The 56,996-nt window shown below is 56.7% G+C and carries 52 protein-coding genes and 2 pseudogenes (1 of these 54 only partly in view); 31 read left to right on the forward strand and 23 right to left on the reverse strand.

The window, feature by feature from the left end; translation table 11 throughout:
- Positions 1-104 precede the first annotated feature (104 nt).
- The 3 genes from ATI02_RS29915 to ATI02_RS29925 form a co-directional block, all read right to left on the reverse strand.
- Positions 105-455: a hypothetical protein gene (locus ATI02_RS29915; RefSeq protein ID WP_100848163.1), complete on the reverse strand. Its 351-nt coding sequence runs from the start codon at positions 453-455 to the stop codon at positions 105-107.
- A 131-nt stretch (positions 456-586) separates the two neighbouring features.
- Positions 587-1,882: an OprD family porin gene (locus tag ATI02_RS29920; RefSeq protein WP_095190180.1), complete on the reverse strand. Its 1,296-nt coding sequence runs from the start codon at positions 1,880-1,882 to the stop codon at positions 587-589.
- A gap of 168 nt (positions 1,883-2,050) precedes the next feature.
- A complete protein-coding gene (locus ATI02_RS29925) occupies positions 2,051-3,001 on the reverse strand; it encodes a polysaccharide deacetylase family protein (protein ID WP_095190179.1) in 951 nt (316 codons plus the stop codon).
- A 288-nt stretch (positions 3,002-3,289) separates the two neighbouring features.
- Here ATI02_RS29925 and ATI02_RS29930 point away from each other — a divergent pair, with 288 nt between their 5' ends.
- Both ATI02_RS29930 and ATI02_RS29935 read left to right on the forward strand, forming a co-directional pair.
- Positions 3,290-4,945, forward strand: coding sequence for an MFS transporter (locus tag ATI02_RS29930; protein WP_100848164.1), 1,656 nt, complete (start codon positions 3,290-3,292; stop codon positions 4,943-4,945).
- The gene (locus tag ATI02_RS29935) at positions 4,942-6,084 is read left to right on the forward strand and encodes an HlyD family secretion protein (protein WP_100848165.1); all 1,143 of its coding nucleotides are present in this window, start codon (positions 4,942-4,944) and stop codon (positions 6,082-6,084) included. Before ATI02_RS29930 ends, ATI02_RS29935 begins: the two co-directional genes overlap by 4 nt.
- Before the next feature lie 154 nt (positions 6,085-6,238).
- Here ATI02_RS29935 and copD read toward each other — a convergent pair whose 3' ends face one another.
- Positions 6,239-7,096, reverse strand: coding sequence for a copper homeostasis membrane protein CopD (copD, locus tag ATI02_RS29940; protein ID WP_100848166.1), 858 nt, complete (start codon positions 7,094-7,096; stop codon positions 6,239-6,241).
- Between the two features lie 3 nt (positions 7,097-7,099).
- The gene (gene copC / locus ATI02_RS29945; protein WP_095190175.1) at positions 7,100-7,465 is read right to left on the reverse strand and encodes a copper homeostasis periplasmic binding protein CopC; all 366 of its coding nucleotides are present in this window, start codon (positions 7,463-7,465) and stop codon (positions 7,100-7,102) included.
- A gap of 140 nt (positions 7,466-7,605) precedes the next feature.
- On the opposite strand from copC, the gene ATI02_RS29950 reads away from it, so the two are divergent.
- Positions 7,606-8,226: a TetR/AcrR family transcriptional regulator gene (locus ATI02_RS29950; RefSeq protein WP_095190174.1), complete on the forward strand. Its 621-nt coding sequence runs from the start codon at positions 7,606-7,608 to the stop codon at positions 8,224-8,226.
- Between the two features lie 115 nt (positions 8,227-8,341).
- On the opposite strand, the gene preA is transcribed toward ATI02_RS29950, so the two are convergent.
- The 3 genes from preA to hydA all read right to left on the reverse strand — a co-directional run bounded on the left by preA (position 8,342) and on the right by hydA (position 12,581).
- Complete coding sequence (gene preA, locus ATI02_RS29955; RefSeq protein WP_095190173.1) at positions 8,342-9,616, reverse strand: NAD-dependent dihydropyrimidine dehydrogenase subunit PreA; 1,275 nt, start codon at positions 9,614-9,616, stop codon at positions 8,342-8,344.
- A complete protein-coding gene (locus ATI02_RS29960) occupies positions 9,617-10,984 on the reverse strand; it encodes an NAD(P)-dependent oxidoreductase (RefSeq protein ID WP_100848167.1) in 1,368 nt (455 codons plus the stop codon).
- A 157-nt stretch (positions 10,985-11,141) separates the two neighbouring features.
- Entirely contained in the window at positions 11,142-12,581 is a 1,440-nt protein-coding gene (hydA, locus tag ATI02_RS29965; RefSeq protein ID WP_100848168.1) for a dihydropyrimidinase, read from the reverse strand.
- 623 nt (positions 12,582-13,204) lie between these two features.
- On the opposite strand from hydA, the gene ATI02_RS29970 reads away from it, so the two are divergent.
- The 3 genes from ATI02_RS29970 to ATI02_RS29980 all read left to right on the forward strand — a co-directional run bounded on the left by ATI02_RS29970 (position 13,205) and on the right by ATI02_RS29980 (position 17,159).
- On the forward strand, positions 13,205-14,689 hold the full coding sequence (locus ATI02_RS29970; protein ID WP_100848169.1) for an NCS1 family nucleobase:cation symporter-1: 1,485 nt from the start codon (positions 13,205-13,207) through the stop codon (positions 14,687-14,689).
- Positions 14,690-14,822: 133 nt separating this feature from the next.
- Positions 14,823-16,106 (forward strand): Zn-dependent hydrolase, encoded by a 1,284-nt coding sequence (locus ATI02_RS29975; RefSeq protein WP_100848170.1) that lies wholly within the window; start codon positions 14,823-14,825, stop codon positions 16,104-16,106.
- 135 nt (positions 16,107-16,241) lie between these two features.
- Entirely contained in the window at positions 16,242-17,159 is a 918-nt protein-coding gene (locus ATI02_RS29980; protein WP_100848171.1) for a DHH family phosphoesterase, read from the forward strand.
- An 8-nt stretch (positions 17,160-17,167) separates the two neighbouring features.
- Here ATI02_RS29980 and ATI02_RS29985 read toward each other — a convergent pair whose 3' ends face one another.
- A complete protein-coding gene (locus tag ATI02_RS29985) occupies positions 17,168-17,377 on the reverse strand; it encodes a hypothetical protein (RefSeq protein ID WP_100848172.1) in 210 nt (69 codons plus the stop codon).
- A gap of 211 nt (positions 17,378-17,588) precedes the next feature.
- Positions 17,589-17,858, reverse strand: a pseudogene (locus ATI02_RS29995) (amidohydrolase family protein); the annotation flags it as partial.
- 12 nt (positions 17,859-17,870) lie between these two features.
- On the opposite strand from ATI02_RS29995, the gene ATI02_RS30000 reads away from it, so the two are divergent.
- From ATI02_RS30000 to ATI02_RS30020, 5 genes are all read left to right on the forward strand, one after another.
- A complete protein-coding gene (locus tag ATI02_RS30000) occupies positions 17,871-18,242 on the forward strand; it encodes a LysR substrate-binding domain-containing protein (protein WP_238156219.1) in 372 nt (123 codons plus the stop codon).
- Positions 18,243-18,430: 188 nt separating this feature from the next.
- A complete protein-coding gene (locus tag ATI02_RS30005; RefSeq protein WP_095190166.1) occupies positions 18,431-19,924 on the forward strand; it encodes a helix-turn-helix transcriptional regulator in 1,494 nt (497 codons plus the stop codon).
- A 137-nt stretch (positions 19,925-20,061) separates the two neighbouring features.
- Positions 20,062-20,319, forward strand: a complete 258-nt coding sequence (locus ATI02_RS30010) for a DUF1652 domain-containing protein (RefSeq protein WP_095190165.1) — start codon at positions 20,062-20,064, stop codon at positions 20,317-20,319.
- Positions 20,320-20,480: 161 nt separating this feature from the next.
- Complete coding sequence (locus ATI02_RS30015; RefSeq protein WP_095191982.1) at positions 20,481-21,728, forward strand: IS256 family transposase; 1,248 nt, start codon at positions 20,481-20,483, stop codon at positions 21,726-21,728.
- 1,976 nt (positions 21,729-23,704) lie between these two features.
- The gene (locus ATI02_RS30020) at positions 23,705-24,298 is read left to right on the forward strand and encodes a trimeric intracellular cation channel family protein (protein WP_238156220.1); all 594 of its coding nucleotides are present in this window, start codon (positions 23,705-23,707) and stop codon (positions 24,296-24,298) included.
- 54 nt (positions 24,299-24,352) lie between these two features.
- Here ATI02_RS30020 and ATI02_RS30025 read toward each other — a convergent pair whose 3' ends face one another.
- From ATI02_RS30025 to ATI02_RS30040, 4 genes are all read right to left on the reverse strand, one after another.
- Positions 24,353-25,120, reverse strand: a complete 768-nt coding sequence (locus tag ATI02_RS30025) for an SDR family oxidoreductase (protein WP_095190162.1) — start codon at positions 25,118-25,120, stop codon at positions 24,353-24,355.
- A gap of 22 nt (positions 25,121-25,142) precedes the next feature.
- The gene (locus tag ATI02_RS30030; RefSeq protein ID WP_100848173.1) at positions 25,143-26,210 is read right to left on the reverse strand and encodes a phosphotransferase family protein; all 1,068 of its coding nucleotides are present in this window, start codon (positions 26,208-26,210) and stop codon (positions 25,143-25,145) included.
- Positions 26,211-26,373: 163 nt separating this feature from the next.
- Positions 26,374-27,342, reverse strand: coding sequence for a 2-hydroxyacid dehydrogenase (locus ATI02_RS30035; RefSeq protein WP_100848174.1), 969 nt, complete (start codon positions 27,340-27,342; stop codon positions 26,374-26,376).
- 173 nt (positions 27,343-27,515) lie between these two features.
- Positions 27,516-27,899, reverse strand: a complete 384-nt coding sequence (locus tag ATI02_RS30040; protein WP_095190159.1) for a tautomerase family protein — start codon at positions 27,897-27,899, stop codon at positions 27,516-27,518.
- Between the two features lie 430 nt (positions 27,900-28,329).
- On the opposite strand from ATI02_RS30040, the gene ATI02_RS30045 reads away from it, so the two are divergent.
- From ATI02_RS30045 to ATI02_RS30050, 3 genes are all read left to right on the forward strand, one after another.
- A complete protein-coding gene (locus ATI02_RS30045; RefSeq protein ID WP_100848175.1) occupies positions 28,330-28,524 on the forward strand; it encodes a hypothetical protein in 195 nt (64 codons plus the stop codon).
- A gap of 52 nt (positions 28,525-28,576) precedes the next feature.
- Entirely contained in the window at positions 28,577-28,747 is a 171-nt protein-coding gene (locus ATI02_RS32340) for a hypothetical protein (RefSeq protein WP_167394901.1), read from the forward strand.
- A 254-nt stretch (positions 28,748-29,001) separates the two neighbouring features.
- Positions 29,002-30,282: an HAAAP family serine/threonine permease gene (locus tag ATI02_RS30050; RefSeq protein ID WP_100848176.1), complete on the forward strand. Its 1,281-nt coding sequence runs from the start codon at positions 29,002-29,004 to the stop codon at positions 30,280-30,282.
- A 314-nt stretch (positions 30,283-30,596) separates the two neighbouring features.
- Here ATI02_RS30050 and acnB read toward each other — a convergent pair whose 3' ends face one another.
- The gene (gene acnB / locus ATI02_RS30055) at positions 30,597-33,206 is read right to left on the reverse strand and encodes a bifunctional aconitate hydratase 2/2-methylisocitrate dehydratase (protein ID WP_100848177.1); all 2,610 of its coding nucleotides are present in this window, start codon (positions 33,204-33,206) and stop codon (positions 30,597-30,599) included.
- A 467-nt stretch (positions 33,207-33,673) separates the two neighbouring features.
- On the opposite strand from acnB, the gene ATI02_RS30060 reads away from it, so the two are divergent.
- A complete protein-coding gene (locus ATI02_RS30060) occupies positions 33,674-34,144 on the forward strand; it encodes a DUF1289 domain-containing protein (protein ID WP_100848178.1) in 471 nt (156 codons plus the stop codon).
- A 112-nt stretch (positions 34,145-34,256) separates the two neighbouring features.
- Here the strand turns inward: ATI02_RS30060 and ATI02_RS30065 are convergent, their stop codons facing one another.
- Positions 34,257-35,120 (reverse strand): universal stress protein UspL, encoded by an 864-nt coding sequence (locus ATI02_RS30065; RefSeq protein WP_100848179.1) that lies wholly within the window; start codon positions 35,118-35,120, stop codon positions 34,257-34,259.
- 159 nt (positions 35,121-35,279) lie between these two features.
- Between ATI02_RS30065 and miaE the strand changes: the two genes are divergently transcribed.
- The 6 genes from miaE to ATI02_RS30095 all read left to right on the forward strand — a co-directional run bounded on the left by miaE (position 35,280) and on the right by ATI02_RS30095 (position 40,970).
- Positions 35,280-35,441 (forward strand): tRNA isopentenyl-2-thiomethyl-A-37 hydroxylase MiaE, encoded by a 162-nt coding sequence (miaE, locus tag ATI02_RS30070; RefSeq protein WP_420875230.1) that lies wholly within the window; start codon positions 35,280-35,282, stop codon positions 35,439-35,441.
- Positions 35,431-36,030: a MiaE family protein gene (locus tag ATI02_RS30075; RefSeq protein WP_100848180.1), complete on the forward strand. Its 600-nt coding sequence runs from the start codon at positions 35,431-35,433 to the stop codon at positions 36,028-36,030. Before miaE ends, ATI02_RS30075 begins: the two co-directional genes overlap by 11 nt.
- Positions 36,031-36,396: 366 nt before the next feature.
- The gene (gene drt3a, locus ATI02_RS30080) at positions 36,397-37,662 is read left to right on the forward strand and encodes an antiviral reverse transcriptase Drt3a (protein ID WP_100848181.1); all 1,266 of its coding nucleotides are present in this window, start codon (positions 36,397-36,399) and stop codon (positions 37,660-37,662) included.
- Positions 37,650-39,383, forward strand: coding sequence for an antiviral reverse transcriptase Drt3b (drt3b, locus tag ATI02_RS30085; RefSeq protein WP_100848182.1), 1,734 nt, complete (start codon positions 37,650-37,652; stop codon positions 39,381-39,383). The genes drt3a and drt3b overlap by 13 nt, the downstream gene beginning before the upstream one ends.
- A 23-nt stretch (positions 39,384-39,406) precedes the next feature.
- Positions 39,407-40,626, forward strand: a protein-coding gene (locus ATI02_RS30090) for an IS3 family transposase (protein WP_372241875.1) whose coding sequence is annotated in 2 segments (ribosomal slippage) — positions 39,407-39,752 and positions 39,752-40,626 — 1,221 coding nt in all. Because the reading frame shifts where the segments join, the coding sequence is not laid out codon by codon here.
- Positions 40,627-40,709: 83 nt separating this feature from the next.
- On the forward strand, positions 40,710-40,970 hold the full coding sequence (locus ATI02_RS30095) for a hypothetical protein (RefSeq protein ID WP_146166093.1): 261 nt from the start codon (positions 40,710-40,712) through the stop codon (positions 40,968-40,970).
- Positions 40,971-41,235: 265 nt separating this feature from the next.
- Here the strand turns inward: ATI02_RS30095 and ATI02_RS30100 are convergent, their stop codons facing one another.
- On the reverse strand, positions 41,236-41,880 hold the full coding sequence (locus tag ATI02_RS30100; RefSeq protein ID WP_100848184.1) for a recombinase family protein: 645 nt from the start codon (positions 41,878-41,880) through the stop codon (positions 41,236-41,238).
- Between the two features lie 357 nt (positions 41,881-42,237).
- On the opposite strand from ATI02_RS30100, the gene ATI02_RS30105 reads away from it, so the two are divergent.
- Together ATI02_RS30105 and ATI02_RS30110 are read left to right on the forward strand one after the other, a co-directional pair.
- Positions 42,238-43,584, forward strand: a complete 1,347-nt coding sequence (locus ATI02_RS30105) for a pyocin-S2/colicin E7-DNase domain-containing protein (protein WP_100848185.1) — start codon at positions 42,238-42,240, stop codon at positions 43,582-43,584.
- Positions 43,581-43,832, forward strand: a complete 252-nt coding sequence (locus ATI02_RS30110) for a bacteriocin immunity protein (RefSeq protein WP_100848186.1) — start codon at positions 43,581-43,583, stop codon at positions 43,830-43,832. The genes ATI02_RS30105 and ATI02_RS30110 overlap by 4 nt, the downstream gene beginning before the upstream one ends.
- Positions 43,833-44,032: 200 nt before the next feature.
- Here the strand turns inward: ATI02_RS30110 and ATI02_RS30115 are convergent, their stop codons facing one another.
- Entirely contained in the window at positions 44,033-44,266 is a 234-nt protein-coding gene (locus tag ATI02_RS30115; protein ID WP_100848187.1) for a type II toxin-antitoxin system RelB family anti-toxin, read from the reverse strand.
- Positions 44,267-44,374: 108 nt separating this feature from the next.
- Between ATI02_RS30115 and ATI02_RS30120 the strand changes: the two genes are divergently transcribed.
- Both ATI02_RS30120 and ATI02_RS30130 read left to right on the forward strand, forming a co-directional pair.
- The gene (locus tag ATI02_RS30120) at positions 44,375-44,581 is read left to right on the forward strand and encodes a hypothetical protein (protein ID WP_100848188.1); all 207 of its coding nucleotides are present in this window, start codon (positions 44,375-44,377) and stop codon (positions 44,579-44,581) included.
- Between the two features lie 228 nt (positions 44,582-44,809).
- Positions 44,810-45,316 (forward strand): hypothetical protein, encoded by a 507-nt coding sequence (locus ATI02_RS30130; RefSeq protein ID WP_146166094.1) that lies wholly within the window; start codon positions 44,810-44,812, stop codon positions 45,314-45,316.
- 85 nt (positions 45,317-45,401) lie between these two features.
- On the opposite strand, the gene ATI02_RS30135 is transcribed toward ATI02_RS30130, so the two are convergent.
- The 4 genes from ATI02_RS30135 to ATI02_RS30155 all read right to left on the reverse strand — a co-directional run bounded on the left by ATI02_RS30135 (position 45,402) and on the right by ATI02_RS30155 (position 49,847).
- A complete protein-coding gene (locus tag ATI02_RS30135; protein ID WP_100848191.1) occupies positions 45,402-46,118 on the reverse strand; it encodes a hypothetical protein in 717 nt (238 codons plus the stop codon).
- 504 nt (positions 46,119-46,622) lie between these two features.
- The gene (gene tnpC, locus ATI02_RS30145) at positions 46,623-48,134 is read right to left on the reverse strand and encodes an IS66 family transposase (protein ID WP_100845498.1); all 1,512 of its coding nucleotides are present in this window, start codon (positions 48,132-48,134) and stop codon (positions 46,623-46,625) included.
- Positions 48,135-48,152: 18 nt separating this feature from the next.
- Positions 48,153-48,512, reverse strand: coding sequence for an IS66 family insertion sequence element accessory protein TnpB (gene tnpB / locus ATI02_RS30150; RefSeq protein ID WP_244196544.1), 360 nt, complete (start codon positions 48,510-48,512; stop codon positions 48,153-48,155).
- A 36-nt stretch (positions 48,513-48,548) separates the two neighbouring features.
- The gene (locus ATI02_RS30155) at positions 48,549-49,847 is read right to left on the reverse strand and encodes a recombinase family protein (protein ID WP_100848193.1); all 1,299 of its coding nucleotides are present in this window, start codon (positions 49,845-49,847) and stop codon (positions 48,549-48,551) included.
- 199 nt (positions 49,848-50,046) lie between these two features.
- Here ATI02_RS30155 and ATI02_RS30160 point away from each other — a divergent pair.
- The 3 genes and pseudogenes from ATI02_RS30160 to ATI02_RS30170 form a co-directional block, all read left to right on the forward strand.
- Positions 50,047-50,547: pseudogene (locus ATI02_RS30160) on the forward strand (MiaE family protein); the annotation flags it as partial.
- A 165-nt stretch (positions 50,548-50,712) separates the two neighbouring features.
- On the forward strand, positions 50,713-51,420 hold the full coding sequence (locus tag ATI02_RS30165; protein ID WP_095191008.1) for a response regulator: 708 nt from the start codon (positions 50,713-50,715) through the stop codon (positions 51,418-51,420).
- Positions 51,421-52,707: an ATP-binding protein gene (locus ATI02_RS30170; protein ID WP_100848194.1), complete on the forward strand. Its 1,287-nt coding sequence runs from the start codon at positions 51,421-51,423 to the stop codon at positions 52,705-52,707.
- A gap of 111 nt (positions 52,708-52,818) precedes the next feature.
- Here the strand turns inward: ATI02_RS30170 and ATI02_RS30175 are convergent, their stop codons facing one another.
- Positions 52,819-53,616, reverse strand: coding sequence for a MipA/OmpV family protein (locus ATI02_RS30175; RefSeq protein ID WP_100848195.1), 798 nt, complete (start codon positions 53,614-53,616; stop codon positions 52,819-52,821).
- A 183-nt stretch (positions 53,617-53,799) separates the two neighbouring features.
- Between ATI02_RS30175 and ATI02_RS30180 the strand changes: the two genes are divergently transcribed.
- The 3 genes from ATI02_RS30180 to ATI02_RS30190 form a co-directional block, all read left to right on the forward strand.
- Positions 53,800-54,684, forward strand: a complete 885-nt coding sequence (locus ATI02_RS30180) for a LysR substrate-binding domain-containing protein (RefSeq protein ID WP_095191005.1) — start codon at positions 53,800-53,802, stop codon at positions 54,682-54,684.
- 99 nt (positions 54,685-54,783) lie between these two features.
- Positions 54,784-55,908 (forward strand): agmatine deiminase, encoded by a 1,125-nt coding sequence (aguA, locus tag ATI02_RS30185; protein WP_100848196.1) that lies wholly within the window; start codon positions 54,784-54,786, stop codon positions 55,906-55,908.
- Positions 55,909-55,910: 2 nt separating this feature from the next.
- Positions 55,911-56,996, forward strand: partial view of an extracellular solute-binding protein gene (locus tag ATI02_RS30190; protein WP_100848197.1) — the 5' portion only. It continues 12 nt past the right edge of the window; the window shows 1,086 of its 1,098 coding nt (coding positions 1-1,086); the start codon lies at positions 55,911-55,913; the stop codon falls past the right edge of the window.

Below are 56,996 nucleotides of genomic sequence, written 5' to 3' on the forward strand. Positions count from 1 at the left end.
TTTTTAGGGTTGTTGTAGGTTGTCGTATGACTGCGCTGAAGTATCGGTAGGGTTTCCGGATATTGTCAACGCGACTTTTGGTGTAAATGACGGAAGGGGCTCATTCACTTTTCAATCACCACGAACTCCTTCGTCGCAATGCAATCTCCTTGTGGGAGCGAGCCTGCTCGCGAAAGCGCTGTGTCAATTAACATCAATGTTGAATTTGCCGCTGCCATCGCTGGCTTGCCAGCGATGAGGCCGGTCCAGGCAACTCTTGCATCGACTGACACGCCGCCTTCGCGAGCAGGCTCGCTCCCACAGGTATCAGCGTTGTTTTCAATTACCGCATTCACCACAAAATCCTGTGGGAGCTGGCTTGCCAGCGATGAGGCCGATCCAGGCAACTCTTGCATCGACTGACGCGCCGCCTTCGCGAGCAGGCTCGCTCCCACAGGTATCAGCGTTGTTTTCAATTACCGCATTCACCACAAAATCCTGTGGGAGCTGGCTTGCCAGCGATGAGGCTGATCCAGGCATCTCTTGCATCGACTGACACGCCGCCTTCGCGAGCAGGCTCGCTCCCACAGGGTAAAGAGAGATCTGCTTACAACAACGAAATCGGATAGCTGATAAAGATCCGGTTCTCATCGAATTCGTTGGTGCTGAAGTCCCGGCGAATCGTTGCATTGCGCCATTTCACATTGAGGTTTTTCAACGGCCCACTTTGTACGGTGTAGGCCAGCTCGGATTCGCGGCCCCATTCCTTGCCATCGGTGATGGTTGCGGTGTGGACGTTATCGCCGCTGATGTAGCGGTTCATCATCGTCAGTCCGGGGATGCCGAGGGCGACGAAGTTGTAGTCATGACGCACCTGCCAGGAGCGCTCCTTGGCGTTGTCATAACTGGCGTTGTAGCTGTCGTTGGCCAGGGTGCCGCCGCTGGTGCCGTTGACCCGCATCCACGCGTCGTCACCGCCGAGTTTCTGCAGGCCGACATAAAAGGTGTTGCCGCCGTACCTGGCCGAGAGCATGGCAAACGCGGTCTTGTTGTCGAGGTCGCCGGCATGGGCGCTGCCGTCTTCCTTGCCGGTGAAGAAACCGAGGTTGGCGCCCAGGGTCCAGTCGCCCAGCGGTTGACTATGGCTGAGGTTGAAGTACTGCTGCTGGTAGATGTCAGTGAGTTCGGCGTACCACACGCCGACCATCGTGCGCTTGTCGTTGAAGGTGTATTCGCCGCCGCCGAAGTTGAAACGATCCGAGGTAAACGCACCGCGGCCGTTCATCGACATGTCTTCCATGCTCGCGTCGTTGCGCGGGCTATTACCGCGGAACTGGCCGCCATAGAGGCTCAGGCCGTTGATCTCGGTGGAGGTAATCTGCCCGCCGCGAAAAGTCTGGGGCAGGGAGCGACCATCGTCCGAGCGCAGAATCGGCAGCACCGGCATCCATTCGCCGACTTTCAATTCTGTCTTGGACACTTTGGCTTTCAGCGCCACACCCATGCGTCCGAAATTGTCAGCCGGCCGCCCGTCATCGTGGATCGGCAGCAATTGCGTGCCACCGGTGCCTTTGCCGCCATCGAGCTTCTGCGAGTACAGCCCCAGGATGTCCAGGCCGAAGCCGACGGTGCCTTGGGTGAAACCCGACTTGGCGTCGAGAATAAAGCTTTGCGTCCACTCTTCGGCTTTGCCTTGCGGGTAGGCGGGATTGACGAAGTTGCGGTTGAAGTACGCATTGCGCAGATTCAGCGTGGCTTTGCTGTCTTCGAGAAAGCCTTCGGCATCGGCGCTCATCGGCAAGGCGAGGACAAGGCTGCTGCAGCCGATCAGGCTTAGGGTGGAACGCGGGCGGGTGATTGAGAAACGGGAATGGCGGACAAAATTGCAGACGAATGTGCTCACTGTAGCGCTCCCTTATTGTTCTTGTTTTTATTAGTGTTGTGCGTTGTCGTACAACGTTGGGGGCGATATTTACGGAGCTTTCGGGGAATGTCAACTGGAAGTTATACGATGACTTTGCGGGCCTCGGCAGCCCTCATCAAGGCGTGAAGGGGGCTGCTTTCGGCGCAATCAGTTGTTGTAGAGCGCTTCGCTGTTGTCGATCAGCGGGTTTTTCTCGGTCAGTACGATTTGCGCAATTTTATCCTTGCGCATAAAGCTGACTTTCGGGTGCGACTGTGCATAACGGATGAACCGCTCCATCGCCTCAGCCATCGCCGGCGTGCCGCCGATGCGGTCGTGCAGACTCACCGACATCATCCGCCGCTTGTTTGCACCTTCGGCGTAGAGGCGATCAAATTCCAGCACCAGTTGCTGGTAGAACTGGTCGGCGGAGAAATGCCGGCCTTCGACCAGGACGATGTCGTTGTTGCGCAGGGTGTAAGGCACAACGGCGAATTTGCGCCCGCGCACCATTGTCACGAAGGGCTCGTCGCGGCTCACATCATCGATGTGATAGGTGAAGTTCAGATCCTGCAGGACTTTCAGGGTATTGGGACTGCGCCGCAGCCAGTTGGCGTTGTAGCCGACCGAGCGTTGGCCGGTGAGTTTTTCCACTGCCGCGACACCATCGCCGATGAAGTGTTTTTCCTGCTCATAACTCATGTTGTAGGAGTCGGCCCAGCGCATGCCGTGGGCGGCCAGTTCATGGCCACGTTCGGCAATCGCTTTGGCCAGTTCCGGGTGTTTCAGCGCGGCTTCGCCGACCACGTGGGAAGTGACTTTGATGCCTGTGCGATCCCACAGATCGAGCATCCGCCACAGGCCTTCCTTGTAGCCGTAATCGAACCAGGTTTGCGCCGGTAGATCCGGGTAGCCTTTGGGCAGCGGGCTACCGGAAAATGGACTTTCGGCGCCCTCGGGCTGGCCGCCGGTCTCGAACTGCATCGAAACCGAGATCACCAGTTGCGAGCCATCGGGCCACGGGCGTTCCTGGGCGAAGGCGAGGGCGGGCAGAAGAAGGGCGGCGGCCAAGAGGTTTTTCAGCAAACGCGGGGAGCGTTGTCGGTGGAGAGTGGTCATAACGGGCACCTTGAGGTTAGAGAAGTGCCGCAAGGTTGGCAGTTGCCCGGCGCGGGAAAAATCCCTCGCGGGCGAGATGACTTTTAAAAAATTTTTACGAATCCAGCCTAAAAGCTCCGATTCAATAACCGGTCCTTGTGGGAGCGGGCTTGTCCGCGATAGCGATTTGTCAGTCACGATGATGCCGTGCCTAATGCCCTCATCGCTGGCAAGCCAGCTCCCACAGGGATATGGGTTTACCGGCAGTTTTACGGCAAACTTCAGCAACCTCCAGCTCAAGGTCTTTTAATGGATCGATACGCCCCGCGCGACTGGCAGCCTCACGAGAAGCCCAGTCTGCCCGGTTCCCCCTCGACGCCGCTGCACTCCAACCCCAAGCGCCTGGCCTATGCGCTGGTCGGGTTGCTGGTGGCGGTGACCGGTGGTTTGGGCAACTCGTTGGTGGTCGCCAACCTGCCTTACCTGCAAGGCGCGCTGGGCGCGACCACGGCGGAGATGGCCTGGCTGCCGGCCGCCTACGTGATGACCAACGTGTCGATGAACCTGCTGCTGGTGAAGTTTCGCCAGCAGTTCGGCCTGCGTGCGTTCACCGAAGTGTTTCTGGTGCTGTATGCGCTGGTGACCTTCGGCCACCTGTTCGTCAACGACCTGAGCTCGGCCATCGCTGTGCGGGCAGCGCACGGCATGGTCGGTGCCGCACTCAGTTCGCTGGGCCTGTATTACATGGTCCAGGCGTTTCCGGCCAAGTGGCGGCTGAAGGCGCTGGTGCTGGGCCTCGGCGCCTCGCAACTGGCCCTGCCGCTGGCGCGCTTGTTCTCCGAAGACCTGTTGCAGATCGCCGAATGGCGCGGCTTGTACCTGTTCGAATTGGGCATGGCCCTGTTGTCGCTGGGCTGCGTGCTGCTGCTCAAGTTGCCGCCCGGTGACCGCTTCAAAACCTTCGAACCGCTGGACTTTCTCACCTTCGCGATTCTCGCCAGCGGCGTGGCACTGCTCTGTGCGGTGTTGTCGCTGGGGCGGATCGATTGGTGGCTGGAAGCCAACTGGATCGGCTATGCGCTGGCTGGCTCGATTGCCCTGATCCTCGCGGGCCTGGCGATCGAGCATAATCGCAGCAACCCGATGCTGATGACCCGCTGGCTCGGCAGTGGCACGATGATCCGCCTGGCGCTGGCGGTGACCCTGATTCGTATGGTCACTTCGGAACAATCCACCGGCGCCGTCGGTTTCATGCAGAACCTGAACATGGGTTATGAGCAGTTGCACAGCCTGTACGTGGTGATGCTGATCGGCAGCATCGCCGGGTTGGCGACCAGCGCGCTGACCATCGACCCCAAACACCTGCTGATGCCGCTGATCATCTCGCTGGCGCTGATGGCGACCGGTTCGGTGATGGACAGTTTTTCCAACAACCTGACCCGCCCGGCGAACCTGTATTTCAGTCAGTTTTTGCTGGCCTTCGGCAGCACGTTTTTTCTGGGGCCGACCATGGTGTTCGGCACCCGCAACGTGCTGACCAATCCGCGCAATCTGGTGAGTTTTTCGGTGTTATTCGGGATCTGCAACAACCTGGGCGGCTTGCTCGGCGCGGCGTTGTTGGGCACGTTCCAGATCGTGCGCGAAAAATTCCACTCCAGTCATCTGGTCGAACACCTGACGCTGTCCGATCCGTTGGTTGCCGCCCGTGTTCAGAGCGGCGGTTCGGCCTATGGCTCCTTGCTGGCTGACCCGAGCTTGCGCAATCTGGCCGGGATTCGCAGCCTGTCGAATGCCGCGACTCGCGAAGCCAACGTGCTGGCCTATAACGATGTATTCATGCTGATCGCCGTGATTGCGGTGCTGACCATGATCTGGCTGTCCATTCGCGCGCTGTGGCTGATGAGCACCACCAAGGCTATCGCCCCAACGCCTTCCGTACCTTCCAGCGGTGCCACCTCTTCATGACCGAACCGACCACCACAACCACCAATGCCATTGCCGCCACACCCGAGGGTGTCGCGCCGCCGTCATCGCCGAACACCGAGCCGCGCTCACTGCGGGTGCGGATTATTTCTTCGCTCGGTTTTGCCGCGATTGCCATCGTCGGTGTGCTGATCGTGCTCTACGCCTGGCAACTTCCGCCGTTCAGCAGCGCTGTAGAAACCACCGAAAACGCCTTGGTGCGCGGGCAGGTGACGATCATCGGCCCGCAACTCGCCGGGTATGTCCATGAAGTGCCGGTGCAGGATTTCCAGTTCGTGAAGGCCGGCGATCTGCTGGTGCGCCTGGACGACCGCATCTATCAGCAGCGCCTCGATCAGTCGCTGGCGCAACTGGCGGTACAGAAAGCCGCATTGGCCAATGTGGTGCAGCAGCGCAACAGCGCCGAGGCAACGATCAAGCTGCGTCAGGCAGTGGTGGCTGACAGCGAAGCGCAGTTGCGCAAAAGCGAGGCGGATCTGCGGCGTAACAAGGAGCTGGTGGGTGACGGTTCGGTGTCCAAACGAGAGATGGACGTGGCGCTGGCGGCCAATGCACAAAGTGTCGCGGCAGTGGCGCAGGCCAAGGCCAATCTGGAAATTGCCCGTCAGGATCTGCAAACGGTGATCGTCAATCGCGGTTCGCTGGAGGCGGCGGTGGCCAGCGCCGAAGCGGCGGTGCAACTGGCGCGGATCGACCTGTCGAACACCCGCATCGTCGCCCCGCGCGACGGTCAGCTCGGGCAAATCGGCGTGCGCCTCGGCGCCTACGTCAACTCCGGAGCGCAGTTGATGGCGTTGGTGCCGAACCAGAAATGGGTGATCGCCAACATGAAGGAAACCCAGATGGACAACGTGCGAGTCGGGCAACCGGTGCGCTTCACCGTCGATGCGTTGAACCACCGCAAATTCACCGGGCACGTGCAGCATATTTCGCCGGGCACCGGTTCGGAATTTGCCTTGTTGCAGGCGGATAACGCCACCGGCAACTTCGTCAAAATCGCCCAGCGGGTGCCGGTGCGCATCACCATTGATCCGGATCAGCAGGAAGAGGAGCGACTGCGGCCGGGGATGTCGGTGGTGGTGAGTATCGATACGGCGGCCGGTGACACACAACCGCATTGATCCACACATAACCCTGCGGGTGTGCAAAAGTAGTGGGCATCACGCGAAGCACGGTGGGAGGGGGCTTGCTCCCGAACGCGGCGGTCCAGTGAATAATGATGCCGGTTGATACACCGCCTTCGGGAGCAAGCCCCCTCCCACAGTCGGGCTGTGTTTATCCAGTGATCATCGGTGGCAGTGTGCCGAGCAGCGAAACGGCAGCGACAGCGCCAATCCCGAGCAACCACTCCAGCACCACACTGCGTCTGAGCGCGCCCATGCGCTGCGCGCAATCCTCAATCCGCAAGCGGTTGAACAGCGCCAGCCCGAGCATCCCCAGCACGATCATCGCCTTGATCAACAGAATCAGCGCAAACCCCGTGAACAGCGGTGTCGGCCACCATTGCCCCGTCAGCACGCGAACGTTGATCAACCCGCTGATCAGCAGCCCGGCAACCAGCGCATAGCCGATCCCGCTGAAGCGTCGCAGAATCTCGCGCATCGGTTCACTGGGCTGGCGCACAATCATCACCAGCAGCAACAACCCGCCAAGCCACGCCGCCACGCAGGTCAGGTGGACGATCTGGTTGAGAATCAACAGTTGGCCGCTGAGACCATCGAGCATCGCGCCATGACCGACCGGCGCCAGCGTCGCCAACAGCAGCGCGCTCAAGCCCAAGCGTAGCGGCAGGTTCGAACGCCACGGCGTAAACAGCAACGCCAGCAGCACCGCGTTGATCAGCAGGTGCCAGCGCCAGACCTGACCGAAAAACGTATTACCCAACACCAGCGCAACCGTGTCCGGATCAAACGCTGCCGCCGCCGAACCGGCCATGCTCGCGGTGATTAACAGCGCCCAAACGATGCCACTGGCCAGCGCAACGGCGGCGAGCCAACGAGCCAGCCGCGCCAGATGCCGATCCAGCTCCGGCGCGTCACCCTTGAGCAGCAATGGCCGGAACAGCCAGGCGCCGAACAGCATCAACACCACGGTGAAATGCAGGAACCGGCACAGCACCAGCGCTTCACTCATGAATTACTGGCCAACCTTGAACTGGTAGGCGCCTTCGCTTTTATGTGTGTCGACCGACACGGCGTGCCATTCGACTTTGTATTCACCGGCAGTCAGTGGCGCGGCCGGGGTGACGATCAGGGTTTTCTTGTCTTTGCCTTCGGTGGTCAGCGGTTTGACCGCGACTGGCGCGCCATCCTTGGTCAGGGTGACTTTGGTGAAGGTCGCTTCAACGCCTTCGGAAAACGTCAGACGAAGATCCGCCGGAGCGACGACGGAGCTGTCGGCAGCCGGGGTCTGGCTTTTCAGGTGGGCGTGGGCAAATACCGAGGATGCGGCGCACAGCGAAGCGAGCAGGGCAGTGGTGGTCAGAACGTTCTTGAGCAGCATCGCGGATACCTCTGAGGCAGGATCGAAGAAACCGCCAGTTTAGCCATCCGGCCAGCGCTGTACGAAGTTTTGTTTTCAGCGGTCGCCTCGGTGATAGAGCGGGTGCTAGTCTTCAACAACGTTGTTGTCAGGGAGCCCACATGGGCAATCACAAGATCGAGATTCGTCGCAGTAACGTCGAAAAAATTCTTCTGGCGGCGGAAAAAGTCTTCGCCGAAAAAGGCTTTGGCAGTACCGCCATGGCCGACATCGCCGCCGAAGTGCAACTGCCGCGTTCCAATCTGCACTACTACTTCTCAACCAAGAGCGAGCTGTACAGCGCGGTGCTGTTTGATCTGTTGGAAGTGTGGAAACAGGACGCGTTGTGCTTCGAGATGTTCGATGACCCGCGCGTGGTGCTCAGCAGCTACATCCGCGCCAAGATGAACCACTCGCGCAGCCGGCCTTACGGCTCGAAAGTCTGGGCCAATGAAATCATCCACGGCGCGCCGACCTTGGGCGAGGCGCTGGACGTCAGCCTGTATGACTGGGCGAAGATGAAGGAAGCGAAGATCCGCCAATGGGTCGAGGACAAGCGCATCCTGCCGGTGGAGCCGTCGAGCCTGCTGTACATGATCTGGGCCTCGACCCAGCATTACGCCGACTTCGATCATCAGGTGAATATCTTGAATGACCACCAGCCGCTGTCGGACATGCAGTTCGAACGGGCGGTGCAGACGGTGACCAGTGTGATTTTGCGTGGAATCGGCCTGGAGCCTTGAGTCTTGCGGTGAACAGACTGGCCTCTTCGCGAGCAGGCTCGCTCCCACAGGGGAATGCATTCCAACTGTGGGAGCGAGCCTGCTCGCGAAAGCGTCAGTTCAGACGCTACCTGCCTTAAGGTGAGACATGGTAGGGATTCCTCGGATCATGATTCCAGTCCAGAAACGGCTTGCCCGAATCCATCGGTACCATCTCGATGCAGTCCGCCACCGGACAGGTGATCTGGCACAAATTGCACCCCACACATTCATCATTAATCACTTCATATTTATGTGTCCCGTCCGCCTGCTTCAGACTGCTGATCGCCTGATGTGAAGTGTCCTCGCAGGCAATGTGGCAACGCCCGCAGCCAATGCACGCCGCCTGATCAATCTTGGCGATGACCTGATAGTTGATGTCGAGATACTTCCAGTCCGTGGTGTTGCCCACCGCGCGTCCCGAGAACTCGGCGATGTTGGCGTAACCCTGACTGTCCATCCACCGTGACAAGCCGTCCTTCATCTCCTCGACAATGCGGAAACCATGCAGCATCGCCGCCGTGCACACCTGCACTGCGCCGCTGCCCAGCGCCATGAACTCCGCCGCATCGCGCCAACTGCCGATGCCGCCGATCCCGCAGATCGGCAAGCCCTGGGTCTGTGGATCACGGGCGATTTCCGCGACCATGTTCAACGCAATCGGCTTGACTGCCGAACCGCAATAACCGCCGTGAGTGCTTTTGCTGCCGACGGTGGGCAGGGCGACCATGTGTTCCAGGTCGACGCTGGTGATCGAGTTGATGGTGTTGATCAGCGACACCGCATCGGCGCCACCGCGATGGGCGGCGCGGGCGGCGACGCGGATGTCGGTGATGTTCGGCGTCAGTTTGACGATCACTGGCAGCGAGCAATACGTCTTGCACCAGCGCGTCACCTGTTCGACATACTCCGGCACCTGACCGACCGCCGCACCCATGCCGCGTTCGGGCATGCCGTGCGGGCAGCCGAAATTCAGTTCGATGCCGTCGGCACCGGTGGCTTCCACCAGCGGCAGGATGTGTTTCCACGATTCCTCGACGCACGGCACCATCAGCGACACGATCAGCGCGCGATCTGGCCAGTCCTTCTTCACCTGGGTGATTTCACGCAGGTTGATTTCCAGCGAGCGGTCGGTGATCAGCTCGATGTTGTTGATGCCCAGCACTTCGCGATTGTTGCCGTAGTGCGCCGAGTAGCGCGAGGAGACGTTAACCGCCGCCGGATCTTCCCCGAGGGTTTTCCAGACCACGCCACCCCAACCGGCCTCGAAGGCGCGAACCACGTTGTAGGCCTTGTCGGTCGGCGGCGCGGACGCCAGCCAGAACGGATTAGGCGCTTTGATGCCGGCGAAGACTATCGAGAGATCGGCCATTTACGCAGCCTCCACGTTGAGCATCAGTTGAGCGTTGATGGCCTCGGCGGCCAGTTTGCCGTGCTGCACCGCCTGCACGGTGAGGTCTTGATCGAGGCTGGTGCAGTCACCACCGGCATACACACCGGGAATGCTGGTGCGCAGGTTCTCGTCGACCTGAATCCGTTCGCCCTGACGCTTGAGTTCGCGCGCCAATGGGTCGGCGAGAGCGCTGCCATCGAAGGCCTGGCCGATGGCTTTGAAGATCGCATCAGCAGCCAGTTCGAAGGTTTCTCCGGTGGTTTGCAGGCGACCGTCGACCAGATCGGTGCGGGCGAAACGCATGCCGCGCACATGGCCCTGAGCGTCGAGCAAGACTTCCTCCGGTTGCGCCCAGGTCAGCAGGCGTACCTGATTGGCCTTGGCGATGTCTTGTTCGTGGCCGGTGGCGCCCATGTCGGCGGCACCGCGGCGATACACCAGATTCACATCGCGGGCACCGAGGCGAGCCATCTGCACGGCCATGTCGATCGCGGTGTTGCCGGCGCCGAGGACGATGCAGCGCTCGGCCAATGGCAGCTGGGTGAGGTCATCGGCCTGGCGCAGTTCGCGGATGTAATCGGTGGCGGCGAGCAGGCCGGGGGCGTCTTCATGGGTCAAACCAAGTTGCTTGCTGGCATTGAGGCCGAGGCCAAGGAACACCGCGTCGAACTGCTGATGCAGGTCGCTGAGGGTCAGGTTGTCGCCGAGTTTCTGCCCGTGACGGATTTCGATGCCGCCGATCTGCAGGAGGAAATCCAGTTCCTTCTGCGCGTAATCATCGACCAGTTTGTACTTGGCGATCCCGTATTCATTCAGGCCGCCAGCCTTTTCCCGCGCTTCGAAAATCACCACGTCGTGACCGTGCATGGCGCTGCGGTGCGCGCAGGACAGACCCGCCGGGCCGGCACCGACCACGGCAATGCGTTTGCCGGTGGCGGCGGCGCGCTGGAACGGGTGTTCAGTGAAATTCGCGTTGTCCACGGCGTAGCGCTGCAACAGGCCGATCAGCACCGGCGCGCATTCCTGGGCGTTGTTGCGCACGCAGGCTTGCTGGCAAAGAATCTCGGTCGGGCAAACCCGCGCACAACTGCCGCCAAGGATATTCGCCGAGAGGATTTTCTGCGCCGCACCGGGCACGTTGTCCTGATGGATATTGCGGATGAACGAAGGGATGTCGATTTCGCTCGGGCACGCATTGACGCACGGCGCGTCATAGCAATACAGGCAGCGCGAGGCTTCCAGATGCGCCTGCCGGGCATTGAGCGGCGGCGCCAGATCGGTGAAATGGCCGGCGAGGGCGGCCGCGCTTTCGTGCGGGTGCGGGAGATGGTTCAGGGTCTCGATCACGGTTTTTTGCCTCACGGTTATTGAGGTGCTCTGCCTCTGACGGGCAGTGGTTTTTGTATTGCCTGGACTGGCCTCTTCGCGAGCAGGCTCGCTCCCACAGGGGAATGCATTTCAAATGTGGGAGCGAGCCTGCTCGCGAAGGCCGAAGGCCTGGATTTCAGCGTTTAACGGCAGTTGGCTTGTGCAACTCAGCCCGCTTGCTCAGCAAATCAAACACCGCCGGATACGCCGGCCGTTCGATGTACCTTCCGGCCCCGCGCTCGGCGCGCAGGTCGCCGTCGGCCCAGACCACGCGGCCCTGGCTGACGGTGTGGCTCGGCACGCCGCGCACGGTCTTGCCTTCGAAGATGTTGAAATCCACCTGCTGATGGTGGGTCTTGGCGGAGATGGTCCGCGTGCCTTGCGGATCCCACAGCACCAGATCGGCATCGGCGCCAACCCGGATCGCACCCTTGCGCGGGTAGAGGTTGAAGATTTTTGCAGTGTTGGTGGAGGTGAGGGCGACGAAGTCCTGCATCGACAAACGCCCGCTGTTCACGCCCTCATCCCACAGCACCGCCATGCGGTCTTCAATGCCGGCGGTGCCGTTGGGAATCTTGCTGAAGTCGTCGCGCCCGGCGGCTTTCTGCTCGGCGCAGAAGCAGCAGTGATCGGTCGCGGTGGTGTGCAGATTGCCGTTTTGCAAACCGTGCCATAGCGCTTCCTGATGCCCGCGTGGGCGGAACGGCGGGCTCATCACGTAACCGGCAGCGGTCTGCCAGTCCGGGTGTTGATACACGCTGTCATCGAGCAGCAGATGCCCGGCCAGGACTTCACCGTAAACCGGTTGCCCCTTGCTGCGCGCATAGGTGATTTCGTCGAGAGCTTCCTTGGTCGAGACGTGTACCAGGTACAGCGGCGTGCCGATGGTTTCGGCAATCCGAATGGCCCGGCTCGCCGCCTCGCCTTCGACCTGGGAGGGACGCGACAGCGGATGCGCCTCCGGCCCGGTGATGCCCTGGGCCATCAACTTGCGTTGCAGGTGGTAAACCAACTCGCCGTTTTCCGCGTGCACGGTTGGCACCGCGCCGAGTTCCAGGCAGCGCTCGAAGCTCGCCACCAGCGTGTCATCGGCGGCCATGATCGCATTCTTGTAAGCCATGAAATGCTTGAAGCTGTTGATGCCGTGATGGCTGACCAGCTCGGCCATTTCCTCGCGCACCTGTTCGCTCCACCAGGTGATCGCGACGTGGAAGCCATAGTCGGATGCGGACTTCTCGGCCCAACCGCGCCACTGATGAAACGCCTCCATTAACGACTGTTGGGGATTGGGAATCACGAAGTCGATGATCGACGTGGTGCCCCCGGCCAGACCCGCAGCGGTGCCGCTGTAAAAGTCTTCGCTGGCCACGGTGCCCATGAACGGGAGTTGCATGTGCGTGTGTGGGTCGATGCCGCCGGGCATCAGGTATTGGCCGCTGCCGTCGAGCACTTCGGCACCCGCGGGAATATCAAGGTTTTCACCGATGGCTTTGATCACGCCGTCAGCGCAATAGACGTCGGCGCGATAACTTTCATCATGGGTAACAACGGTGGCGCCACGGATCAACAGAGACATTCCGAGTTCCTCGCAGGCATGACCGACTTGTGCCGGTTCTAAATGTTTTATTGATGTACAGCGGTGAAGGGCGTATTCCTGTCAGCGCTGTCAGGAATAGAAACTAGTCGCTGTCTTGCAATAGATCAAGATTATTTTTTATAAGCTTATGACTGTTTTAAGCTGTTGAAAAATAAAGATAAAAGATGAAAATCACCAAAATGGTGAGGCTGTTCACCATTTTGACGCACTTGACAGGATGGAAATATGAGCAAGATTTCCTATGTGAAATCAGCCGCTTGAAGTTGAGCTGCGGTTGATCGCTCATGAAGAAAAAAAGTGCAGTGCACCAGTTTGAGTCCTGACAGTTCGGATAACTTGCCCGGCGTTTAGTCTGAGCGTTCAGACAAGTTTTCCTGGACTCACCGGTAAATAATTAAAACTGATGAATATCAGGAAGTTGCAAAGCGTTTAAAGCATCGCCCGAGCGTTGAGTGGAGTACCCGGCACGTTTATTGATGCCGCCGCTGACACCATGGCCGGTGCGTGAAAGTTGTCAGTTCCTCCGGCCATCGTCCGGCTCGCACCGTCATGTGCAGCCGCCTGATGAGCAAAAAAATAATCAGAAGAACAGTGGAGCGGCCATGCAACAGATCAGATCGCAAGTGACCGAGCGCGACGGCTTGTTCGAGCTTGAAGCCGGCAGCGACGTCCTCGACAGTCCCCGTTACAACCACGACATGGCACCGACCAAGGTGCGCGAACGAACCTGGAACAAATGGCACATCACCGCGCTGTGGGTCGGCATGTCGATCTGCGTGCCGACCTATACCCTCGGTGGCGTGCTGACGGCGTACTTCGGCCTGACCGTCGGTGAAGCGCTGCTGGCGATTCTGTTTGCCAACATCATTGTGTTGATTCCGCTGACGTTCAATGCGTTTCCCGGCACCAAGTACGGCATCCCGTTCCCGGTGTTGCTGCGCTCGTCATTCGGCATTCTCGGTTCCAACGTGCCGTGTCTGATTCGCGCGCTGGTCGCCTGTGGCTGGTTCGGCATTCAGACGATGTTTGGCGGCCTGGCGATTCACCTGTTTCTCGGCTCGATTTTCGACGGCTGGAAATCCCTCGGCGGCACCGGGGAGGTGATCGGCTTCATGATTTTCTGGGCGTTGAACCTGTGGGTGGTGATTCGCGGTGCCGAGTCCATCAAGTGGCTGGAAACCCTGTCGGCGCCGTTGCTGGTAGCGGTTGGCATCGGACTTCTGGTGTGGGCGATGCCCAATGTGTCGATGACCGAGTTGCTGGCGATCCCGCCGAAACGTCCTGAAGGCGCGAGCGTGGTCAGTTACTTCGCCGCCGGGCTGACGGCGATGGTCGGCTTCTGGGCCACGCTGTCGCTGAACATTCCCGACTTCAGTCGCTACGCCAAAAGTCAGAAGGATCAGATCCTCGGGCAGATTTTCGGCCTGCCGCTGACCATGTTCCTCTTCGCCTCCCTCGGCGTGATCATGACCGCAGCGTCAGTGAAACTGGTGGGCGTAACCGTCTCTGATCCGGTCAGCCTGATCGGCCACATCCAGAGCCCGGTGTGGGTTGCGGTGGCGATGGCGCTGATCATCATCGCCACGCTGTCGACCAACACGGCGGCGAACATCGTGTCGCCGACCAACGACTTCCAGAACATCGCGCCCAAGGTCATCAACCGCACCAAAGCGGTGTTGCTGACCGGTTTTGTCGGGCTGTTGCTGATGGGCCATGAGTTGCTGAAAAAACTTGGCCTGATCGTTTCCGATGTCAGCCTGGAGACCGTGTATTCCAACTGGTTGCTGGGCTATTCCAGCCTGCTCGGGCCAATTGCCGGGATCATGGTGGTGGACTATTTCCTGATCAAGAAACAGCAACTGGACCTCGCCGGGTTGTACCGCGACGACGTCTATCCGGCGTGGAACCGGGCCGGGTTCCTGGCGTTCGGCGTGCCGGTGGCGCTGACGCTGCTGTCGCTGGGTAGCGACGCGTTCAGCTGGTTTTACAGCTATGGCTGGTTTACCGGCTCGGCGCTGGGCGGAATCATTTATTACGGCTTGTGCGTGATGCGGGCGCAGCCTTCTGCCGTGAAAACAGCGGTGTAGCGGAGGGCCCTTTCGCGAGCAGGCTCGCTCCCACAGGGGAACGCATTCCAAATGTGGGAGCGGGCTTGCTCGCGAAGGCGGCCTGACAGACACCACAGCAATATCCATAAGAAACTAGCCTGAGGAGATCCCCATGAACGCAGCCGTAGACGTTCTGCAATCGACCCATCAGCACATCAACCGCGACCGCCTGTGGGCGTCGCTGATGGAACTGGCCAAACTCGGCGCCACGGTCAAGGGCGGGGTCTGTCGCCTGGCTCTGACCGACCTCGATCGCCAGGCCCGCGACCTGTTCGTGCAATGGTGCAAGGACGCCGGATGCAGCGTCACGGTCGATGCCGTCGGCAACATCTTCGCCCGTCGCCCCGGCCGCAACCCGAACCTGCCACCGGTGATGACCGGCAGCCACATCGACACCCAACCCACCGGCGGCAAGTTCGACGGCTGCTTTGGCGTGCTTGCCGGCGTCGAAGTGCTGCGCACGCTCAATGACCTCGGCGTGGAAACCGAAGCGCCGCTGGAAGTAGTGGTGTGGACCAACGAAGAAGGCTCGCGCTTCGCCCCATGCATGATGGGCTCCGGGGTGTTCGCGGAAAAATTCACCCTCGAGGAAACCCTCGCCAAAGTCGATGCCGATGGCGTCACCGTTGGCGAGGCGCTCAATGCGATCGGCTATGCCGGTTCGCGCAAAGTCAGCGGACACAAGGTCGGCGCCTATTTCGAGGCACACATCGAGCAAGGCCCGATCCTTGAAGACGAACGGAAAACCATCGGCGTGGTGCTTGGTGCGCTGGGGCAGAAGTGGTTCGACCTCAAGCTGCGCGGCGTCGAAGCCCACGCCGGCCCGACCCCGATGCATCTGCGCAAGGATGCGCTGGTCGGCGCCTCGGTCATCGTCGGTGCGGTCAACCGCGCTGCCCTCGGCCATCAACCCCATGCCTGCGGCACCGTCGGTTGCCTGCAAGCCTACCCAGGCTCGCGCAACGTCATCCCCGGTGAGGTACGCATGACCCTCGATTTCCGTCACCTGGAACCGGCGCGCCTGGACTCGATGATCGCCGAAGTCAAACACGTCATTGAAGCCACATGCGAAGAACACGGCCTCACGTATGAACTGACACCCACCGCCGACTTCCCGCCGCTGTACTTTGAAAAGGGTTGTGTGGACGCCGTACGTGGCGCCGCCAAGGGTTTGGGCCTGTCGCACATGGACATCGTCAGCGGTGCCGGCCACGACGCCATCTTCCTCGCCGAACTCGGCCCGGCCGGGATGATCTTCGTGCCGTGCGAAGGCGGCATCAGCCACAACGAAATCGAAAACGCCGCGCCGGATGATCTGGCAGCGGGGTGTGCGGTGTTGTTGCGGGCGATGCTGGCGGCTTCGGCGATGGTGGCTGGGGGGCAACGCGCGGCCTGAAGATCAAAAGATCGCAGCCTGCGGCAGCTCCTACATGGGATATGTGTTCGCCTCTGTAGGCGCTGTCGAGTGAAACGAGGCTGCGATCTTTTTATGTCACCCCAATGTCATGGAAATGTGCGACGTTTGCGCCCCATGAAAATCATCACCTCCGGCGCGTCCTATCTGGACATCGACGCCTACGCCTGCTGCATCGCCTACGCCGAATTGCTCAACCTGCAAGGCCTTCCCGCCCGCGCGGTCAGCAGCGCAAAGCCCAATAGCAGCGTGTCTCCAACCGTTCTGAGTTGGGGCGCTGCGTTTCAGCGTTACACGCCGCAAGCCAATGACGGATTCGTGCTCGTCGATGTGTCCGACCATCACCACTTCGACCCGCTGGTGGTGCTCGACCAAGTGGTGGAGGTTATCGACCATCATCCCGGTTTTGAGCAGTACTGGGCTGAACGACTGGGTTGCGCCGCCGATATCCGCCCGATCGGCGCGGCAGCGACGCTGGTTTTTCAGCGCTGGCAAACCGCCGGCCTGCTCTCGCGAATGAGCGAGCAAAGCGCGGCATTGCTGGCCACGGCGATTCTCGACAACACGCTCAACTTCACCGGGCAGATGACCACCGAGCTGGATGTTCGGGCTTATGACCTTTTGGCCCAGCGAGCGAGTCTGGCGGCAAACTGGCCCGAGCGGTATTTCCTCGAATGTCAGGCCGCCATCGAAGCAGACCTGCAGGCCGCGTTGGCAGCGGATCTGAAACGCTTCAAACCGGACAGCAACCTGCCGCAGGTTTTCGCACAGATGACGGTGTGGGACGCCGATGGGTTGCTGCACAACCATTGCAACGAGATCTGCGGCTGGATGGCCGGGCAGGGCGATGACTGGTTGCTCAACGTCATCAGCATCCGTGACGGCAAGAGTTGTTTGCTGGCGGAGCCTGAGGCCAGCCAGCAGACGTTGAATCGGTTGCTGCCGCTGCAATGGCAGGCGGCAATGGCGGTTGTGAAACCGTCGATGCTGCGTAAAGAATTGCTGATGCTGGGGCTGAACCTCAACGCTGTCTGATGCGCTGATCAACCTGGGCGATCATTTCTGCTCGCAGTGCCCTGGCGCCGCTCAGCGCCATCCGGGTTGCCGGTGTCCAGCAACCTTCTTTCCACCAGCACATTCTCCAGCGCCTGACGCTCGACCGGCGCCATTTGGTGTTCGCGCTTTTTCAGCTCCAGCAGGATGGGGCTGGACCAGGTGCGATAAGTCTGTTCGATGTTGCGACGCGACGTCATCAGTCTCTCCTTGATCAAGAGCCCGGTTTTGCTGGCAGGGGCTCAGTCCGATGAGGGATTAACCTTAGTCGAGAATCCCATATCGCGCGAATGCGCACGCCCGATGTAGGAGCTGCCGAAGGCTGCGATCTTTTGATCTTGATCTTGAAAAACAGGATCAAAAGATCGCAGCCTTCGGCAGCTCCTACACAGGGATTGCGGTAGGTGGGGGTTAATCGTCCACGTTCATCATCGCCTGCACACCTTCCCACGCTTCGGCGCGCATGCGTTCGATATCCAGTCCTGGAATCACGCCGTTATCCACGACCACACGACCACCCACCAAACTGTATTTCACTGTAATCGGCTCGCCTGCCACCACCGGTGCAACAGCGCTGTCGTGGAAGCCGAAGAAGCGTGGATGGTCGAGGCTGTAGATCACCAGATCCGCCGCCTGACCGACTTCCAGCGTACCCACCGCGCCTGAGCCAAGCACCTGCGCGCGGAACATCCGTTGGCCCGCCGCGAGGTGTTGGCCCCGGCAGATCTGGCACACGAGCCGTTTGTGGCACTGGAATTGAAGCAGTCGCGGTTTGCCCATTTTCTTTATCAGTGCTGTATTCAGGCTGGGTTCACGCCGCAGATTCGACAGCAGGTGATCGAGGTGCAGACTTTGCTCAGTCTGGTGCGCGCCGGGTTTGGCGTGGCGTTGTTGCCGGCTTCCATCGAGCAATTGGCGCCGGCGGGGCTGGTGTTTCGCAAGTTGACCCCGGCGCTGCCGGAGGTGCCGTTGTATGCGACGTATCGCGCGGACGATGCTTCCCCAGTCCTCAAACTCTTCCTCGACACCCTGCGCGAGTTGGTGGAATCCTCAAATCACCACTGATCCTTTGTGGGAGGGGGCTTGCTCCCGAATGCGGTGTGTCATTCAACAATGATGACAGCTGATCCACCGCCTTCGGGAGCAAGCCCCCTCCCACAGGGATCTTCAGTGTTTCGGGAATTAATGATCGGCACGATCACGGCGCGGCGCGGTCGTAACCTTCACATGCGCGTATCACTTGTGGAGAGCCAATGAGCCAGGAAGTCCTGACCCGCGAAACCAATCGTCGCCAGTTGCAGCAGATCATCGCCGGGCTGTCCGACGGGGTGATTTTGCTCGAGCTGGATCAGAGCATCCTCTGGGCCAACGAAGCGGCGCTGGCCATGCACGGTGTCAGCCGTATCGGTGAACTGGGCAGCAATGCCGACGAGTACGCCAAGCGCTTCAGCCTGCGCTATCGCAACAACCACGCGGTGCCGCCCGAGAATTACCCGATCAGCCGCGCGGCGCGCTGCGAAGCCTTCAGCGACGTGCTGATCGAGGTGTTCGCCGTGGATGACCCGGAGCGGGTCTGGGTGCATAACGTGCGCAGCATGGTGCTGACTGATCGCGAAGGGCAGCCGGAGTCGCTGGTGCTGATCATGAGCGACGTCACCGACTGGGCCAGCGCCGAGCAGCGCTTCGAGAAAACCTTCAATGCCAATCCGGCGCCGGCGGTGATCTGCCGTCTGACTGATTTGCGCTACATCAAGGTCAATCCGGGGTTTCTGGAGATGACCGGTTACACCCGTGACCAGGTGATCGGCACCTCGGCTTACGAAATCGACATCCTCGAACAGGCCGAGCGCAAAGACCTTGCCATCCAGCGTCTGAAAGATGTCGCGACCATCCCGCAGATGCAGGCCGAGCTGCGGCTGGCCGATGGCAGCACCAAGCAAGTGATCGTTGCCGGACAACCGCTGCAACTCAATGATGAGCAGTGCATGCTGTTCTCGTTCGTCGACATGGAATTGCGCCACAAGGCTGAAGTGGCGCTGCGCCAGAGTGAGGAGCGCTTTGCCAAGGCGTTCCGGCTGACCCCGGTGCCGATCCTGATCTGTAGTGCTGATGAGCAGCAGGTGATCGATGTCAATCAGGCGTTCCTCGACACTTTGGCTTATGCCAGCGATGACGTGCTCGGCAAAACCATCACGCAACTGAATTTCATCGACGACGAAGGCGCCCGAGCCCGGCTGCTGACGGCGCTGGCGAAAAGCGGGCGGATTGATCGGGTCGATGTGCGGGTGCGCAAGAAGGATGTGGATCTGTTGGAGTGTGCGGTGTCCGCCGATACCGTCAACATTCAGGACACACGCTGTTATCTGCTGGTGCTGATGGACATCACCGAGCGCAAGCGCACCGAGCTTGAGCTGGTGGCGGCGATTGAAGAGGTGATGAAAGATGCCTCTTGGTTCAGTCGCACGCTGATCGAAAAGCTGGCGAATGTGAAGAAGGTCAATTCGCCGCAACTGCCGAGTGTGTCGTTCACCGACCTGACGGCGCGTGAGCGCGATGTGCTTGGGCTGATCTGCGAAGGCTTGGCGGACAAGGAGATCGCGGCGCGCCTGAAACTGGCACCGAACACGGTGCGCAATCATGTGGCGACGGTGTATTCCAAGCTGGATGTGCACAGCCGCAGCGAGGCGATTGTCTGGGCGCGGGAGCGCGGCTTGTTTTCCGGCGGGGGGACCAAGGGACAGCGGTAGGGTGCAAATGCACTAGTTCAATCGGTGCAAATTAGTGTGTTGGTGTGAGGGGGCTGTTCTTAGTCTGGTGGGGTGCGATACGAGTCTTTTCTGGCTTGGGATCGTGTCCCTTCGAAACAGCTAAAGGAACAGCCTCAATGATGAATCTTGCACAGTTGCGCGCTCAGCTTGAGCACAGTTTTGCGCCGCTGGCGTGTGAGTGTCTGGTGGATGGGGATCATTCGCTGACGGTGAAGCTTTATCACCCGGTGTCGGGGCAGGTGGATCTGGTGATCAGCGGGTTGAAGCTCAATACGCTGCGTACGCCGGAGTCGGTGGAGGCGTTGATTGAAGAGTTGCGGTATGAGTTGGAGAGTAACTCTTTGCGGTCTTCGACTGATGCTGACATGGCGTAGATCTCTGTGGCAGCCGGCTTGCCAGCGATGGCGTCGGTTTGGGCGATGGGGTTCCTGCTGATTGGGTACATATCCGTTGCTGCGGTAACGGCGGCTTAGGGTTCCGCCCGGGGGTGTCAGAAATTTTGTGTTCGGGCATAACATGAGTAAGAGGTGCATGTATGCCAACCAAAAAGAAACCCCTGCGTGACCTACCAAAAATCCCCAAGGAGCTGCTCGAAGAGTTCGGTGAGGGGCTGATTACCGCAGAGGCTATTGAAGACGCTTCTGCGGCCTTCAAGAAGGCCTTGATTGAGCGAGCATTGAGTGCCGAGCTCGGTCACCACCTGGGGTATCCGCCGGGCGCGCAGCGCCCAGAGGATGAAACCAACCAGCGCAATGGCAAAACGGGCAAGACGATTTTGACGGGGGATGGCCCGCTGCGGCTGGAGATTCCCCGTGATCGGGATGGCAGTTTTGCCCCCATTCTGATCCCCAAGCATGAGCGGCGTTACACCGGTTTTGATGACAAGATCATCGCCATGTATGCCCGAGGCATGACCGTTCGAGAAATCCGCGCTTTCCTCTCTGAGCAATACGGGACGGACGTTTCCCATGACTTCATCAGCTCAGTCACGCACGAGGTGATGGAGGAAATTGGTGCGTGGCAACAGCGACCGCTTGAGCCGATGTACCCAGTCATTTTCTTCGATGCGCTGCGGGTCAAGATCCGAGAAGAAGGCCTTGTCCGCAACAAGGCGATTTACTTGGCGCTGGGTGTTTTACCCGATGGAACGCGCGATATTCTTGGTATCTGGATCGAAAACACCGAGGGTGCGAAGTTCTGGATGAAGGTCTTCAACGACCTCAAGACCCGCGGCGTAGAGGACGTGCTGATCGCCGTGACTGACGGTCTCAAAGGCATGCCAGAGGCGCTAAGCGCAGTATTTCCGGCAACAACGCTGCAAACATGCATCGTCCACTTGATCCGCAACAGCCTCGATTACGCGGCGTGGGACAAGCGCCGTGAGCTGGCCAAGGCGCTAAAACCGATCTATCAAGCCATCAACGCAGAAGCGGCTGAGGAAGCACTGGATGCCTTTGAAAATGGCCCTTGGGGTAAGCAATACCCAACGGTGGTGGCGGCCTGGAGACGAGCCTGGGATCGAGTGATTCCATTTTTTGTCTTCCCGCCTGCCATTCGAAAAGTGATCTATACGACCAACGCTATCGAAAGCATCAACGCTCAGCTACGCAAGATCATCAAGACCCGGGGCCACTTCCCGACGGATGACGCAGCGACCAAGCTGATCTGGCTTGGGCTGCGTAACATCACGGCAAACTGGGGCTCGGCGGCTCATGACTGGAAGAGTGCGATGAACCAATTTGCGATTCTGTACGGAGATCGATTTATCAGGCCGACCTGGTAAAACCCGGCCTGCCTGACGGCAGGCCATTACCGGCCCGCACACAAAAAATCTGACACTCTCTTCCGCCCTGACGGCGGGTCACTTTTTCCAGACGCCGAAAAAGTAACCAAAAAGGCTTTACCCTGACGTTCGGCCCTCGCTTAGGCTCGGGTTCCTTCGCTACGGGATTGATCCGGGCGCATCGCCTCCGGTTTGCTGCGCTGCACCTCCTCTCGATGTGTTTGGCTGCGCCAAACGGTCGCTGCGCTCCCACCCCCGGATCAACCCCTCCACTCAGCCTGCCGACGGGCTCCGAGATCAAGATCAAGAGCGGTACTCGAGCTTGCGCTCATTGTGTTGAGTGGGGCGGCATGCGCCGCGTGCGGGGTGTAGTCATTTTCTTGTGGGAGCTGGCTTGCCAGCGATGGCGGCCTGCCAGCCGACCAGTCTCTAACTGCCTTCACCCAATCCCACTGTGGGAGCGGGCTTGCTCGCGAAGGCGGCCTGACAGCCGACCAGTTTCTGACTGGCTGTATACGGTCCAATGGTGAGAGCTGGCTTGCCAGCGATGACACCCTCACAGCCAATCACTCTTCTTCTACACCCGGATCCAACTGTGGGAGCCGGCCAGCCTGCTGGCGATGGCGTGCTATCAGCCGCCGAGTCTCTGTGGGGTGTAAATCCATTCTGTGGGAGCTGGCTTGCCAGCGAAGGCGGCCTGACAGCCGACCAGTTTCTGACTGGCTGTATACGGTCCAATGGTGAGAGCTGGCTTGCCAGCGATGACACCCTCACAGCCAATCACTCTTCTTCTACACCCGGATCCAACTGTGGGAGCCGGCCAGCCTGCTGGCGATGGCGTGCTATCAGCCGCCGAGTCTCTGTGGGGTGTAAATCCATTCTGTGGGAGCTGGCTTGCCAGCGAAGGCGGCCTGACAGCCGACCAGTTTCTGACTGGCTGTATACGGTCCAATGGTGAGAGCTGGCTTGCCAGCGATGACACCCTCACAGCCAATCACTCTTCTTCTACACCCGGATCCAACTGTGGGAGCCGGCCAGCCTGCTGGCGATGGCGTGCTATCAGCCGCCGAGTCTCTGTGGGGTGTAAATCCATTCTGTGGGAGCTGGCTTGCCAGCGAAGGCGGCCTGACAGCCGACCAGTTTCTGACTGGCTGTATACGGTCCAATGGTGAGAGCTGGCTTGCCAGCGATGACACTCTCACAGCCAATCACTCTTCTTCTAATACACCCGGATCCACCTGTGGGAGCCAGCCTGCTGGCGATGGCGTGCTATCAGCCGCCGAGTCTCTGTGGGGTGTAAATCCATTCTGTGGGAGCTGGCTTGCCAGCGAAGGCGGCCTGACAGCCGACCAGTTTCTGACTGGCTGTATACGGTCCAATGGTGAGAGCTGGCTTGCCAGCGATGACACCCTCACAGCCAATCACTCTTCTTCTACACCCGGATCCAACTGTGGGAGCCGGCCAGCCTGCTGGCGATGGCGTGCTATCAGCCGCCGAGTCTCTGTGGGATGTAAATCCATTCTGTGGGAGCGGGCTTGCTCGCGAAGGCGGCTGCCTGGTAACCAACTCCTGATTCCCAACGCAAAATCGACAGCCATAACCCTCTGATGCGTCCGCTTTACTGGCACTTGCGAGGCCGTCGTCTATAAAGAATGAGTGGTCAGGTCTTCTGTGATCGGTTCGGTTGCGGGAGTGGGTCGTTCATTTACCGCGGGTCGTCCTATGAACAATCTTGGGAAACGCGTGTTGCCGTTGGCTTTTTTTGCAGTTTTATTGGCCGGTTGTGCCAGTCCGCCGCCGCCTCCACCCGTAACGCCGCCTCCGCCGCCGGAACGTACTTGCCAGGTTCTCGAGAACACTGAGGTGTCTGGCGACAAGTATGTCGATGAGCAAGTGACTCGCCACATCACTACCACCCGTTGCGTCACTCAATAGCTGCGGCGGGGCGCAAGTCCCGGGTTGAGCGGATTGTGCTGGTGGCCGATCTGGTCGGCACGGCGGTGTTTGCCGTGGAAGGGGCCATTGCGGCGATGCGCAGTCAGCTCGACTTGCTCGGGGTGATGGTGATTGCGTTCATCGTCGCCCTTGGCGGTGGGGTCACCCGCGATCTGTTGATTGGTGCTACGCCCCCCAATGCCGTGGCCGATTGGCGGTATCCGGCGCTGGCGTTTTTTATGGGTGGGTTGGCGTTTGTTTGCCATGAGCAGGTGCTGGGTTGGTCCGGTTCGACGCTGATTGTGCTGGATGCGGCCGGTCTGGCGCTGTTCGCTGTGGCGGGGGCGCAGAAGGCGTTGAACTTCGGGATTACGCCGTTTGTGGCGATGCTGATGGGCACCATCACGGGCGTCGGTGGCGGGGTGATACGCGACATCGTGCTGGCGCGGATACCGGTGGTGTTGCAGGCGGATTTGTATGCGAGTTCAGCGTTTGTCGGCGCGGCGGTGTTGATTATCGCAAGGCGCTGCGGGGTGTCGCCGGTGGCGGCGGCGTTGCTGGCGGGGGCGGCATGTCTGGCCTTGCGATTGCTCTCGGTGCACTTTGGCTGGCAACTACCCAAAGTCATTGCCTGATCCTATCCCTGTAGGAGCCTTCGGCAGCTCCTACAGGGGATCAGAAATCACGGATCAGGACAGGAACCCCCCGTCCACATTCAGCGAAACCCCGGTGGTGTAGCTCGACGCATCACTGGCCAGATACAACACAGCCCCGGCCATTTCACTCGGATCGGCCACGCGCTTGAGCGGGATCTGCGTCAGCGCTTGCTTGAGGATCGCATCGTTCTTGACCAGCGCCGAAGCGAACTTGGTGTCGGTCAGGCCTGGCAGCAGGGCGTTGCAGCGGATGCCGAACTGCGCGCATTCCTTGGCGAAGACCTTGGTCATGTTGATCACCGCCGCCTTGGTCACCGAGTAGATGCCCTGGAAGATGCCCGGCGAAATGCCGTTGATCGACGCGACGTTGATGATGCTGCCGCCACCGTTTTCGCGCATCAGCTTGCCGGCTTCCACCGACATGAAGAAATAGCCGCGAATGTTCACGTCGACGGTCTTCTGGAAAGCGCCGAGGTCGGTATCCAGCACGTTGCAGAACTGCGGGTTGGTCGCGGCGTTGTTGACCAGGATGTCGAGACGGCCGAACTGTTCCTTGATGCCGGCAAAGACCTGGCTGATCTGCTCCATTTCACCGATGTGGCAAGCGACCGCAGTGGCCTTGCCGCCGGCGGCGACGATGGCGTCGGCGACGTGCTGGCAGCCGTCGAGTTTGCGGCTCGAGACGATCACATGCGCGCCTTGTTGGGCCAGCAGTTTGGCGATGGCTTCACCGATGCCACGGCTGGCGCCGGAAACGAAAGCGATCTTGCCGTCGAGGTCGAACAACTGAGTCTTGGACATAAGGGTTCCTTGGTGTGGGCCGTCAGAGGCTCGATTTCGCAATGACCTGCAAGCTCATCTGCTCCAGCAGTTTGTTCATGTGAATGAACTGCGCGAAGCGTTTGTCCTGGGTCTGGCCATGGTAGAAGCGGTAGTAGATCTGCTGCACGATGCCGGCCAGGCGGAACAGGCCGTAGGTGTAGTAGAAGTCGAAGTTATCGATCTGAATGCCCGAACGCTCGGCGTAGTAGTCGACGAATTCGCGGCGGGTGAGCATGCCCGGTGCGTGGCTTGGCTGGCGGCGCATCAGTTGCACCGGCGCCGGGTCGCCGGCTTCGATCCAGTAGGCGAGGGTGTTGCCCAGGTCCATCAGCGGATCGCCGAGGGTGGTCAGTTCCCAGTCGAGCACGCCGATGATCTGCATCGGGTTGTCCGGGTCGAGTATGACGTTATCGAAACGGTAGTCGTTGTGGACGATGCTGGAGGTCGGGTGGTCAGCCGGCATCTTGTCGTTGAGCCAGGTTTTGACCGCTTCCCAGTGTGGCGCGTCCGGGGTGAGGGCCTTTTCATAGCGCTCGCTCCAGCCTTTGATCTGGCGGGCGACGTAACCTTGCGGCTTGCCCAGATCGCCGAGGCCACAGGCTTCATAGTCAACGCGGTGCAGTTCGACGAAGCGGTCGATGAAGCTCTTGCACAGCGCTTCGGTTTTCGCCGAATCAAGGCCAAGTTCCGGTGGCAGTTCCGAGCGCAGGATGATCCCCTTGACTCGTTCCATCACGTAGAACTCGGCGCCGATCACCGCTTCGTCGGTGCAGTGCACGTAGGCTTTCGGGCAATACGGGAAGCCGTCGCGCAGCTGATTGAGAATGCGGAATTCGCGGCCCATGTCGTGGGCGGATTTGGCCTTGTGGCCGAATGGCGGCCGGCGCAGGACGAACTCCTGTTCCGGGTACTCAAGAAGGTAAGTCAGGTTCGACGCGCCGCCGGGAAACTGGCTGATCGCAGGCAAGCCGGTCAGGCCCGGAATATGGGCCTTGAGGTATGGATCAATCAGGCTGGCATCGAGTTCTTCGCCAGAGCGGATACGGGTGGACTGGTCAGTAAGCGCCATGCTTATCCCTTCTGCTTATTTTGGAGGCCAGACATCATTGGCTAATCTAATGGCGCGCCGGGTCGGCCACAAGCGCGCTGCGGTCTTATAGGTTAGCGTGTTGCCCGATAATCACCTGTGGGAATGTGCAGGGCGGGGTGGGTCAATGGCGGCGCGTGATCCTCTAATGCACGCGTTGATTGCTGATTTTCGGCGGCAACTGAATCGGCGTCAGTACTGGCTGCCCGGAGAAGAATGCCACAAGGTTTTTCCCCACCAGCTCCACGGTGCCTTGGGTGGCTTCCGGTGACAGACCGGCGACGTGCGGGGTTAGTAGCACGTTGCTCAGGGCTTTCAACGCATCCGGTACTTGCGGTTCATGGTCGAACACATCCAGCGCGGCGCCGGCAATGCGCCGTTGTTCAAGGGCGGTGATCAGATCCGCCGTGGCGATCACACTGGCCCGGGCGATATTGACGATAAAACCTTTAGGGCCCAGCGCGTCGAGCACAGGACGGGTCACCAGATGCTGTGTGCCGATCCCGCCCGGCGTGGCGACGATGAGGAAATCGGACGCCCGCGCCAGTTCGGTCGGGGTTGAGCAAAACGCGTAGGGCACGTCGCTGCGCACCTGACGGCTGTGATAGCTGATGTGCATGTCGAAGCCGAGGTGGGCACGTTTGGCGATCGCCAGGCCCACTGCACCCAAGCCAAGAATCCCAAGACGTTTGCCGGCCAGAGACGGGCGCATGATCTTCGGCCATTCTCCTCGGCGCACGGCGGCGTCGCAGCGCGGAATATCGCGCACCAATGCCAGCAGCATGGCCATCGCATGGTCAGCCACCGACGAGGCGTTGACCCCGGCGCCGTTGGTCACGGTGATCCCGCGATCGCTGGCGGCTTGCAGGTCGACATGCTCGTAACCGGCACCGATCACCGTGATGATCTTCAGCGCGGGCAGGGTGGCGATTTCCTCGGCAGTCAGGCCAAGCGGGCCACGGGTCAGAACGGCGTCGATACGTGGGCCATGGGTGGCGATGGCTTGGGCGCGTTCGGCAGGTGTCGGCGCGAGGATCAGGTGAAAGCCCTGATGCTCCAGAATCGGTAAATAGTCATTGATGGTTTCAACCAGTACCAGAACGGTGGCGGGCATTGCGCGGCTCCTGAGATCGTTAGTGGTTCGGTCGCGAAAGTCGTAGCAGAGTGCTGATTCCAGAGCGCTTTGGCAATGGTTGGGCGCTGCCCCGTTCCTGCCAGTGTAGGAGCTGAAACGGGGCATGCGCGGGCGCTTCGTCAGAAGGTCTTTGCGGAGACGGGCTTAGCGGATCAAGTGACGTACTGCGCGACGCCGTTGCCAAATGACCAGTTCTCTTTTTTCACTTCTACCAGATTGATGAACACGTCCTCCAGGCGCACCGCCAGTTGCGTGTGCAGACTTTCGGCGATGGTTTTGAACAGCAGTTGTTTCTTCTCCACCGTGCGTCCTTCGCTGATGGTGATCTGGATGAATACGACGCCGTCAGTGCGCGGGATGCCGAGGTATTGCGGGTCGTAGATCAAGTGCTGGCTGTCGTGTTCGGTAAGGACCTGGAAGTTGTCATGTGCGGGAACATCAATCGAACTGCGCAGGGCGTCGTAGATGAGTTCACCAACGTGTCTGGCGAAGGCGGGATCGGGGTTTTTCCTGATGTCGACGCGAACGAGGGGCATGGGCGGGGACTCTATGGGGGCAGGGGACTCATTCACGCTAGACCATTTGGCCCGGATTTGATGCATCCGGTACCTGGACGGCCGCCATCGCTGGCAAGCCAGCTCCCACAGGGATTGGTGATGGGTCACGATTGTGTGAACAGCGCATGACCCTGTGGGAGCGGGCTTGCCCGCGAAGAGGCCGGCGGCCTTCACACAGCCCTTTTTTTACCTGCAACCTGTCAGGTGATTCGCCAGCTTCTGTGGCTGATAAACGCGATTTGCCGCGTCCGTTTAAAGACACTCGAAGTTACGCGCCAATGCCCACAAATTCTTGCGCCGTTGCCTACGAAAACGCCGGATTCATCTGCTATCTGGCAGGTGCTGAATACGGAACTATGAAGGGAACAAAGCAGCCGCGGCAGTCGCTGCCAACAGCCAAGGAAGGCGCATGCTTCAGAATGATAGGGAAAATCTGGAACTCGAGAGGCTCCAAAATGAAACGAGCAAACTGATCGCCGAAAGAAAAAAGCTTCTGGCGCAAGCAAAAAAGCTAAACAGGGAAACGAATTTATACCCGCTCGCATTAGTAGGAGGTCTAGTGACTGCAATCGCTGCAGTAACAGGTGTTTTTTTCAAGTTTTGAGTGTTCACGTTTCATCACAGTCAGACCCATGACCTAAAAAGGAAAATCAAATATGAGCACCTATGACCGCAAGGCCAGAATGGAAGCACTGGAACGAGAGCACGATGAGTGGGAGGAAAGAATGCACCTCAAGAACAAGGGCGATATGTACCCAATCTGGACGATGCTAGCGTTCGGCATCTTTTGCATGTCACTTGGATTCATCCTGGCTCGATCAATCTGACCAAGTCCTGCCGACTGCATCAGGCGCTGTAACTTGCCAGAAAACGACACACTGCGTACCCGTCACCGACAGCTATTTTCCCAAAAACGACACTCCTCTAAACTGCTCCGCACAACCACTCCTCAGCTAAGTCTTTGCTTCTGCTCATTTATCGCGGAGAATCGCGCCCCTGTTTCGGCCGGAGCATGTCTGTCGGTTTTTTCCGACGCGTCCTGACCGAGTGGCAAGTGACCGGAATGCGGAGATCCGACCGGATGAATGATCAGGCCAAAAGCGTTGATCAACGCTTTGATGCAGCAGCACCCGCTGAACTTTCGAGCTGGAATCGCCAGGACACCACCTGGATGTTGGGACTGTTTGGGACGGCCATCGGCGCCGGCACCCTGTTTTTGCCGATCAACGCAGGGCTGGGTGGCTTCTGGCCGCTGGTGATCCTGACGTTGCTGGCATACCCGATGACGTTCTACGCACACCGCGGCCTGACCCGCTTCGTGCTTTCCGGTCGCGAAGGCGCCGACATCACTGACGTGGTCGAGGAGCATTTCGGCATCAAGGCCGGTGCGCTGATCACGCTGCTGTACTTCTTCGCCATCTTCCCGATCCTGCTGATCTATAGCGTCGGCCTGACCAACACGGTCGCCAGTTTCCTCGAGCATCAACTGCACATCACACCGCCACCGCGGGTGATTCTGTCGTTCGTGCTGATTCTGGGGCTGCTGGCGGTGGTACGTTGCGGCGAGCAGGCGATCGTCAAGGCAATGAGCCTGATGGTCTATCCGTTCATCGTCGCGCTGCTGTTCCTCGCGGTGTACCTGATTCCTCACTGGAACGGCGGCATCCTCGCCACCGCTTCGCAAATTCCCGCGCCGTCGGCGTTGCTGCACACGCTGTGGCTGGCGATTCCGGTGATGGTGTTCTCGTTCAACCACTCGCCGATCATTTCGGCGTTCGCAGTGGATCAGAAGCGCCGTTATGGCGCGAACGCCGACCAGCGTAGTTCGCAGATTCTGTGCCGCGCCCACCTGCTGATGGTGGTGATGGTGCTGTTCTTCGTGTTCAGTTGCGTCCTGACCCTGTCGCCGGAACAACTGGCCGAAGCCAAGGCGCAGAACCTGTCGATCCTGTCGTACCTGGCCAACCACTTCAGCAACCCGACCATCGAGTTCGCGGCGCCGCTGATTGCATTTGTGGCGATCTCCAAGTCGTTCCTCGGTCACTACATCGGTGCCAGCGAAGGTCTCAAAGGCCTGATCGTCAAGAGCGGCAAGCGTCCGGGCGCCAAGGCGCTGGATCGCATCGTGGCGGCGTTCATGCTGGTGATCTGCTGGATCGTGGCGACCCTGAACCCAAGCATTCTGGGCATGATCGAGACCATCGGTGGCCCGGTGATCGCGGCCATCCTGTTCCTGATGCCGATGTACGCCATCCGTAAAGTACCGGCGATGGCCCGTTATCGTGGTCAGGCGTCGAACGTGTTTGTCACCGCCGTGGGTCTGGTGGCGATTTCGGCGCTGATCTATTCGCTGACGGCGTAACGGCAAGATCAAAAAAAGCCGCTGCACATGATGTGTGCAGCGGCTTTTTTGCCTGCATGGCGACGATCCCTTGTAGGCGTGAGCCTGCTCGCGATAGCGGTGGCCCTTCAGAAGTGAAGTCACTGACACGCCGCCCTCGCTGGCAAGCCAGCTCCCACAGTGTTTTGTGTAATGCCCAGCATTGGCAAACACCCGTGCCCCCAGTGGGAGCTGGCTTGCCAGCGATGAGGCCGGAGCAGGCATCAACAATTCAACAGGCATAAAAAAACGCCGCTCATCTCACGATGGGCGGCGTTTTTCATTGCGTTGTAGCGTTAGGCTTGAACGACCGGGATGTTGGCGTTCGCAGCAGCTTCACGGAACTCGGCAATCTGATCGAAGGACAGGTAGCGGTAGATATCGGCCGCCATGCTGTCGATCTTGCCAGCGTATTCCATGTACTCCTCGACGGTCGGCAGGCGACCCAGGATCGAAGCAACCGACGCCAGCTCAGCCGAAGCCAGGTAGACGTTCGCGCCATCGCCCAGACGGTTCGGGAAGTTACGGGTCGACGTCGAGACCACGGTGCTGTTCGGCTCAACGCGTGCCTGGTTACCCATGCACAGCGAGCAGCCTGGCATTTCCATGCGTGCGCCAGCCTTGCCGTAGATGCCGTAGTAGCCTTCTTCGGTCAGTTGGTGAGCGTCCATTTTGGTCGGCGGCGACAGCCACAGACGGGTTGGCAGCTGACCCTTGACCTGATCCAGCAGCTTACCGGCAGCGCGGAAGTGACCGATGTTGGTCATGCACGAACCGATGAACACTTCGTCGATCTTCTCGCCAGCAACGCTGGACAGCAGACGGGCGTCGTCCGGGTCGTTCGGCGCGCACAGTACAGGCTCGCTGATGTCGGCCAGATCGATTTCGATGACTTCGGCGTATTCGGCGTCGGCATCGGCTTCCATCAGTTCCGGGTTGGCAACCCAGGCTTCCATCGCTTGAGCACGACGTTCCAGGGTACGTGCATCGCCGTAGCCTTCGCCGATCATCCAGCGCAGCAGGGTGATGTTGGAGTTCAGGTACTCGGTGATCGACTCTTTCGACAGCTTGATGGTGCAACCGGCAGCCGAACGTTCTGCGGAGGCGTCGGACAGTTCGAACGCCTGTTCCAGGGTCAGACCTTCCAGGCCTTCGATTTCCAGGATGCGGCCGGAGAAGGCGTTTTTCTTGCCTTTCTTCTCGACGGTCAGCAGACCGTTCTGGATGGCGAAGTAAGGAATGGCATGAACCAGGTCACGCAGGGTGATGCCAGGTTTCATCTTGCCTTTGAAGCGCACCAGGATCGATTCCGGCATGTCCAGCGGCATGACGCCGGTGGCAGCGGCGAACGCAACCAGACCGGAACCGGCCGGGAACGAGATGCCCATCGGGAAACGGGTGTGCGAGTCACCACCGGTACCGACGGTGTCTGGCAGCAGCATGCGGTTCAGCCACGAGTGGATGATGCCGTCGCCCGGACGCAGGGAAACGCCGCCGCGGGTCATGATGAAGTCAGGCAGGGTGTGGTGGGTGGTTACGTCGATCGGCTTCGGATACGCCGCGGTGTGGCAGAAGGACTGCATCACCAGGTCAGCCGAGAAGCCCAGGCACGCCAGGTCTTTCAGTTCGTCACGGGTCATTGGACCGGTGGTGTCCTGAGAACCTACGGTGGTCATCTTCGGTTCGCAATAGGTGCCAGGACGAATGCCTTTGCCTTCTGCCAGACCACAAGCCTTGCCGACCATTTTCTGCGCCAGGGTGTAACCCTTGGTGCTTTCGATCGGTGCATCAGGCTTCTTGAACAGGTCGAACGCAGGCAGACCCAGTTCGGCGCGAGCCTTCTCGGTCAGGCCACGGCCGATGATCAGCGGGATACGACCGCCAGCACGAACTTCGTCCAGCAGCACCGGGGTCTTCATTTCGAAGGTGGTCAGGACTTCGTCAGTGCCGTGTTTGCAGACTTTGCCAGCATGTGGGTACAGGTCGATCACGTCGCCCATGTTCATGTTGGTAACGTCGAACTCGATTGGCAGTGCGCCGGCATCTTCCATGGTGTTGTAGAAGATCGGAGCGATTTTGCTGCCGAAGCAGAAACCGCCAGCGCGCTTGTTCGGCACGTAAGGGATGTCGTCGCCGAAGAACCACAGTACCGAGTTGGTAGCGGATTTACGCGAGGAGCCGGTACCGACCACGTCACCGACGTAGGCGATCGGGAAGCCTTGACCGCGCATTTCTTCGATCTGCTTCATCGGGCCGGTCTTGCCTTGCTCGTCCGGAACGATGCCGTCGCGGGCCATTTTCAGCATGGCCAGGGCGTGCAGCGGGATGTCAGGACGCGACCAGGCGTCTGGCGCCGGGGACAGGTCGTCGGTGTTGGTTTCGCCGGTGACCTTGAACACGCGCAGGCTGATCTTGTCGGCCAGCACCGGGCGCTTCTTGAACCACTCGCCGTCAGCCCAGGATTGCAGCACGGCCTTGGCGTGAGCGTTGCCGTTCTTGGCTTTTTCAGCCACGTCGTGGAAGGCATCGAACATCAGCAGGGTGTGCTTGAGTTCTTCGGCAGCCACTGGCGCCAGCTCGGCGTTGTCCAGCAGTTCAACCAGGGTCACGATGTTGTAGCCGCCCTGCATGGTGCCGAGCAGTTCTACAGCGCGCTTCTTGTCCAGCAGAGGGGAGGAGACTTCGCCTTTGGCCAGAGCCGACAGGAAACCGGCTTTGACGTAAGCGGCTTCGTCCACTCCAGGTGGTACGCGATTGGTGATCAGGTCAACGAGGAAAGCTTCTTCGCCAGCCGGAGGATTCTTCAGCAGCTCGACCAGGCCTGCAGTTTGTTCGGCGTTAAGCGGCTGGGGAACGATACCCAGGGCTGCACGCTCTTCGATATGTTTGCGGTAGGCTTCAAGCACAGTTATTACCCTCATCAGTGGTCCCAAATGGGTGTCCGGGACGCTCATCCCGAAATTGCCGTACTCATGCACCTCACGACGTTGTGGGTCGTCTGGCCAGAATTACCGGCAATTCCTTACAGAAGCTGCTTTCAAAGTTTTACGCCTGCAGAACGGGGAGCTGATGAGGGTTGGCGTTGGGCTTTTCCCCGCTGGAAAAACCCTTCGCCAACACCGCTCTGAAGGAACGACTGTGCTCGTGACGCTTTGAAAACAGCTTCTAACGGACATTGGCGCCTTAAAAGGCTGGCTGATTCTACGGCAAAAAAAATTTAAAGGTAAGTCGGACTCTATTGGACTTTGGTGGCGTTGTGCGCGGGCGGGTCAAACCGCGATCCAGCGCTTGTCCCTGACGTTTGAGGGGTGATCAATGCCCGACAAAGGGCTAACATGCCGGCCTGTTCCGCGTTTCAGTGTTTTGCCAATTTATGCCCAATCAGACCATCAAGACCCCCTGCGTCGGCCTCTGCTCCACTGTTTACGGAGATCTGGTGTGCCGCGGCTGCAAGCGTTTCCACCATGAAGTGATCAACTGGAATGGTTACGGCGAGGAAGAGAAACGCGCGGTGTGGTTGCGGCTGGAACAATTGCTGTCACAAGTGATGGCGGGCAAGGTCGAGATCTTCGATTCGGCGCGTCTGCGCCAGCAACTGGAACAGCGCAAGATCCGCTTCGTACCGCATCAGTCGGAATATTGCTGGGCCTATCAGCTGATTGCGCGCGGGGCGCGGGTGATCATTAATCTGGAAGCCTACGGGATGGTGTTGCTGCCGGAGTTCCGCGACTGGAACCTGCCGGAGTTACGCGATGCCATTGATCGGGAATTCTTCCTGCTGTCGGAAGCGCATTACCAGCGCTACATCGCCCCCGGATTCCTCAAAGACGCCTTCGGCGCCTAGAAGCTTCGCGAGCAGGCTCGCTCCCACAGGGAAATGCATTCCTGCAGGAGACCGCATTTCAGATGTGGGAGCGAGCCTGCTCGCGAAGACGCCGGTTCAGGCGCCGCAATCCTTAATGCTTCACCGCCAGCTCGACCAAATGATCCTCCACCTCCTGCGGTTTGAGCACCAGTACATCGCTTTCCAGTGAGTCCAGCACGACTTCAGCGGTATTGCCGATCAACGCCCCTGACAATCCGGTCCGCGCCACGGTGCCAATCACGGTCACTGCCGCTTGCAGTTTGTGCGCCATGAACGGAATCAATACATCCGCCGGGCCTTCCTCGATGTGCAGATGCGCATCATCGACATCGAACTCGGCCTGAAACGCCCGACATTGCTCGCGATAACGCGCCTCAATGGTTTCACTGAGCTGCAGCGTCGGGTCGGCTGCCGAGAGCATGGGCGACGGATGCGCGCTGATCACATGCAAATGCCCCTTGGCCAGCCTGGCGATGTCGTAGCCGTGATCAATGATCGTGGTGTGCAAGTGCCGGTGTTCGCCATCGACATTGCCGACATCGACCGCTGCCAGAATCACTCGATCTTTCCACGGCGCGCTGGTTTTCACCAACAGCACCGGGGTAGGGCAGTGGCGCAACAGTTTCCAGTCTGCCGGGGTCAGCAGGGCTTTTTTCAGCGTACTGTCGGGGAAATGCTGCTTGATCACCAGCCCACAGCCTTCGGCCTGCTGCACATCGACGATGGTTTCGTGCAGGCTCTCGTTCCACGCCTGTTCGGTGGTCACGCTGTAACCGTCCGCCAGCAACGCGGTTTTGAGCACGCCGAGCATGCCGGCGTGGTCGTGCTTCTTGTCGCACACCAGCAGGTGCAGATGGGCCTGGGTCACGCCAGCGATCAACTTGGCGCGCTTGAGCGCCAGGCTTTCCGAATGTTCGGGTTCGATGACCACCAGAATGCTGCGAATGGCTTGCATGAGCGGAGTCTCCAGCGAAGAAAAGGCACGGCGTTGCACAACTATAGTTGCTGCTCGAACACCTGCGACTTGATGCATATCAACGCCTGCCGCTGGTGGTCTGCGGACAGGCCGGTATAATCGGCGCCCTTCGCTCGAACACCTTTTACCGTGAGCCCCATGATCCTTCCCGAAATCCACGAATTCCTTGGCTGCCGCACACCCGACGCTTGGGTACAGGCGGCACTGGCCGATCAGGAAACCCTGCTGATCGACCACAAGAACTGCGAGAAAAAGTCGGCAATACAACCACGAAATGTGAGGGACACCTATGCTTCCTGAAGTCCATGAATTCCTTGGGTGCCGAACCCCTGACGCATGGGTGGAAGCGGCTTTGGTTCAGCAAGACGTGATGCTCATTGATCACAAAAATTGTGAGTTCAAGGCCGCTAGCACTGCGCTGAGCATGATTGCTAAGTACGGTGCGTATCCGGATTTGGTGATCATGATGTCGCGGCTGGCCCGTGAGGAGCTTGTCCATCACGAACAGGTTTTACGGCTGATGAAAAAGCGGAAAGTTGAATGGCGTCCGCTGTCGGCTAGTCGTTATGCGTCCGGGTTACGATCTGTCGTTAGAAGCCATGAGCCGGTGAAACTCGTTGATACATTGGTGGTAGGTGCGATCATTGAAGCACGCAGCTGTGAGCGTTTTGAAGCGCTTGTGCCGCATTTGGATGAGGAGCTGGGACGGTTCTATTACGGGTTGTTGAAAAGCGAATCTAGGCATTTTCAAGGCTATTTAAAGCTAGCTTACCAGTATGGGGATGCAGCAGACGTGGATCGGGTAATCGAAAAAGTCAGGGCGGTGGAGGCGGAATTGATTGATAGCTCTGACTGTGAGTTCAGATTTCATAGTGGAATTCCAGCCTAAACCAGAAGTAGGCTGTAATTAAGCTCTCAATTGAGTTGAACCCTACGGTCGTAAATGTAGGGTTTTTTTAATCTCGGAATACGGTATCTGGTTGAAAGTAAAAGAAAATTATTTTGAGTGTTGGGTGAGCGTGTATGTGCGCAAGGTGAATCACTCCAATAAGTACTGTAAAACGTGCCCTATATTTTTATCCGCTTCGTTAGCCTGCTACTGAACCGATTAGTGTCCTCTTCCTGTCGATGCATCCCCGTTAAAATTTTCCTTCCTGCGAAGCTGTGTGCCGTTCAATCGGTATGATATTGTTTTGATACTGACAGCTAGAGCGTCCGATACGCTCCGCGACTTGGCTTTAACCAAGGACGGCAAATGATAGAAATTCCCTATACTCAAAAGAACCTTCTACGTTGCGTTGGTTACAAAGATATATTGGCGGATAAAACATTGCTCGATGTGACGGCACGCTCCGCTGCTGTTAATGTGTCTTTGGAGAAGATAAAAAATAAAACTGCATTTCACGGTTCTCTCCGGCCCTTAATGATAGCTGGTAAAAAAGGTTATGTGTTCACTAACTTTTATTCGGAATTAATATCTCGGCTGGTCGCAAAAAATATAAAAACAAATTACAAGATAAAACAGTCTGATCGGCAAACTGTTATTGCGAATGCGGTATCGTTGTTGAAGGAGGGTGGAGCATACGACGTATATCGATTTGATATCAAAAGCTTCTACGAGAGCGTAGATAGAAACTTGCTATGGCAAAAGCTTATTGGTGAGGCAAAATGTTCATGGCAGACGCTGCGACTGATTAGCGAGTTGTTCGAGCATTTTAAAGCTTGGGATATTGAAGGCTTGCCGCGTGGTTTAGGTATTAGTTCGGCTTTGTCTGAGTTGGCTCTGAGCGAATTTGATGAAAAGATAAGGCATATGCCTGAGGTTTTTTATTATGGCCGATTTGTTGATGATGTGTTAATTATTACTTCCGCAGCTGTTGCTCGTGCGGACTTTGAGGCTGAACTATCCGGTTACTTGTTTGAAGGTTTAGAGTTTCACGATGGTGGCAAAAGAAATCACTTGGCAATCCCTAGGTCAAAGGATGAGCCTAGTCGTGAAGAGTACTACTCTTTCGATTTTTTGGGGTACGAGTTCAAAGTATTCAATCGTAATGAGTCAGGTTCGAAGTGTAAGTTTAAGAGGCGTCGGTTGAAAATTGATTTATCTCCGGCTAAAGTCGAGAAGGTCAAAGTTAGATTGATAAGTTCTTTCTGTGCTTATATGGGGAGTGCGAAAAGTCCTTCTGATTACCTTGTTCTTAAAAATCGAATTATGGCTTTGGCCGGTAATTATTATATTACGGATCCGATATCAGGGATTAATATAAAAACTGGGATTTATTACAATTATGTTCATAAGAACTTTATTCATGGCTGTGCTTTGCATAAGCTGGATGGGTTACTTCATGGATTGTTGTTTTCTAAAAGTCACCCGTTGTCTTGTAGAATAATTTCCAATTTGACGCTCCAGCAGCGTAGGCAATTAGCCGGGTATAGTTTTGTGTCAGGGTTTACGGATGCTCGATTTCATTCGTTCAGCTATAAAATGCTGAAGACGATTAAGAAAGGATGGCGAAAGTGAAGGGGAATACACGGAGAGTAAAAAAAGAAGATTTTGCACGTGTTCTTTTAACAGAAACCTGTCCTTATGAAGTTCCTGTACTGTTCAGTAATTTGGGGTTTTATTGGCATGTAAGGAAGTACAAGGATGGAAAGAGTAACGTAGGCGAGGTGATAAATCATCTGTTTTCTGGCTATGACCACTCTGAATATTCGATTCCCCTTACCTACAAGATACGAAAAGATGAAGACTCCTTTCGCACGTTATCCTTGCTGCACCCAAGTGCGCAAATAAGGCTTGTTGATTTTTATCAGGATTTTGATCAGCAAGTATTGATGGAGTGCAAGAAAAGTTTATTTAGTATGCGTGCTCCGTTTAAGGTTGCTAGTAAGTATTATTTGCGGAATCCAAATCAAAATATAAATAAATATCGCTCCCAAAATATTGCGGGGCAGGCTGATGAGTCAAGGCACAGATTTCTGTCCTCTTACTTTTCGTATAGAGGATATACTCGCTTGTATAAATTTTTTGATTCGCAGGAGTTTGTTCGATTAGAACAGCGTTTTTCATCGTTCTGGTCTCTTGATATCTCCAAGTGCTTTGATAGTATATATACGCATTCAATTACTTGGGCGCTGAAAACAAAGATCTATTCAAAGAATAACGCTAAAGTAAAAAATTCTTTTGGTAGTATATTTGATCGAATAATGCAGGCTTGTAATTATAATGAAACGGCAGGAATAGTTATTGGGCCTGAAACAAGTCGAATTTTTGCTGAAATAATATTTCAAGAGATTGACCAGTCAATTGAAAAGCAACTGGCTGATATAGGTCTGGTTTACGGCGAATCATATGTGGTTAAGCGGTATGTAGATGATATTTTTATCTTTTCAACTAATGAGGTCGACTCTTCAAAGATATCGAAAGTAGTCGCGTCCAGTTTCAAAGAATATAAGCTTAATTTGAATACCGCTAAGTCAATTAAGGCGACTAGGCCGTTCGTTACTCAGAAGACAAAGTCTTTGCGTGCAGTAAAAGCCTCCTTGGTAAAAATGAGTGAAAGTCTGGTTGGCCCTTTGGGTGAAGAGGGGGCGAGCGGGTTAGTTCCAAAAAGAGTATTCAATCGAAATAGATTGAAGGTCAGCTTTTTGAATGATGTGAAGTCGTCGTGTATTAATGATCCTGATGCTTATGATCTTGCTTGTGGGTATGTGATATCCGCATTGTGCAATCTTTTGATTCGGGTTACGGATGACAATATTGGTCGTGCCTTTGATGAATCTGAGAGCAAGAATAAGTATGCGGATTTTTTTCACATTGTGATTGAGTTGATGTTTCATTTTTATACGGTTAGTCCAAGTCATAAGGGGTCAGTTAAGATCTGCATGGCGTCAAATTTGGCGTGCTCCTTTTTTGATGCTCATATGGCCACGGAGTCTAACTCTATTCGAAGTTTGATATATATTCTTGGGAATGAGTTCTTTCAAAGTAGTGACTTTATAAAGATGAAGCCAAATACAGATTATGCTCTGTTAGAGGCATTGAATCTATTGGTTTCGTTGAAGGGGCTTGGTGATGATTTTAGTCTGCCGCGGGAAACATTAAAGGCTGTGGTAGATGTTTCGAATGGGCGTGAACTTACATATTTTGAAATTATAACCTTGTTGTATTATATTGGCGCGTCGACGATGTATGTGAACGAGCCCCATGAAAGACAGGACACCGTTTCCCCCTTACGATAAGGGATAGGCAAACGGTTATGTTTATGACTAATAGCAACGATAAGAGTGGTGAGCTTTTGGGCCAGGAGCGGCGGCGCCGCTGGAGCCCAGAGCAAAAGCTGGCCATGGTTCGAGAGAGCCTTGAACCAGGACAAAGCGTTTCGGTCGTGGCTCGGCGCAACGGCATCAATGCCAACCAGTTGTTCCTGTGGCGCAAGCTGTACCAGGACGGCAGTCTATCGGCGGTCAGTGCTGGCGAAGCCGTGGTGCCGGCCTCCGAGCTGAGCGATGCGCTCAAGCAGATCCGTGAACTGCAACGGATGCTGGGCAAGAAAACGATGGAAGCGGAAATCCTAAAAGAAGCCGTGGAGATCGCCCGGTCGCGAAAATGGATTGCGCACTCACCCTTGTTGCCGGGGGACGACCAGTGAAGCTGGTCAGCGAATGTCTCGGTGTGGCGCGCTCGCAATTAACGGTTCGAATCAAGCAATCGGTATCGCCCAAGACACGGCGAAGCAGGCCTGTGAACGACGCTGAGTTGGTGGCCGAAATCCAGCAACAGGTCAGCGAGCTGCCCAGCTATGGCTACCGTCGAGTCTGGGGATTGCTGCGTCGCGCCCGTGAAACCCAGCTGCTACCTGCGATCAACGTGAAGCGGGTTTACCGGGTGATGCGTGATCACAACCTGCTGCTTGAGCGCCGGATCAAACAACCCGGCGTGCCGCGTCGGCACGAAGGCCGTATTGCGGTGCAAACCAGCGATACGCGTTGGTGCTCGGACGGCTTTGAGTTCCGTTGTGAGGACGGCGCTAAACTGAGCGTGACCTTCGCCCTGGACTGCTGTGATCGCGAAGCCATCGGCTGGGTCGCGAGCCCGACCGGGTACAGCGGCGATGATATCCGCGACTTGATGCTGGAAAGTGTGGAGAAGCGCTTCGGTGATCAACTGCCTGCAACGCCGGTGCAGTGGCTCAGCGATAACGGTTCGGCCTACACCGCCGAACAGACGCGCCTGTTTGCTCGGCAGATCGGCTTGCAGCCGGTGACCACACCAGTGCGTAGCCCGCAGAGTAATGGCATGGCCGAGAGCTTCGTGAAGACGATCAAGCGTGACTACGTGGCGCACATGCCCAAGCCGGATCGGGAAACGGCGCTGCGTAACCTGGCGATTGCCTTCGAACACTACAACGAGCAGCATCCGCACAGCGCCTTGAACTATCGCTCACCGAGGGAGTTCAGGCGCTTGGCAGTGGCATCAATTTAACGGGGAGTTGGTGTCCGGTTTTGTAGGGGCAAGTCCAGTATGCTCAAATTAAGGAGCAAGTGATAAAGAGTATTAAGAGGAAGTTGGCTGAGCTTGATGATGTTAGGCAGAATTCCGAAAAGGTTCATCTGTTGATGGATGTACTTACATGTCCTTTTGTGCCGGATAATTTGAAAGTCACTTTGGTAGAGAGATTGTTGAAACAAGTTAAGCAACGTCAACCTACTAGGCTGGAAATCGATGAGGCGAAGATAAACCTTGGGAAATTTTCGTGGTTTGTCTCTTGGAACGGAGCAGAGTTGATGGCGTTGCTAGAGAAAAAAGAGTTGCTTAAAAGTTATTAGTGAGCTAGGGTTTTCAGCGCAAGGTGTACCCGTTGGCTTGATGGCAGTGGCTACAGTTCTGTCAGAGCGCCCCCGCAAGTTTGGTCAGAGAACCTTGGATGGTTCTTCAGAAGATCGAGTTGAGGTATCGTCCGCTTGTTCCGGGATGGCGGTTTATCCGCACACACTATACCAGCGGGGCATCTTGTACCTTTTTATCGGTTTCATAATTCGACCCGGTACATGTACCTACTAGTATCTACCGGTGATTGTATGGAACCGTTTCTTATTTCAGTGCACCCGGGTGTTCGGCACTAGTCTGCTTTTTTATTCGGTATACGGTAGCGACACCTATTTCGGCAAGCTTGGCAATGTCTTCAGCAGACATTGTCGGATGCTTGGTAATTAGCATCTGTACCTTTGTCCATTTTTCGATGTTCTTGCCCTTGCCCTTTGGTTTCCATTCAGGCTCCGCAAGTCGTTTATTTCTCAAGCCTTCATTAATGCGTTCGACACGCTTTTGTTGATCCAGACGGGCCATGGTTGCCATCAGGTCAATCAACATGCCGTTGATCACCTCCATGATCTGACCAGTGATGCCTTGGTCTTCGATCATCAAATGGCTCGTGGGTAGGTCTGCGATGACTAGCCGTAAACCTTTGTCCTTAATCGTTGCCTTGAGTGTCTCCCAGTCAGCCTGGGACAGTCGACTTAATCGATCTACGGATTCCACCAGCAGGATTTCTCCTTTCTGTGCGATAGATAGAAGGCGCATCAATTCAGGTCGGTTAAGTTTGGTACCACTAATGTGTTCAGAATAGATTCCGGCAATGGCAAGTCCTTTCTCGCTTGCGAATGATTCAAGGCTTGTTTTGGCTCGTAGTGCATCTTGATCTTTAGTGCTAGCGCGCAGATAGAGATGTGTTTTCAATTTTATTATCCTTTAAAGTATTTTTAGATAGATGTATGATAATCGGATCATATGTCTATCTGCAATAGATATATGATAGTGGCAGGCGACCGTTAATCGATCTACCAAATGACTAGACTTATCTGATAGCGTCGCGAGCTGATAGGTGTGCCATAGATTTCCCACCAAGTAGCAAATTGCTACCATTCAACAGGCTTTCCCAACCCGCTATCCTTCGCCCCCCCAGCAATGACACGGAATACGGAAAGCTGTCAGCTCGGCTTTTGGGATTTGTCCCACAGCCAGTGCTGGAGCTTACCGGTAACGTCATTCTGCCCCAGCCTCGGGCTGGAGTTCCCAAGGACGAAAGGAAGCTGCATGTCTGGCTATGTACCAAACCCGCCAAAGGGCCACCGCTATAGCGGCGTAGAGCCTGTAGATACTCATGCCCAACGTTGGGCTGAATACAAAGACCTCCCCACCAAAGAAGAAGCCAAACCAAACCGCTTGGGGTGTGTGTTCGCCAAGAGCTGCGATCTTCCCGATGGCGTGATTGATCACAAGAGACCAGCAGGATTCATTCCCGTAGAGAAGATTGGCAACTTCGGTGAGCTTGCCATTCTGGGAGGTTATGAGACTGATGCAGGCGGGAACATTCCGCTGAAACAAATCAGTGGTAGCGCAGCCCTAACGACCGCGATAGGAACTCTCATCTTAGGCGGCACGGCCATTGCCGCCACTTCGTCTTGTGGTGTTTTGTGTACTGCTGGTGGTGTTGCTGCTGGAACCGCTGCTACAACAGGAACCGGGGCCGGGGTTGGCACTGGTGTCGTCACTGCCGGTGTAGTGGCTGGGTTTCTGGGAGGAATGGTTGCACTGTTATGGCCATCAAGTTTGGGCGATAGCAGCCTGTACACAGAGGAACAGCTTCAATCACTCAAGGAAGGCCGCACGCGCGTTCGGATTCACATCGAACAGCAAGCAGATGGCACCCTGAAGGGCTATGGGTACAACACCCAGAGGCGTACCGACTGGGAGATGATCCCTGTGGTGCAATTTGAAGAGCAAGGCTCTCAGCAGGTGGCTGATTTTGGCGACGGGGTAACCCTGATCTGGACGCCAGCCGTTGACCCGTCCAGTACTTCAGGAATTCCACCACTGGAAGGTGCTCCACAAGCACCCCAAATCTGGATTTATCCGCCCACCGAGCAAGCGGATAACATCATCGTCAGCCCGATCTACCCAGACGAATACAAAGACTTCATCCTTGTGTTCCCGGCTGATTCCGGCATTCAACCGCTGTACATCGTTATCAGCGCTCGCTACTCACCGGGAGTTGTTACTGGTCAAGGAGAGGACGTGTCTGGTATCTGGCTTGCTGGCGCTGGCACAGGGTTAGGCGTTCCGATTCCGGCAAGAATTGCTGATCAGTTGCGGGGGCAGAAGTTTAAGAGCTTCGATGCTTTCAGGGCTGCAATGTGGACTGCTGTAAGTAATGATGCTGAGCTAAACAGTCAGTTCAAACCAACCAACCAAGGCTGGTTATCGAAAGGCAATTCACCGTTTGCACCGAAGGCAGAGCGCAACGGCAAGAATGCGCGTTACGAGATCCATCACATCGAGAACATCCAACACGGCGGTGCTGTGTACGATATTGAAAACCTCAGGGTGGCCACACCAAAACGTCACGTTGAGATTCACAAAGAAGACAGGCAGAAATCATGAAAAATACATTCAGCGATTACACGGAAAGCGAATTCGAAGCTCTGCTACAGCGCATCATTAACCACGATGGCGCGGAGCCAGAGGTGGATAAACTGGTGTTCCACTTTGAAGAGGTGAGTGAGCACCCTGCTGGGTCTGATTTGATTTTCTATCCGGAAGACGGCGCTGATGATTCAGCGTCTGGCATCACCCAAACCGTAAAGGAGTGGCGAGCTGCTCAGGGCCTGCCGGGATTCAAGGCCGACTGAGTCAGGCTCCTGGGAGAAGTTGTGACGGACGGGGCAAAGTTTTCCAAAAGCTGGCCCCGATTTTTTTCAGGAGCTGGTAGCTCACCTAGGTATTAGTGCTGCCATCCCGCATGGCGGTATAGCCGAAGGTGAGGGCGGGCAGGGCGACTCTAGCCGTAAGCGACTTATCTTTCTCTTCAAGGCGAGCCGTCTATAGCTTACTAAGGCTGTTCCCCTAACATTTTTTCCAAGTTCAATACTAGGTCTGAAGGCTTGCATCTCAAAGCGCTTGCAAGCTTGAACAGGACTGCAATCGTAGGGTGGTGGATACCACGCTCTATCAGACTGACATAGTTGCGCTGTACGTCTGCTTCATGTGCAAGCTGTTCTTGAGTTAATCCAGCCTCTTTGCGTTTTTGGCGCAAAACCTTCCCAAAAGCAAAGCCGATATCCACGTTTGCAGCCCCATCCTAAAGAGGGGTCACTGTCGATGATGACTGTCTCTGCGTCCTCACAGTATACTGTGAATATTCGCTGTAAAATCACTCCGAATGAGAGGCGCCATGAAGGTATATGCGGCAATTTTTATCGCGACACTGACCATGCCGATGGCCAGTCTGGCAGGTATTTTGGCAATGGAGCTGGGTTACGTCTGGAGCATTCGCCAAGCTTTCGGTGTTGGGGTTCTTGTTGGAAGCGTGATGGTCATGCTGGCAGTAATCATTTTCTTACTCGGTATTCCTACGCTGAAGCGAAATTTCCGCAGCTAGGGATAGATTGAATGAAATCAAAAAGTGTGGCTGTGGCAATCGGGCTGAATTTAATCTTCCCCGGTTTCGGGTATTTGTATATGTGTCGATACTTAATCGGGGTAATCGGGGGTCTACTCGTTTTTGTTGTTATATGTAGGTCGTCGGAAAGCATAATCTTGGTTTGGGTTGTGATGAATTTAATTATGGCTATTGATATGTGCCTATTGAAGGGGTTGGTTAAGAATCATGAATAAAATCATATCCATTTGCTGTGTCGTCCTGTCAGGTAGTGTATGGGCTGGACAGCCTAGCGAGGATGCAATTAATCAAATGTACAACAGTCGTGTTGACGAAATGATGGAGTCAACCGGGATGAATTTTGAGAACGCAGTTGCAACGAAGAGCATTGCTTCGGAGTGGCGGGCAAACAATGCTCGCGCTCAATTGAAGTTTAGTAAGCCCATGATGTATTACGGTCGACTCAGTAAAGTGCTGGTTAACAATGGTAATGCTGACCTATTATTGGATTCTGGTTCGCCTTCAGAAGTCACTGTAACGCTATCCGCATATCAGGCTTGGCCGTGGAAATTGACCGGCGATGAATGGAGTATAGGTGGTGTACAATCAAATTTACAGTTTGCGGCGAATCTGAATGCTGGTGCTAAGCTCTATTTTCAGTGTCGGCGTGTAGAGTTTGTTGGAAAGATATATTTGGTGAATTGTCTCGCATTTCCTGAAAAAATCACAAATTGAGTCTGTACGGCTTTATTGTTTGCCCTTAAAGGCTCCTGTCGTGCGGCAGGGGGTGTTTGCGTGGCAAGGTAGTGGGTGTCTAGGGTTATGAGATATAATTGCTTAGATCGCGTCCTGAGGCTTTGAATTCTATCTCTTTGATCCTTGCACCGCGCACATCCGGCATTTTGTTATCTCGCCATTCTTTCAACATGGAAGTTACTTGGCGGCTTCCACTCCATAGCTGATGTTTTATTGGCTTGGACTTGATCTTTGCCAGATATGTCATCCACTTAAAGTACGAATCAAGGTCTTCGATCGTTTGGAGGTGGTGGCCATATTTGTCGTGGTCAGGTGCAATAATCGAATAGTCAGCCAGCTTTCCCTCTTTCTTCAGCTTCGCATGTAGATGTTGTAGGCTTGACTTTCTGCTCAGCTTGTCATTAAGAATTATCGCGTGGTGATGGTGGATTCCGCTTTCATCAGTTTCGCTTACCGTCACCCTCAGGGGGATGTATTTGAATTTGATTTTATAGTAGTTGTTGAGATGTGCGCTGTACTCTGAACAAGTCATCTTGTCTGTGAAGCGTGTGCGCACATGATAGCCTCTCGCATATCGAAATGCTCTAGATGCACCGTAAACTAGAATGTAAAGCGCTTGGACGATGTTTTCGAATGTAGGGTACTGTGCATTGCACTTGATTGGTATTCCCTGATATTGGTCTAGGATGTACTGGGGCTTGTGTTTGATTGTCATTATAATTAACTTACTGTATAGCTTGGCTACCCTTAATTGATTTCTAATAGAGATGTAAAGATCCATGCGCTCAATAGTCCCCTAGACCTTAAAGGCCGGGGGCTTTGACGATATTTTGTGTTTGTAAGTCGTTGCGAGGAAGCTGGGTTTGGTGTGTTTGTATAAAATTATATTGTGCTGTAGAACTCATACATCTCTAGCTCTGCTGCGCTTGTTTCGATTGCCTTGAAAGTCGTCGTGTCCCCTGTACGCTGGCGGGCCAGCATGGTCTTAAAGCGTTCTAGGCGCTCTTTAGTCAGGGAGCCGTCCCTGTTTGTAATGTGATGAACGTTTCCTCGCGCAGATATTTTGTATGCTTGTATCTTCCTGTTGTATCCCTCGTACACACACTTGCTAAAGTCATTCCCGGAAGTGTTGGCTAGCATTAAACCTCCGGAATAGCAGTCTATATGATATCCCGAGGACTGAAGCAGTGCGTTCAAGCGCATGGGGTGGTCTGCGATTAACTCGTACTGATAGTCCCAAGGTATGCGATCCATGAACCCCACATTTTAAAGGCGGGGCGTATAGTTATCTTGGTATTTGCGGAGTGCAGTTCCACGGCAGCAAGGCTTCGAAGTCCTCTACCGCTGCGGCTTGCGGCAATCGTTCAAGTGCGTGGCGCAGCCACGCATAGGGCTCTTGGCCGTTGGCTTTAGCCGTCTCGACCAAACTGTAAAGTTGAGCACTGGCCGTCGCGCCTTTGGGCGTGTCGCTGAACAGCCAGTTCTTGCGCCCTATTACGAAGGGCCTGATCGCACGCTCTGCTGCGTTGTTGTCGATCGGCAAAGAACCGGCTTCGGTGTAGCGCACTAACTTGTCCCAGTTGCTGGCCAGATAACTGATGGCTTTGCCCAGCGCGTTTTGCGCCGTCACCTGAGGCTGCGTTCTCTCCAGCCAGGCGCGTAACTGCGCCAGGACTGGCAGGCTGTTTTGCTGTCGACCTTCATGGCGATGTTCATCGCCGACTTCTTTTAAATCTCGCTCGATACCGTACAGCTTGTTGATCAGATTCAGGGCTATATCGGCACGCCCGGTTTTGCCCTTGGGTTGCACTTTTTGCGCCTCGACAAACTTGCGTCGCGCATGTGCCCAGCAGCCTAAACGTTCGACACCAGCCTGCGCGCCCAAGGCGTTATAGCCGGCGTAATCGTCGGTCATCAGATAGCCGCGATAACCTTCGAGCAGGCGCGACGGTACCTCTTGCGCTCGGCTGGTCGAGTAATCAAAAAGGATCACTGGCTGATTCGGCGGTCCGCCGGTTTGTACCCACATCCAGGACTGGCTAGTCGGCTCTCGATCAGGCTCTTTCATCACCTGGACACGCGTTTCGTCGCAGTGGATTACGTGACTTTCCAGCAGCCTGTCACGCATCAAGTTGAGCAGCGGTTGCAGGTGTTCGCCGCACTGGATGACCCAACGTGCCAAGGTTTGTCGTGGAATATCGACGCCGTGGCGACCGAGTACTTTTTCGAAGCGATGCAGCGGCAGACCGTCGACGTATTTGGTGGTCAGCAACATCGCCAACACACTGGGACTGGCCATGCTCTTTTCAATCAATTGCGCTGGCTTGTCAGCGGTGACCGGCGCGGTTTCACAGCCACGGCAGGCGTAGACCTTGCGGATATGTTTGATCACGCGGATCTGCATCGGCACGATTTCCAACTGCTCGCTGGTTTCTTCGCCGATGGCGTGCTTGCGGCAGCCGCAAGCACACATCAGCTCGTGCTCGGGCAGTTCGTGGATGACTTCGATACGGGGCAAGTCGGCGGACAGAGGCTTGCGTTTGCCACGGCGTTTGGTCGGAGCGACGACTTCTTCCTCCGCCTCTTCGGCGGCAGGCTCAGCGACACTTTCGGCTTCATTAAAAAGAGCCAATTGCGGGGTCGCTGGGTCGACTGATTGTTCGGATTTACGTCCGAAGAGACGCTGACGTAGCAGCGCATTTTCTTCTTCAAGATGAACAACCTTGGACTGCATCTGAGCAAGTAATTGCTTGAGCGCAGTCAGGTCATCGGGAAGGTTGTCGGGCATGGAAATCATGCCGTGGATTATACCGAATCAGGCGACAAATCGAGGTGTCAAAACCTGATGTGGACGGTTGCGCCACAGATCAAAACCATCGAGCAGCCAGTTCAGCTCCTGGACCGTCAGCACGATGGCTTCGTCGCTGTGATCGGGCGATGTTTTGAAGCGTTCGGATTCAAGGCGTTTGAGCCAAAGGCAAAAGCCGTTGCGTTCCCAATACAAAATCTTCACCCGATTGCGGGGTTTGTTGAGAAAGACGAAAAGCACCGGATCGAACACCGCCACTTTGATATCCAGCTCCACCAGTGCGGCTAGGCCGTCGATGGATTTTCGTAAGTCTACGGGTTTAGGGTAGAGGTACACTTTTTCAACTTTGGCGTCGGGACGCATCATGGCCGCTGGCTTCTGAAAGAGATCGGGAGCACAGCATCAGGCATCAAATCGCGGCTTTGAATGTGGGGTTTGTGGAGCGGTTACGTCCCAAGCAGTATCATATTTCGATACGTTTTCCACCGTGTCGTTAGTGATCAACAGCTTTTCACGTTCCAGTTTGTTTCTTTGTTCGGATAGAGAGACAATCTTTCTGTCGAACTCGGGCAGTGGCCCGTACTTTTCTAAAGATTGGACTACGTTGTTTATTTTTTCACCGACATCTCTCAGTTGGCCATCTATCACAATCAATTTTTTCTGGGATGATGACAGTTCAATATTTTGCATTGCTTTTTCAACTGCGCCTGTCGCTGTGTCATAGCAAACATGTAAAAGCACTGGCACAGGAAAGGATTTTGAATTTTTGCATCTTAAGTCACCATATACACATCTAGTGGTGCATCGCATGGTGAATGGACTGTTCTTGTTGATCTTAACCTGCATGTTTGCACCGCAATCCCCACATTTAATAAGGCCAGAAAGAAAGTGAGTGCGTGGTGCGGTTGGGGGTTTGTATTCGTCGTTGAAACGTTTTTGTACTTGGTAGAATAATTCATCAGATACAATTGATGGGTATATTTTGTAGTCTTTCCAGTATCCGATGGCAATCCTATTGGTTAACCATCGACGTATTGTGCTAGGGTTTATGGTCTCAAAAGCTGTGTTTGATTGGATAAGACGCTTTAATATGCGTCGTTCTCCGATGCCAGATAGAGCGTCCTCAAATGCTCCTTTCATTGCATCGGCAATATCAGGCTTTACTGTGCCATCTGAGTTCAGCCAAATGGGTGTCCTCCGCTTCGGGATGATTCCATTCATTGCAAGCGCTTCTCTTCTCTTATAACTTGCCTTGACTCGCTCTGATAGGGATGCGCTATACATATAGGCCTGTTGTACTTTTCCCACCAAAGACCATATTTGTTCGGATTTGATGATTGGGCCATAGGTGCACCCATCTTGTAACGTTATGATTTGTACTTTTGCGCTAACGATTTGATCTATTAACGAAATCATCTGCATCTCTGGAAGACGACCAATCCTGTCGATAGCCTCAACAAGGATCACGTCCCCTTCTTTGATTTCACCTTGTTCGATGGCTTCAAGTAACTTTCCAAAACCATGCTTTAAATGATCGCCTTTAGAGGCTGAGCGACCAAGGTCTTCAAACTTTTTTGGATAAATTTGGTAGCCTTTGTTGTTTTCAATCCATTCAGATATCAATTCTTGTTGTCTGGATAAACTGCTTCCTTTACCTTGTTTCGTACTTGAAAAACGTGCATAGCCAACCGCGTAGGGCATATTTCACCTTCGTGATGTTTTGATGGGTCGAAGTTGCCGTCGATGTCAGTCGACGGTGCTTGTAATCGTGAGTTTTTTTCGCTTGGAGATGAAAGATTTATAACACGCGATACGTCCATTCTAAACATTCAAAAGAAATATAATGATCTGCTTGCTGGTATCTTGGGCAGGCGTTCGTAGTGGTAATGCGGATATTAGCGAGTTCAAGGCCGCCAGCACCGCACTGAGCCTGATTGCCAAGTACCATTCCCACGTCGACCTGATCAACATGATGTCGCGCCTGGCACGGGAAGAACTGGTGCACCACGAACAAGTCATGCGCATCATGAAACGTCGCAAGATCGAACTGCGCCAGTTGCATGCTGGCCGTTACGCCTCGGGCCTGCGCAAAGTGGTACGCAGCCACGAGCCGGTGAAACTGGTGGATACGCTGGTGGTCGGGGCGTTTATCGAAGCGCGCAGTTGCGAGCGGTTCGAAGCACTGGTACCGCATTTGGACGAAGAACTCGGCAAGTTCTACTTCGGCTTGCTGAAAAGCGAGGCGCGGCATTTTCAGGGTTACCTGAAGCTGGCTTATCAGTATGGTGACGCCAAAGACATCGCCCAGGTCATCGACAAAGTCCGCGCCGCCGAGCAGGAACTGATCGAATCGCCAGACGAAGAATTCCGTTTCCATAGCGGCGTCCCCGTCGCGGCATAATCCCTGCGGCAGCTCCTGTACGGGAATTGTTAAAAACTCTTAAGAGCATGAAACATCACCTGAAACCGGCCCCAGCGGCCGGTTTTTGCTGCCTGCGATAAACGCCCCGGCAGCGATTGCCGCCATAATGTCGCCCACTTCACATAGGGTCGACAGATGGTCGTTATGGATAACCTGGGTTTTGGCAAAGTCCTGCTGGTCGAAGATGATGAGCGTCTCGCCGCGTTGATTGCGCACTTCCTCGAACAACACGGCTATGAGGTGCGCACGGTGCATCGCGGCGATCTGGCCGTGGCCGCTTTTGTGGAATTCAAACCCAAGGTCGTGGTGCTCGATCTGATGCTGCCGGGGCAGAGCGGTCTGCACGTATGCCGTGAGATTCGTAGCGTGTCGGACACGCCGATTGTCATCCTGACGGCCAAGGAAGATGACCTCGACCATATTCTCGGTCTGGAGTCTGGCGCCGATGACTACGTAATCAAACCGATCAAACCACCGGTGCTGCTGGCCCGGTTGCGCGCCCTGCAGCGGCGGCAGGTGCCGGACAGTGGCGTGGTGCATTTTCTCGAATTCGGCCAGTTGAGTATCGACCGCAGTTGCCGCGAAGTGCGCCTGGCCGGTGAGCTGATCGAAATGACCACCATGGAGTTCGAGCTGCTGTGGCTGCTGGCCAGTGCCGCCGGTCATACCCTGTCGCGCGATGACATCCTCAATCGTATGCGCGGCATCGCCTTCGATGGGCTTAATCGCAGTGTCGACGTGTACATCAGCAAGTTACGCAACAAACTCAAGGACAATCCCCGTGAGCCGGTGTGCATCAAGACCGTGTGGGGCAAGGGCTATCTGTTCAATCCGTTTGCGTGGGAGCTGTAGATGCTGCGGTTATTTCTCGGGCTGTTTCTGGTGATGACGGTGGGGCTGGTACTGGCCCTGCAAACCGTCGAACACACTTTCAACGCGTTGCTCGACAATCAGATGCAGGCCTACAACCGCGAGGCGGTGCGCGGTCAGGCATGGTCGCTGGTGGATCATTTGCGCGGGCTTCAGGGCGAGGCGCGCGAGCAGCAGCTGGAAGCTTTGCGCCCGCATTACGGGCTGACGCTGAAGCTGGCCGAGGCCGATCAACTGGCCCTCACCACCGAGGAAAAAAACCAGCTGGCGCAGAATCTGCTGGTGATCCGCGACAGCTACACGCAGTTCATCAGCAACATTGACGGTGGTTCGCAGTTGCTCAGCATCAAGCTGCCGCCGGAGCCCAGCCTGATGCCGTTCTACATCTCGGCGGCTTATGGGATGCTCGCGGTGCTGATCGGCATCGTGCTGTTTTTCTGGGTGCGTCCGCACTGGCGTGATCTGGAAAAACTGCGCCTGGCTGCAGAGCGTTTTGGCGACAACGATCTGTCGGTACGCATCAAGCTGTCGAAACGCTCGAACATCCGTGATCTGGCCGAACACTTCAACCTGATGGCGGCGCGCATCGAGAGTCTGATCGCCAATCAGCGCGAACTGACTAATGCCGTGTCCCACGAACTGCGCACGCCGATTGCGCGGCTGTCATTTGAGCTCGATCAGCTCAAGCAGCAACCGGACGCCAGCCAGAGCCGCGAACTGATTGCCGACATGTACGCCGACCTTGGCGAGCTGGAAGAAATGGTCTCCGAACTGCTGACCTACGCCAGCCTTGAACGCGGCGCGACGGTGATCAAGCGCGAGAATATTCAAGCGGCCAATTGGCTGGACAGCGTGGTCGGCAGTGTGGCGCTGGAAGCGGAGGCGGCGGGGGTGCAGTTGTTGATTGGCGAGTGCCGGCTCGACACCGTGCGCATTGAGCCGCGCTTCATGGCGCGGGCGGTGATCAATCTGCTGCGCAATGCCATTCGGTATGCCGAGCAGCGGGTGGAAGTGACGCTGGTGCGTACGGGGGATTTCTACGAAGTGCAGGTCAACGACGATGGGCCGGGGGTGCCGGTGCATGGTCGGGAGAAGATTTTTGAGCCGTTTTCACGGCTGGATGCGAGTCGGGATCGGCGCACCGGTGGGTTTGGCCTGGGGCTGGCGCTGGTGCGGCGGGTTTCGCAGTCCCATGGTGGCCAGGTTGAAGTGGGGGATTCGCCTTGGGGTGGGGCGTCGTTTCGCATGACCTGGGCGCATCTGGATTGATCATCGTTGTCAGTTCCGGCGCTTTCGCGAGCAAGCCCGCTCCCACAGAGGAACGCAATCAAATGTGGGAGCGGGCTTGCTCGCGAAGGGGCCGTCAGATACACCGAACAGTCAGAAGGTGTAGGCCACCTGCCCAACCACTGAAGTCTGCAACCTGCGCTCGACAATCGGGCTGTCCGCCGCCTCATGGCTCAGATACTGCGCCGCCAGCACCGAAGACACACTCCAGCGCTCATCCAGCGGCAACGTCCAGGTCAAATCTGCCCCGCGACTGATCAACCCGCCTTTCGCTTCATACGCGCGAAACTGGCTGCGAAAAGCCTGCGCGGTGCTCACGCCGTACCAGGTACGCAGGTAATCGCTGTCGCCGAACTGGCTGTTGAGCCCGCCGATCACCTTGCCGAAACGGCCCTCATACAGCGGCAGGTTGATGCTCAGTTTCAAGCGATTCCACGATGATCCGGTGTCGTGGTCATCGCCGTCCTTTTCCAGCGCATGCTCGAAGCTTGCACCGAGAATGATCGGCCCCATGTGATAACTGCCGTCGACGCCCAGCACCGGACGTGACTTGATCGAGCCCATGCCGTTCAGCTCGTCAGAACCCTTGAAACCGGTCTTGCGATCCTTGCGTACATCGCTGGCGCCGATATAAACGCTGAGGCCGAAATCGTCTTCGTCGAAGCCCCAGCCCAGGCCACGGAGGCTGTCGAGAAAAAAGCCTTGCGGGCTGACCACTTCCACGCCGACCAGCGGCGCCGTCACGCGCTCATCGCTGCCGCTGTAGCGCGGTGCATTGACCGCGCCACCGCGCAGGGTTGCGTGCCAGTCTTCGGCGCGCAGTGAATCAGCCGGCAGCAGCAGGCAAAGGGAAGTCAGCGACAGTGAGAATGTTCGAAGCGAAACTGGCATGGGGCACCCAAGGGGAATGTGAATGCGCCCATGCTAGGCAGGTGTTGCCCGACAATCTTTGCCAGCTTTGTCGGGAAACTGTCAAAGACTGTGAAGCGGCTAACGGGTCAGGCCCAGACGTTCATGCCACTGGACCCCCACCGCCAGCCCGGTCAGCATGTCCGGCAAAAAGGGATGCCCCTCATGCGTAAACTCCCCTCACTGGCCGCTTTGCGAACCTTCGAATGCGCTGCCCGCCACGCCCATTTCGGCCGGGCCGCGGCCGAACTGTGCGTCACTGACAGCGCCGTCAGCCACCAGATCCGTCAGCTCGAAGAGCAGCTCGGGGTGTCGCTGTTCATCCGCGAAGGCCGGCAGATTCGCCCGACTATCGCCGCCGGCCGCTTGATGCAGAGCCTGCAACAAGCCTTCGAACTGATCGGCGATGCCTGCGACGAGCTGCGCGATCCCTCCTCGCTGGCCGTGTTGCGCCTGGCGGTCACCGCAGAGCTGGCGCAAAAGTGGTTGATGAACCGCCTCACTGACTTCTACGTGCGTTATCCGCACATCACCCTGCATCTCTATGAACAGCCGATCGACGCCAGCGCGCCGGGTGAAGACATTGACCTGGCGATCACCTACGGCACCGGCCCGGTGGACAGCAGCGCCTACTTCGTCAGGCCATTGCCGGATTTGCAGTTTTTCCCGGTGTGCAGCCCCGGTCTGTTCAACCAAGGCAATCTGAAAACCCCGAAGGATCTGGTCCGCCATTGCCTGCTGCACGACGATCAGGACGGCAAGACCTGGACCGCGTGGCTGACCAGCCATGCCGGTGATCAACGCCCGCAACGCCAGTTGTATTTCGCCCACGCAGGTCTTGCGCTGGAAGCGGCGGCGCAGGGCCAGGGCGTGGCGATGGGCGACAACCTCACCGCCCAGGAAGATTTGCAGAACGGGCGACTGGTGCGGCCGTTTACCGCCAGCATGACCGCGCTGGGCCAGTACGCGCTGGTCTGCGAACGGCTGCGCCTGGAGCGCCCCGCCGTGGCGCAGATGCTCGAATGGTTCAACGAACAACTGGCCGATTGATGAGTTGAATTCAACTGTTCCGTACTAATCATCGTTGGCGAGCCCGGCGTCTGCGCCCTTAGCCTGTGGTCATTCCCAACACCAGGACGAGGTTTGACCATGGCACGTTTGCTCGACTCCACCCCCAAACACGACGGCTTCCGTCTGCCCGGCGAATTCGAAACCAAGGCCGGCTGCTGGCTCGGCTGGCCGGAGCGCACCGACGTCTGGCGCAACGGTGCCAAGCCTGCGCAGAAAGTCTGGGTGCAGATCGTCACCGCCATCTCGCACAGCGAACCGGTCACCGTCTGCGCCTCTGCCGCGCAATTCGCTACGGCTCGTCGCCAGTTGCCGCCGCAGGTGCGCGTAGTGGAAATGACCTGCAACGACACTTGGTTCCGCGACAGCGGCCCGTGTTTTGTGGTCAACGATCTGAGCGGCGAAGTACGCGGCGTCGACTTCCAATTCAACGCCTATGGCGGTCTCGACGGCGGCCTGTATTACCCGTGGGACAAGGACGATCAGATCGCTGGCAAGATCCTCGAGATCGAACGTTTCGACCGTTATCGCGCGCCGTTGATTGCCGAACTCGGCGGCATTCAGAGCGACGGCCAGGGCAGCATCCTCACCACCGAACAGTGCCTGCTCAACCGCAATCGCAACCAGCATCTGGGCAAGGACGAAGTCACCCGCCGCCTGACCGATTACCTCGGTGCCGAGCAAGTCATCTGGCTACCACGGGGCTGCAAGTTCGATGAAACCGACGGCCATGTCGATGACCTCGCCTGCTTCGTCCGCCCCGGCGAAGTGGTGCTGCAATGGACCGACAACCGTGACGATCCGCAGTGGGAAATCTATCAGGAGGCCTACGATATCCTGCGCAGCACCCGCGACAGTCGCGGCCGCGAGTTGATAGTGCACAAACTGCCGCAACCGGATGTGCTGGAGTGGACCGCCGAAGAAGCCGAAGGCCTCGATCAGCAGGACAGCACCCACACCCGTCAGGCCGGGACGAAAATCTGCGCCTCGTACATCAACTATTACGCCGGCAACAGTTCGATCGTGGTGCCGCTGTTTGGTGATCGTCAGGACAAAGTCGCCTTGGCGACCCTGGCCGAACTGTTCCCGCAGCACAAAATCGTCGGCATCGAAAACTCCCGGGAAATCCTCCTCGGCGGCGGTAACGTCGCGTGCATCACCATGCCGCAATACGCCGGCACGCTTGACCACAAGAAAGGAGCCTGAGCATGGGCCTGCACAAACTGACTCAAGCGTTAATGCTGGTGCTTGCACCCTTGTGTGTGCAGGCCGCCGACACCGCCAGACCGGTGGTCAATCTGTACATCTGGGGCGAGTACCTGGCCCCGGATACCCTGAAGAATTTCGAAGCGAAAACCGGCATTCATGTGGTCGCCGATCACTTTGATTCGCTGGAAACGGTGGAGACCAAACTGCTCACCGGACGCAGTGGTTACGACCTGGTGCTGACCGCCGGCCAGCACCTGTCGCGGGCCATCGAGAGCGGAGCGATCCAGCCGCTGGACAAGGCCCGGGTGCCGCACTTTGCCGGCGTGGGTGAAGAGTTTCGCCAGCACATGGCGGTGTTCGATCCGGGCAATCGCTATGCCGGGATTTACGCTTGGGGCACCACCGGCGTCGGTTATCAGGAAGAGGCGATCAAGCAACGTTTGCCGGATGCGCCGACAGACAGTTGGGCGATGTTGTTCGATCCGGCGGTGGTGGCGAAATTCGCCGACTGTGGGGTGAGCCTGCTCAACGATCCCAACGAAGTGTTTGCCGCTGTCATGAAGTACATGGGGCTGGACATCAACCGGCAAAACCTCGATGACCTGAAACTCGCCGAGCAGCAACTGGCGAAGATTCGTCCGTACATTCGCTACTTCGACAACGACCTGAACATCAGCGACCTGGCCAACGGCAACACTTGCGTGGCGATGTCGTGGAACGGCAACGTCGCCATTGCCGCCGGGCAGGCACAAGCGGCGAACAAACCGTTCAAACTCAAATATCGGATACCGAAGGAGGGCACGCTGATCTGGTTCGACGCCATGGTCATTCCCAAGGACGCGCCGCATCCACAGGCCGGGCTGGCGTTGATGGATTATTTGATGACGCCCGAGGTGATTGCGCCGATCACCGACACCATTCACTACGCCAATGCAATTACGGCGGCGGACGGGTTGGTGGATGCAGCGATTCGCAATGATCCGGGAACGTATCCCTCGCCAGCGGTGCGGGCATCGCTGTACAGCAAAAATGACAACGGCAAGGCGTTCAACCGCGCGTTGATTCGCGCATTCAGTCGCTTGAAG

This window comes from Pseudomonas baetica (assembly GCF_002813455.1).
In the GTDB taxonomy this organism is placed as follows: Bacteria; Pseudomonadota; Gammaproteobacteria; order Pseudomonadales; family Pseudomonadaceae; genus Aquipseudomonas; species Aquipseudomonas baetica.

Bases quoted from the DNA above. Each gene is read 5' to 3' on its own strand.
- ATI02_RS29925 (WP_095190179.1), bottom strand. From the start codon at position 3,001: ATGACCACTCTCCACCGACAACGCTCCCCGCGTTTGCTGAAAAACCTC.
- ATI02_RS29930 (WP_100848164.1), top strand. From the start codon at position 3,290: ATGGATCGATACGCCCCGCGCGACTGGCAGCCTCACGAGAAGCCCAGT.
- ATI02_RS29935 (WP_100848165.1), top strand. From the start codon at position 4,942: ATGACCGAACCGACCACCACAACCACCAATGCCATTGCCGCCACACCC.
- copD (WP_100848166.1), bottom strand. From the start codon at position 7,096: ATGAGTGAAGCGCTGGTGCTGTGCCGGTTCCTGCATTTCACCGTGGTG.
- copC (WP_095190175.1), bottom strand. From the start codon at position 7,465: ATGCTGCTCAAGAACGTTCTGACCACCACTGCCCTGCTCGCTTCGCTG.
- ATI02_RS29950 (WP_095190174.1), top strand. From the start codon at position 7,606: ATGGGCAATCACAAGATCGAGATTCGTCGCAGTAACGTCGAAAAAATT.
- preA (WP_095190173.1), bottom strand. From the start codon at position 9,616: ATGGCCGATCTCTCGATAGTCTTCGCCGGCATCAAAGCGCCTAATCCG.
- hydA (WP_100848168.1), bottom strand. From the start codon at position 12,581: ATGTCTCTGTTGATCCGTGGCGCCACCGTTGTTACCCATGATGAAAGT.
- ATI02_RS29970 (WP_100848169.1), top strand. From the start codon at position 13,205: ATGCAACAGATCAGATCGCAAGTGACCGAGCGCGACGGCTTGTTCGAG.
- ATI02_RS29975 (WP_100848170.1), top strand. From the start codon at position 14,823: ATGAACGCAGCCGTAGACGTTCTGCAATCGACCCATCAGCACATCAAC.
- ATI02_RS29980 (WP_100848171.1), top strand. From the start codon at position 16,242: ATGAAAATCATCACCTCCGGCGCGTCCTATCTGGACATCGACGCCTAC.
- ATI02_RS29985 (WP_100848172.1), bottom strand. From the start codon at position 17,377: ATGACGTCGCGTCGCAACATCGAACAGACTTATCGCACCTGGTCCAGC.
- ATI02_RS30005 (WP_095190166.1), top strand. From the start codon at position 18,431: ATGAGCCAGGAAGTCCTGACCCGCGAAACCAATCGTCGCCAGTTGCAG.
- ATI02_RS30010 (WP_095190165.1), top strand. From the start codon at position 20,062: ATGATGAATCTTGCACAGTTGCGCGCTCAGCTTGAGCACAGTTTTGCG.
- ATI02_RS30015 (WP_095191982.1), top strand. From the start codon at position 20,481: ATGCCAACCAAAAAGAAACCCCTGCGTGACCTACCAAAAATCCCCAAG.
- ATI02_RS30025 (WP_095190162.1), bottom strand. From the start codon at position 25,120: ATGTCCAAGACTCAGTTGTTCGACCTCGACGGCAAGATCGCTTTCGTT.
- ATI02_RS30030 (WP_100848173.1), bottom strand. From the start codon at position 26,210: ATGGCGCTTACTGACCAGTCCACCCGTATCCGCTCTGGCGAAGAACTC.
- ATI02_RS30035 (WP_100848174.1), bottom strand. From the start codon at position 27,342: ATGCCCGCCACCGTTCTGGTACTGGTTGAAACCATCAATGACTATTTA.
- ATI02_RS30040 (WP_095190159.1), bottom strand. From the start codon at position 27,899: ATGCCCCTCGTTCGCGTCGACATCAGGAAAAACCCCGATCCCGCCTTC.
- ATI02_RS30045 (WP_100848175.1), top strand. From the start codon at position 28,330: ATGCTTCAGAATGATAGGGAAAATCTGGAACTCGAGAGGCTCCAAAAT.
- ATI02_RS32340 (WP_167394901.1), top strand. From the start codon at position 28,577: ATGAGCACCTATGACCGCAAGGCCAGAATGGAAGCACTGGAACGAGAG.
- ATI02_RS30050 (WP_100848176.1), top strand. From the start codon at position 29,002: ATGAATGATCAGGCCAAAAGCGTTGATCAACGCTTTGATGCAGCAGCA.
- ATI02_RS30060 (WP_100848178.1), top strand. From the start codon at position 33,674: ATGCCCAATCAGACCATCAAGACCCCCTGCGTCGGCCTCTGCTCCACT.
- ATI02_RS30065 (WP_100848179.1), bottom strand. From the start codon at position 35,120: ATGCAAGCCATTCGCAGCATTCTGGTGGTCATCGAACCCGAACATTCG.
- miaE (WP_420875230.1), top strand. From the start codon at position 35,280: ATGATCCTTCCCGAAATCCACGAATTCCTTGGCTGCCGCACACCCGAC.
- ATI02_RS30075 (WP_100848180.1), top strand. From the start codon at position 35,431: ATGCTTCCTGAAGTCCATGAATTCCTTGGGTGCCGAACCCCTGACGCA.
- drt3a (WP_100848181.1), top strand. From the start codon at position 36,397: ATGATAGAAATTCCCTATACTCAAAAGAACCTTCTACGTTGCGTTGGT.
- drt3b (WP_100848182.1), top strand. From the start codon at position 37,650: ATGGCGAAAGTGAAGGGGAATACACGGAGAGTAAAAAAAGAAGATTTT.
- ATI02_RS30105 (WP_100848185.1), top strand. From the start codon at position 42,238: ATGTCTGGCTATGTACCAAACCCGCCAAAGGGCCACCGCTATAGCGGC.
- ATI02_RS30110 (WP_100848186.1), top strand. From the start codon at position 43,581: ATGAAAAATACATTCAGCGATTACACGGAAAGCGAATTCGAAGCTCTG.
- ATI02_RS30120 (WP_100848188.1), top strand. From the start codon at position 44,375: ATGAAGGTATATGCGGCAATTTTTATCGCGACACTGACCATGCCGATG.
- ATI02_RS30130 (WP_146166094.1), top strand. From the start codon at position 44,810: ATGAATAAAATCATATCCATTTGCTGTGTCGTCCTGTCAGGTAGTGTA.
- ATI02_RS30135 (WP_100848191.1), bottom strand. From the start codon at position 46,118: ATGGATCTTTACATCTCTATTAGAAATCAATTAAGGGTAGCCAAGCTA.
- tnpC (WP_100845498.1), bottom strand. From the start codon at position 48,134: ATGATTTCCATGCCCGACAACCTTCCCGATGACCTGACTGCGCTCAAG.
- tnpB (WP_244196544.1), bottom strand. From the start codon at position 48,512: ATGATGCGTCCCGACGCCAAAGTTGAAAAAGTGTACCTCTACCCTAAA.
- ATI02_RS30155 (WP_100848193.1), bottom strand. From the start codon at position 49,847: ATGCCCTACGCGGTTGGCTATGCACGTTTTTCAAGTACGAAACAAGGT.
- ATI02_RS30165 (WP_095191008.1), top strand. From the start codon at position 50,713: ATGGATAACCTGGGTTTTGGCAAAGTCCTGCTGGTCGAAGATGATGAG.
- ATI02_RS30170 (WP_100848194.1), top strand. From the start codon at position 51,421: ATGCTGCGGTTATTTCTCGGGCTGTTTCTGGTGATGACGGTGGGGCTG.
- ATI02_RS30175 (WP_100848195.1), bottom strand. From the start codon at position 53,616: ATGCCAGTTTCGCTTCGAACATTCTCACTGTCGCTGACTTCCCTTTGC.
- ATI02_RS30180 (WP_095191005.1), top strand. From the start codon at position 53,800: ATGCGTAAACTCCCCTCACTGGCCGCTTTGCGAACCTTCGAATGCGCT.
- aguA (WP_100848196.1), top strand. From the start codon at position 54,784: ATGGCACGTTTGCTCGACTCCACCCCCAAACACGACGGCTTCCGTCTG.